We start from the raw sequence: 57,671 nt of genomic DNA, 5'->3' as shown, positions 1-57,671 counted from the left end.
AGAACTTGCCGCTGAGCCGGAGTTCGATCACACGGTCATCAATGATGACGTTCGACGGGCAGCGGACGAGCTTGTTTCACTCATGGGGCTGACCCCGAACCAGCGCTAGGCGCCGGATCGTGCCAGCCCGTTAGAATTTGGAGAATTCGTGTCCACGAACCTTGAAGGCATCATCAACCCGCCGATCGACGAGCTGCTGAAGGCTGCCGATTCCAAGTACGGTCTGGTGATCTTCGGTGCCAAGCGTGCACGTCAGATCAACGCTTACTACGCCCAGCTGCACGAGGGCCTGTTTGAGTACGTCGGCCCCCTCGTTGACACCAAGCTGAACGAGAAGTCGCTGTCCATCGCGCTGCGCGAGATCAACGAAGGCAAGCTGGTCTCCACACCGATCGAAGCTGCCGAGTAACTTCCGCAGAGTAAAACAGACTGCCTGTTGACGGAGGTCACGTGCGCATAGTCCTCGGAGTCGGGGGAGGGATTGCCGCCTACAAGGTGGCATCGCTCCTCCGGCTTTTTACTGAAGCCGGCCATGACGTCACCGTCATCCCCACCGAGTCGGCCACCCGTTTTGTCGGTGTGGCCACCTGGGAGGCGCTCTCCGGAAATCCGGTCAGCAACAGCGTCTTTGACGACGTCCATCTGGTGAACCATGTCAGGCTCGGCCATGAGGCGGACATGATCGTCGTAGCCCCGGCCACCGCCGACCTTCTGGCCCGCGCCGCAACCGGACAGGCCAACGACCTCCTCACCAACACGCTGCTGATGGCTGGCGGGCCCGTGCTCTTCGCCCCGGCCATGCACACGGAAATGTGGCAGCACGCCGCCACGCAGGCCAACGTGGAAACCCTGCGCAGCAGAGGCGTCACCGTCCTGGAGCCGGCCAGCGGCAGGCTGACAGGTTCCGACTCAGGCCCCGGCCGCCTGCCGGAACCGGAGGCAATCTTCGAAGCGGCCATGGCCTTGGCGCACGGACTGCACGAAGCCCCCCACGGCACTGGCGTGGCTGACGCTCCGCTCTTCCCCCTCGCCGGGCGGACAGTGACCATCAGCGCCGGCGGCACCCGTGAACCCCTGGACCCCGTGCGGTTCCTGGGCAACCGTTCCTCCGGAAAGCAGGGCGTCGCGCTGGCCGCTGCAGCCCGGGACGCCGGAGCCGCCGTGCGGCTGATAGCCGCCCACATGGAAGTGCCTGCTCCGGCGGGCGTGGAACTGGTGGAGGTCGAAACGGCCCTTCAACTCCGGGAAGCCGTGCTGTCGGCGGCGGTCGATTCCGACGTCGTCATCATGGCCGCGGCGGTAGCGGACTTCCGCCCCGCGGACATTTCCGGAACCAAAATCAAGAAACGGGACGATCAGGCAGACCCCGTCATCACACTGGTCCGGAACCCCGACATCCTCCACGAACTCGTCGCGGTCCGCGACGCCGGCGGAAGCAGCCAGCTCGTCGTGGGGTTCGCCGCCGAAACCGGGGATGCCCACGGCGACGTCCTCGAATACGCGGAGGCGAAGCTCAAGCGCAAGGGGTGCGACCTCCTGGTGGTCAACCATGTGGGTTCGGACAAGGTTTTCGGCCAGGACCACAACTCAGTAGTCATCCTGTCCCGGACCGGCTCCGAACCCCAGTCGGCGTCCGGCTCCAAGCAGGACGTCGCCGCCGTCGTCATTGACCGCGTCAGCGCCGAGCTGAGCAAGGTCTTCCCGCGAACCTGACAGGCGTAAGCAACGTCTCCTTAGCATGGGGACACACGCTGCCGCAGGCCCGTTTGCCAACAAGTAAGGTAGTTGAGTGACTTTACCGCTGCACATTCCTGAATCCCACGGGTCCGTACCCGCCCCGCTCCGGCTCTTCACGTCCGAGTCGGTGACTGAAGGCCACCCGGACAAGATCTGTGACCAGATCAGCGATGCGATCCTTGACGCCCTGCTGGCCAAGGATCCGGAGTCCCGTGTCGCCGTGGAAACCATGGCCACCACAGGCCTGGTCCACGTTGCCGGTGAGGTGACCACGGACGCCTATGTTGAAATTCCACAGATCGTCCGGGAAACCATCCTGGGGATCGGCTACGACTCATCCGCCAACGGATTCGACGGCGCCCGCTGCGGCGTGTCCGTGTCCATCGGCCAGCAGTCAAACGACATCGCCGGCGGAGTTTTCAATTCGCTGGAAGCCCGGGAAGGCCGTCAGGAAGACGACTACGACCTCCAGGGCGCCGGGGACCAGGGCCTCATGTTCGGCTACGCCAGCGACGAGACGCCGTCCTACATGCCCACGCCGATCTGGATCGCCCACCGGCTGTCCGAACGGCTTACCGAAGTCCGCAAGAGCGGCGAGCTCTCGTACCTCCGGCCCGACGGCAAGACCCAGGCAACGATCGGCTACGACGGCGACCGCCCGGTTTCTGTTGAGACCATCGTGATCTCCAGCCAGCACGCCGATGGATTCAGCCTCGACCAGCTCCGGGCCGACCTCGCGTCGCACGTGATTGATCCGGTGCTGGCCCTTGCGGACCTGGACATCTCCCGCACGGTCAACATTCTCAACCCTGCCGGCGCCTTCGTTATCGGCGGCCCCGTCGGCGATGCAGGCCTCACGGGCCGGAAGATCATCGTCGACACCTACGGCGGCATGGCTCGCCACGGCGGTGGCGCCTTCTCGGGCAAGGATCCGTCCAAGGTTGACCGCTCGGCCGCTTACGCCATGCGCTGGGTGGCGAAGAACGTCGTGGCCGCAGGGCTGGCCAAGCGCGCAGAGATCCAGATCGCCTACGCGATCGGCCAGGCCCGGCCGGTGGGCACTTACGTGGAGACGTTTGGAACCGAAACCGTTGATCCGGCCAAGATCAGCGCAGCGATCGCGGAGATTTTCGATCTCCGTCCCCGCGCCATCATCGACGCCCTCGACCTCAAGCGCCCCATCTATGCCAAGACGGCCGCGCACGGTCACTTCGGCCGCGACGATCCGGACTTCACGTGGGAGCGCCTGGACCGCGTGGACGACCTCAAGGCGTACTTCAACGCCTGAGCCGTTGGCCCGAAGCCGCCGGTGGCCTGAAATGTCGCACCCACGTGCTTGGCTGGTGGTTGATACAGGACGGAGGTAGGCGCCATGGCTTCGAAAGCAGCGGCTTCCAACAGCATGTCGTTCAACGCCGTCCAACCCGCGGCGGACGAGCCGCAGCAGCTGTCCCTGCTGCAGGGATTTCCGGCCAGTTCCAGAACTGCCACCGGACCGCCACTGGCGGCCAGCCTTCCGGTGGCCCGCGTCCTCATTGAATCGTCGCTGCCCCATCTGGACCGGCCCTTCGACTACAGCGTCCCCGCGGAACTGGATGATGCAGCCACGCCAGGCGTGCGGGTCAAGGTGAAGTTCAGCGGCCAGGAACTCAGCGGCTATATTCTCGAGCGGACCGCGGACTCCGACGCCGGCCATGATCTGGTACCGCTGCACAAGGTGGTGTCATCCGTTGCCGTGCTGACGCCCGGCCTGCAGGAACTCGCCGGCCGGGTCGCGGCACGGTATGCGGGGACGGTCAGCGACGTCCTGCGGGTAGCCATACCGCCCCGCGTGGTCAAAGTGGAGAAGGAGATTGCCGCCGGAGAGCCCCCTGCGCCGCAATCCGCTCCCGGGCCAGAAACCGGGTCACTGCCGCCATCACCCGCCCCCGGTCGGGGGTGGGTGGACTACCGGAACGGCAGTGCGTTCCTCCGCCACCTGAACGCCGGCGGCTCGCCGCGAGCGGCGCTCAGCGCCCTGCAGGGCTTCGGACCCCACGGCTGGCCGCGGCTCATCGCCGAGGCCGTGGCGGCTGTCCGGCAATCCGGACGCGGCGCGGTGGTTGTGCTTCCCGATTACCGGGACCTCGACAGGGTCCAGGCCGCCCTGGAGGAGCTCCTTCCTGCCGGTGACATCGCGCGGCTGACGGCGGACGACGGCCAGACGCCCCGCTACCGCAGCTACCTGCGCGTCCTCAACGGAACCGCCGGGGTCGCGGTGGGCACGCGCTCGGCGGCCTACGCGCCCGTCCGGAACCTGGGCCTCGTCGTGTGCTGGGACGATGGAGACGACCTCCACATCGAGCAGCGTTCTCCGTATGCCCACACCCGGGAAGTGCTCCTGCTCCGGGCGGAGCAGGACGCCGCCGCTTGCCTGCTGGCAGGGCACACGCGCAGCACCGAGGCGCAGCGCCTCGTGGAAGCAGGCTGGGCCATGCCCGTGGAAGCCGAACGCTCTGTGGTCCGACGCACTGTTCCGCGTGTCCTCAATACTGCCGACAGCTTTGAGCAGGAGCGCGACCCCCTGGCCCGGATCGCACGGCTGCCCGGAGCGGCGTGGCGGACGGCCAAGGAAGGCCTGGAACGCGGGCCCGTCCTGGTCCAGGTCGCCCGCTCCGGCTACGCGCCGTCCCTTGTGTGCGACACCTGCCGTGAGCCGGCCCGCTGCCAGTCCTGCCAGGGACCTCTGGCGATTGCCGGAGCCTCCGGCAGTTCCGCCGTGCCGCAGTGCCGGTGGTGTTCGACTCCGGCACCAGCCTGGCGCTGCAGCCATTGCAACAACACGAGGCTGCGCCGCGGTGCCACCGGAGTTCTCCGCACGGCGGAGGAGCTGGGCAGGGCTTTCCCCGGCAAAGCCGTCGTGACGTCGTCGGGTGACCACGTCAAAGCGACCGTTCCCGATACCGGGTCACTCGTGGTGGCCACCGTGGGCGCCGAGCCGGTTGCGGCCGGAGGCTACGCCGCCGCCCTGCTGCTCGACGGCGACTCCCTCCTCAGGCGCGAAAACCTCCGGGCCGGGGAAGACGCCGTCAGGCGCTGGTTCAACGCCGCGGCCCTGGTGCGCCCTGCGACGGAGGGCGGCATCGTGGTCATCACCGCCGACGACACCGCAGCTGTGGGGGCGCTGCTGCGGTGGGACGCCTCCGGCTATGCGCAGCGGGAACTGGCGCTGCGCACCGAACTTCTGCTTCCCCCGGCGGTCAGGGTCGCTTCCGTGACAGGCGGGCGCACCGCCGTCGGGCATTTCACGTCTTCAGTCACCGCGCTTCTGGCGGCGGAAGGGGTGGTGTTGCGCGTTGCCGGTCCTGCGCCGCTGCTGCCTGGACAGCAGCCGGCAGCGGGGAAGACCGCGGCGAATGCCGCCAGCGAGGACGTCCGCAATCTCCTCTTCATTCCCTACAGTCAGGCCGGCATTGTCACCCGCCTCCTCAGATCAGTAAAAGCCGCCAGCGCGGCAAAGCGCACTGACGATCCCGTGCAGCTGCGGCTCGACGGCGTGGACGTCCTCTAACGGGTACGCCTGCCGCGAAGAGCCACGACCTCCGCGGCCACGTCCACGAGCTGCCGCGCGGAGGCGTCCCAGCTGAAATCGTTGGCCCGTTCCACCGAGCGCCGTGACACCTCCTGCCAGTGCCGGTCGTCGTCGAGGCCGCGGGCCGCGGCGGCAAATGCAGCAGCCGAATCCGGATCCACATAAGTGGCAACGTCGGCACCCACCTCGCGGAAGATCGGAATGTCGCTGGCAATGACCGGCGTGCCCAGTGACATGGCCTCAACCAGCGGCAGGCCGTACCCCTCCGCCTTCGAGAGGCTGACGAGGGCGGTGGTCCGTTTGAGCAGTCCGGTGTATTCGTCGTCGGTCACGCCGTTGTGAAAGACCACCTTCGCACCCGCCGGGATGAGGGCCTCCAGCTCGGCCCGGCGCTGCGGAGTGACCCGGCTCAGCAAGTGCAGCGTGTACTCAGGAAGTTCGGCCATGCCGGCCAGCATGGTCTCAACGTTCTTGTACGGCATGAACGAGCCCATGTAGAGCAGCGTCTTCTCAGCCCCCGCCGTCGGGTCGCGGGGCTCTTGGGCCGGCTGCGGCGCGTTGCTGACAATCCGCACCGGGCGGCTGGTCAGCCGGTACTTGGCCACGAGGGCTTCTGTGGTGCGGCTGATGGTGGCCACCACGTCCGCCCGGTTGAGCAGGAGCCGCTGGGGCCAAAATGCCTTGTGGTAGAGCCGCCACAGGATCCGGACCGGAGCGGGCAGGAAGCCCGGCGGCGCCGGGTGCTCGTAATAGATCATGTCGTGCAACGTGAGCACCAGCCCGTACTTGCGGCCCCACGTGCCCATGGTCTGCATGGGGCAGACCACCACGTCGGCGCCCAGCTCGTTGACCTTGCTGGCCACAAAGAGTTCAGCGGGGGAAAGCGGGCTGTTGATCAGGGTGTACGGCACGTCCGGCAGCAGGGCCAGCTGCTTGGGATCGCTGATGAGCATGGAAACGTCCGCGATTTTCGAGGCAGCGGCGATGAGGCTGGCGCCGTAGCGGCTGATGCCGTCATGGTGGTCCGTCCGCGTGAAGCGGGCGTCGATGACAATTTTCACGCGGCGTGGTCCTTAAGGAAACGGCGGATGAATCCTGCGGCGGGTTCCGGGGTTTCGTAGTGGATCAGATGCCCGACGCCGGGGATCACCTCCAGCGTTCCGTCCGGAAGGAGAGCGGCGAGTTTGTGCTGGTCACGGAGCAGGGCGATTTCGTCCTTTTCTCCGGCCACGAGAAGTACGGGCAGCGTCAGCTTTGCGGCCACCTCTGAAACGTTGCTGCTGACGGACGCCGTGAAGGATTCCAGCAGACTCTCGCGGTTGGCGAACGCGCTGAAGTAGGCATGGTGCTGGCCGTGGATGAAGCGCAGGAGTTCCTTGTCCTTGGTTTTCGCCATGGCCACGCTCATGACCCTGACGATGAGCCGGCTGCGCAGCAGGAGCAGCCCCAGGGTGTGGGGGAGCCGGGCAGAGACACGGTAATACAGCACCGCCAGCCGGGTCATGAGGCCCTTGGGCCCCTCCAGGGCTGGTGCTGCAATGGGATTGACCAGTATCAGCGGGCGGACCGCCTGCGGGTGATCGGCTACAAAGTGGGCTGCGATGATGGAACCGAATGAGTGCCCCAGCAGGACGGTGTCCGGCCCCAGGCCGAGAGCTTCCATGAAATCGCCGATGAACTGTCCGTAGCGGCGGACACTGTGTTCGCCGTCGACAAATGCCTCAGAGCTGCCGAACCCGGGAAGGTCCGGCATGATCAGGCGCATGTCGGGCAGCTGGTCCGCCACGCGCAGCAGCCCGTGGTGATCGCCGCGGAAGCCGTGGATGACGAGGATGGTGCGTGTTTCCGGTGTTGTCCGCACCGGCTCGTAGGTCCAGTACGCCACAGTGCCGCCGCGGAGACCGACGTCCGATGCCCTGGTCCGGGCAGCAAGGCTACTGCTGAAGAAGGACGGCGTGGTTGACGGCTCGGAGTCTGCTGTTCTCATGTGCTGGGGTGATCCTAGTTGACGTTGTCGGGGTGGGAGCCGGTGCGGTGGCCGCGGTCCAGGCCGGCGATGTCCGCCATGTCCAGGGCGGACAGTTCGAACCTGTAGATATCGAGGTTCTCCCTTATCCGGTCCCAGGAGCTTGCCTTGGGGATGGCGATGTTGCCCAGCTGCAGGTGCCACCGCAGAATGATCTGGGCCGCCGTCACCTCGTGTTCGGCTGCGAGCGCCAGGATGTCGGGATCCTCCAGGACCTGACCGCGGCCCAGCGGGCTCCATGCTTCCGTAAGAATGCCCAGCTCGCGGTGCTTTTCCCTCAGTTCTCCCTGCTGAAGCCATGGATGAAGCTCAATCTGGTTGACTGCGGGCACCACCTCTGCTGTCTCCAGCAGCCGGTCCAGATGCTGCGGCTGGAAGTTGGAAACGCCGATCGCGCGCACCTTGCCCTCGCGGTAGAGCGTTTCCAGCGCTCGGTACGTTTCCTGGAACAGTCCCCGCTTGGGGCAGGGCCAGTGGATGAGGTACATGTCCACGTATTCAAGGCCCAGGTTGATCATTGAGGTGTCGAAGGCCCGCAGCGTGGCATCGTAGCCCTGATCATCGTTCCAGACCTTCGTGGTGATAAACAGGTCTTCCCTGGAGGTTGGCGGAGCGGATTCGCCTGATCCGCCCGGGGCAGCCTCCACCCCGCACAGCGAAACGATTCCGCGTGCCACACCGGATTCATTGCCGTACATCGCCGCCGTGTCGAAATGCCGGTATCCCGCTTCGAGGGCCGTGGCCACCAGCCTCGGAGTGTCCTCCCGCGGGACCTTGTAGAGCCCGTAGCCCAACTGGTCGATCAGCACGCCGTTGTTCAGGCTGAGCCGGGGTGAGGTATTCATGGCTATGACTCTACCGATATGGCTCCGGATGACAGCAGAGGAGGCGAAATTAAAGCGTGCCACGGGCGGGAATATGCCCCGGAAACAGGACATTTCGGGATCCGGCCAGGACCCGTATGTGACGATGAAGGCATGACCGAGCCAGTACCGCATATCCCGTTCACGCCAGTGCCCCGGTTTGGATTCGAGGGTCACCGAATGCCGTCCTCGGTTCCGCAAGGATTGCGCCTCGAGCTCAGCCGGGCCCCGGTCATTCCGGGCAAGGAGGACGAGTTTGAGCAGTGGATGCAGATGCTCAACGATCGCTATGACGAGAACCTGCCTGCGCTGCCGGCCGAACGTGCGGTCTTCGAAGCGACGTTTCGCCATACCGAGGCGGACGGCTCAGTCTGGATTTATCACCTGAGCCTCATGGGGGCCGGCGGCGGCGGTTTCGATGAGTCGATTCCCATTGATGCCGAGCATGCGGCGTACAGCCGACGGGTAAAGCAGCGCGGCTGGGAAGAACTGACGCCCAAATTTATGCTCACCCCCAACCATCTGCGAGAAGCGATGACGGAATGGGGACGGACCGGTACAACGGAGTCAGCTGGCCAGGGCTCCTGTGCCCAGTGCGGGTCAGTTTCCGCTGTCGAAACTGACAAGCCGGCGGGCTGACGCCTCGTCGAGGATCAGGTCGGTGGCGAGGCCGGCGGCCAGGGCGCCGCGGAGCCCGTTGATTTTGGATGCGCCGGACACCACACAGATCCGCCGGCGCACCTGGCGCAGCTGGTCGAGCGAGGGCCCGGTGGACCGTTCGTTCAGCGTGATGCCGTCCGAGGAACCGTCGGCCCGGAAGAAGACGGTGGCAACGTCGCCCACCACGTCGGAGCTGGCGAGGACGTTCAGGTCGTCCTCGTCGAGGTAGCCTCCGGCGTAAACATGGCTGGGATAGTCCGCGTCCACGGATCCGACACCGAAAATGGCGATGCTCATGCGTGCCTGCAGGTCAAGGATGCGCTGCACGCTCCGTTCATTCCACATGGCCGTCTTGGTGGCTGCGTGGTCGAAAAAAGCCGGTACCGGAAACTGTTCCACCCGGGCGCCGTAGGCACTGCCGAAGCGGCGCATGATGTCGCTGGCATAAGTGATGCCTGTGGTTTGCATGTTGCCGGCCCCGTTCAGCTGCACGACGACGGTGTCGTGCGTGATCTTTCGGGTCAGGTGCCTGCTCACGGCGCTCAGCGTGCTGCCCCAGGCGACGCCAATGATCGCATTTGAATCCACGAGTGGACCGATGGTCCGGGCGGCCTGCATGGCCACGCGGTCCAGTGTTTCCGCCTCATTCAGTGTGTCCAGCACGGGCACCACGTGCACATCCACCCTGTACTGGGACCGGATCAGCCGCTCCAATTCCGGCCCGGTGTCCAGCGGGCTGCGGATCTGGATCTGGACCAGTCCCGTGTCGCGGGCTGTTGAAAGGAGCCTCGACACCGTGGACCGGGACGTCCGAAGTTCCCGCGCGATGGCGTCCATGGTGAGGTCCTGGAGGTAATAGAGCTGGGCAGCCCGGAGGGCTTCGGAATGGCGGGGACGCGGCATGTCACTTTCCGTTCTGCACGTTTGTGCATAGTGCTTGACTCCATTTTCCATTACTTCGAAGAATAGTGGTGAAAGGCGGCGCGCCCTTACGGCGTGCCGCTTAGATCAGCCCAAGGACCAAACCCAAAGGAGCAGTTTTGGGACTCAAGGATTCACCCGGCCATCCGTTCAAATCCAGCGGAGGGGGCACTGAAGCACGTGCCTCTGTGGCAAGCCTCCGGCAGCGGCCCAACGCCCGCGTTCTGATCGTCGGCGGCGGCATCAACGGCGTTGGCACCTTCCGCGATCTCGCCCTTCAGGGTGTGGACGTGGCGCTGGTGGAACGCGGCGACTACTGCCAGGGCGCCAGTGGCGCATCCTCGCACATGATCCACGGCGGCATTCGCTACCTCGAAAACGGCGAGTTCCGTCTCGTGAAGGAATCCGTGGTGGAGCGCAACCGCCTTCTGCGGATCGCGCCCCACTACGTCAAGCCGCTGCAGACCACCATTCCGATATTCAGCACCTTCTCCGGAGTTCTCGCCGCACCCCTGCGCTTCCTCACCCACAAGCAGCAGGGCAAACCGAAGGAGCGCGGTGCTTTCCTCATCAAGCTTGGGCTCAGCCTGTACGACTCCTTTTCCCGCGACGGAGGCAGCGTCCCCCGCCACCAGTTCCGCGGGCGCAAGAAAGCGCTGGCCGAACTTCCCCTGCTGCACCCCGGCGTCAAATACACGGCCACCTACTTCGACGCCTCCGTCCACAACCCCGAACGCCTCACTCTCGACGTCCTCCAGGACGGCGAGAAAGCTGGCGCAGCGGAGGCGGCGGGCAGCGCCCGTGCCAGCAACTACCTCTCCCTGGCATCGGTCAAGGGCAACGCCCCCGGGTCCAGCACGGTGGAGCTGCGCGACGAGCTGACCGGGGAAGTCTTCGACTTCACCGCGGACGTCATCATCAACACCACGGGGGCCTGGGTCGACCTCACCAACCAGGCGATGGGCGCCGCGTCATCCTTCATGGGCGGCACCAAGGGATCACATATCGTCCTTGACCACCCGGGCCTGCTGGCGGCATGCAACGGCCGCGAAATCTTCTTTGAACACACGGACGGCCGGATTGTGCTGATCTACCCCATGGGAGACCGCGTCCTGGTGGGCACTACCGACGTCGACGCCGACATGTCCGAGGATGCCGTCTGCACTGAAGCCGAGATTGACTACTTCTTCGACCTCATAGGCCATGTCTTCCCGGACATCGCGGTGAACCGGGACCAGATCGTCTACACCTTCTCGGGGGTCCGCCCCCTGCCGAAGCACGACGCCACCCAGCCCGGCTTCGTTTCCCGCGATTACCGCATCGAACGGCGGACGCCGGAAGCCGGCGGCAGCGGCGCCGTCGTACTCAGTCTTGTGGGCGGCAAATGGACCACGTTCCGGGCGCTGGCCGAGCACCTGAGCAACGATGTCCTCGCCGAACTGGGCATGGAACGGAAGGTCTCGACGGCGAAACTCGCCATCGGAGGCGGCGCCGGCTTCCCGGACACGGACGCGGGAATCCAGCAGTGGATCAAGGCCCATATGAACGGCTCACGCGACGCCGACAGGGTGTCCGGACTCCTCACCAGGTACGGCACGCGTGCCGGGGAAGTCATCCGCCACCTCGACGCCGGCCCGGACAGCCTGCTGCATTCCACCCGCGAGCTCAGCGTCCGCGAACTGGAATTCATGGCAGCCAACGAGCAGATTGGCCACCTCGTGGATGTCTTGATCCGGCGGACCTCCCTCGCGTTCCGCGGACTGGTCACCGGTGAGCTTTTGAACGAGGTCGCAGACCTGCTGGCCGAGCCGCTCGGCTGGGATGCGGCGGACCGCGCCGCGGAGATCCACCACGCGCAGGAGGTGCTCAAGCGAAACCACGGCGTCGAGGTCCACAGCCTGGTCGCCTAAGACCTGGTGTCCGGGCAGGGCAGCCCGGGCGCAAGGGCAGGGACGGGTCCCGTGGCGGACCTGTCCCGGCCGCCGCCGTCAAGGCCAAAGCATTGGCGGCACAACCGTCCTTCAAACTCGCGAAGGACTGACAACAGAAAACAAGGAGTCAAAGATGTCTCTTGGATTGGTTTTTCTTTCCGAAGTCTTCGGAACCGGCATGCTGACCCTCCTGGGTTGCGGCGTCGTGGCCAACGTCGCACTCAAGGGCACAAAGGGCAACAATGGCGGGTTCCTCATGGTCACGTGGGGATGGGGCATCGCCGTTTTCTGCGGCGTGTACGTCGCCGCCCACTCCGGCGCCCACCTGAACCCGGCCGTCACCCTGGGCCAGCTCGTTCACCGCAACGCCGAATACGCCCCCGGCGTCCCGGTAGACGCTGCCTCCACCTTCACCTACTTCGGCGGGGAGCTCCTCGGGGCCTTCCTGGGCGCCGTGGTCACCTGGCTGGCGCACAAGCAGCACTTCGACGTCGAACCTGAGCCAGCCAGCAAGCTCGCGGTATTTTCCACCGGCCCGGCCATCCGCTCGACGCTCTGGAACCTGATCACCGAAATCATCGGCACCTTCGTGCTGGTCTTCGTGATCCTCACCTTCGGCGGGACCCCCTCGGGGCTTGGCCCGCTGGCTGTAGCCCTTCTGGTGGTCGGCATCGGCGTGTCCCTCGGCGGCCCCACGGGTTATGCGATCAACCCGGCCCGTGACCTCGGACCGCGCATCGCCCACGCCATCCTGCCCATCAAGGGCAAGGGCTCCAGCGACTGGAGCTACTCCTGGATTCCGGTGGTCGGCCCCCTGATCGGCGGAACGCTGGCAGGCCTGGCCGGTCTGCTCCCGATTGTGTTCAACGCCGCCACCTGATCCGAATGACAGCAGCCCCCTGATTCACAGCACTTTTCCTTCACAACGACAAGGACGTCATCATGAGCCAATACGTAATCGCCATCGACCAGGGCACCACCAGCACCCGCGCCATCGTGTTTGACCACAGCGGCAACATCGTGTCTTCGGGCCAGATGGAGCATGAGCAGATTTTCCCGCAGGCGGGCTGGGTGGAGCACGATCCCGCCGAGATCTGGAACAACACCCGCGAGGTGATTGGATCCGCGCTCTCCAAGGCGAACCTGACCCGGCACGACATCGCCGCAGTCGGCATCACCAACCAGCGTGAAACCGCAGTGGTCTGGGACAAGACCACCGGCGAGGCCGTCTACAACGCCATCGTTTGGCAGGACACGCGGACCCAGCCGATCGTGGATGAACTCGCGAAGGAAGGCGGAGCCGAGCGCTTCAAGCAAAAGGTGGGCCTGCCGCTGGCAACCTACTTCTCGGGCACGAAGATCAAGTGGATCCTGGACAACGTCGAAGGCGCCCGGGAAAAGGCCGAGGCCGGAAACCTGGTCTTTGGAAACACGGACTGCTGGGTGCTGTGGAACCTGACCGGCGGCGTGGACGGCGGCGTGCACGTCACCGATGTCACGAACGCTTCCCGGACGCTGTTCATGGACCTGGAATCGCTGCAGTGGGACGAAGAGATCCTGCGCATCTTCGGTGTTCCGGCGTCCATGATGCCGGCCATCAAGTCCTCCTCCGAGGTCTACGGCACCGTCCACACCTCGCAGCTGCTGCGGGAAGTTCCCGTGGCGGGCATCCTGGGCGACCAGCAGGCTGCCACGTTCGGTCAGGCCGCGTTCCAGACTGGTGAGGCCAAGAACACGTACGGCACCGGCTGCTTCCTCATCTTCAACACCGGCGAGGAGATCGTCCACTCCAAGAACGGACTGCTCACCACCGTGGGGTACAAACTGGGGGACGCAGCGCCGCACTACGCGCTGGAAGGGTCCATCGCCGTCACCGGCTCGCTCATTCAGTGGCTGCGCGACAACCTCGGCATGATCAGCACGGCGCCGGAGGTGGAGACCCTCGCTGCCTCGGTGAAGGACAACGGCGGCGTGTACATCGTTCCGGCCTTCTCGGGCCTGTTCGCGCCGTACTGGCGGTCAGACGCCCGTGGCGCCATTGTGGGTCTGACTCGGTTCGTCAACAAGAGCCACATCGCCAGGGCGGCCCTGGAGGCCACCGCCTTCCAGACCAGGGAGGTGCTGGATGCGGTCAACGCCGATTCCGGCGTTCCGCTCACCGAGCTGAAGGTCGACGGCGGCATGGTCGCCAACGATGCGCTCATGCAGTTCCAAGCGGACATCCTGGGCGTCCCCGTTATCCGTCCGAAGGTGGTGGAGACCACCGCACTCGGCGCGGCCTACGCGGCCGGCCTTGCCGTCGGGTTCTGGAAGGATCTCGACGAGCTGTCGGCTAACTGGTCCGAGGACAAGCGGTGGGAGCCGGCGCTGGAGCAGGCCGAGCAGGACCGCCAGATGCGGCTATGGAAGAAGGCCGTGACCAAGTCCATGGACTGGGTCGACGAGGACGTGAAGTAGGCCCAGGCAAGCCGTACCAGAACCAGGGGCCGGCCGTCTCTTTGGAGGCAGCCGGCCCCTGGTGCTGCGGGCGTCCGCGTCACATCACCGGCGGTGGTGGAGCGCAGAAATGGCGGCGTCGGTGCCGTCGCCCGTACCGTGCGCTAGAGTAGCTTTATGCGTGCGATCCTTCTGCTTAGCTAGCCGCCCGGTATCCCGGACATACGGACTACCGAGCGGCCGCCCCTCCATGTGGAGGGGCTTTTGTGTGTCCGGGACGCATTCCCGGCAGGCGGCGGGGGATCAGACCGTTGTGACAGGACAGACGTCATGACAGAACAGAAGAGGGCAGCAGTGAGCGTTCAGCCGGAGACCGAGACCGGAACAACAGCAGGTGCAGCGGAAAGCCCCGAGGAGGGCGCTTACAGCTTCGCGGCCATGGAGGCCCGGTGGCCACAGGTGTGGGAGGATCTCAAGGTCTTCACGCCTGCCGACGACGGTTCCCGGGAGCGCCGCTACGTCCTGGACATGTTCCCCTACCCTTCGGGCGACCTGCACATGGGCCACGCCGAGGCCTTCGCCATGGGCGACGTCGTGGCACGCTACTTGCGCCAGAAGGGCTACGACGTCTTGCACCCCATCGGCTGGGATTCCTTCGGCCTGCCGGCCGAGAACGCGGCGATCAAGCGCAACGCGCACCCGAGCGAGTGGACGTACGCCAACATCGACACGCAGGCCGCGTCGTTCAAGCGCTACGCCATCTCCGCTGACTGGTCCCGCCGCCTGCACACCTCCGATCCGGAGTACTACCGCTGGACCCAGTGGCTGTTCAAGCGCTTCTACGAGCGCGGCCTCGCTTACCGCAAGGACTCACCGGTCAACTGGTGTCCCAAGGACCTGACCGTGCTGGCCAACGAGCAGGTAGTCAACGGCGCCTGTGAGCGCTGCGGCACGGCCGTGACCAAGAAGTCGCTGAACCAGTGGTATTTCAAGATCACGGACTACGCGGACCGGCTGCTGGACGACATGTCCGAGCTGCAGGGGCACTGGCCCGAGCGAGTACTGGCGATGCAGCGAAACTGGATCGGCCGCTCGGAAGGCGCGCATGTCCGCTTCGTGATCGAGGCGTCTGACGGACGAGCCGAGCGTGACGTCACCGTCTTCACCACGCGTCCGGACACCCTGTACGGGGCCACGTTCTTTGTGGTGGCCGCTGACGCGCACCTGGCCCTGGACCTGGTTACCCCTGAACACCATGACGCACTTATGGCTTACCGCGAAAAGGTCAAGGCCCTTTCGGACATCGAACGCCAGTCCACCGAGCGGGATAAGACCGGTGTGTTCACCGGCCGCTACGCCATCAATCCTCTCAACGGTGAAAAGCTGCCCGTCTGGGCAGCGGACTACGTCCTGGCCGACTACGGCACGGGCGCCATCATGGCCGTCCCCGCGCACGACCAGCGCGACCTCGACTTCGCCAAGGAGTTCGGCCTGCCTGTGCGCGCGGTGCTGGACACCGGCGAGGAGGATCCGGCCGTTTCCGGCAAGGCAACGGCCGGGGAAGGCACGCTGATCAACTCCGGTCCTCTCGACGGCCTGCCCAAGGCAGAGGCCATTCCAGCCGCCATCGGTATCCTCGACAGGCAGGGCACCGGCGAGAAGTTCGTGAACTTCCGGCTGCGTGACTGGCTCCTGAGCCGCCAGCGGTTCTGGGGCACCCCGATCCCCATCATCCACTGCGCCGAATGCGGCGAAGTGCCGGTACCCGACGAGCAACTCCCGGTTAGGCTTCCCGAAGACCTGCGTGGCGAGGCACTGTCTCCGAGAGGCACCTCCCCGCTGGCCGCGGCGGCCGAATGGGTCAACGTCGACTGCCCGAACTGCGGACGTGCAGCCCAGCGGGACACGGACACCATGGACACCTTCGTGGACTCGTCCTGGTACTTCCTGCGCTTCGTCTCCCCGCACTACACCGACGGTCCGTTCGATCCTGCGAAGATCAACGAGTGGATGCCGGTCGGGCAGTATGTCGGCGGCGTCGAGCACGCCATCCTGCACCTGCTCTACGCCCGCTTCTTCACCAAGGTCATTCATGACATGGGCCTGCTGGCCGCCGACGAGCCCTTCAGCGCGCTGCTGAACCAGGGCCAGGTGCTCAACGGAGGCAAAGCAATGAGCAAGTCGCTGGGCAACGGAGTGGACCTGGGCGAACAGCTGGATAAGTTCGGCGTGGACGCCGTGCGTCTCACGATGATCTTTGCGTCACCGCCCGAGGACGACGTGGACTGGGCCGATGTCTCGCCCTCGGGCTCGGCCAAGTTCCTGGCGCGTGCCTGGCGCCTCGGCCAGGACGTCACGAGTGCCCCCGGTGCGGACGCCAGCACGGGCGACCGTGCGCTCCGCACCGTCACGCACCGGACCATCGCCGACGCCGCGGAACTGCTGGACAACAACAAGTTCAACGTGGTGGTGGCCAAGCTCATGGAGCTGGTCAACGCCACCCGCAAGACCATCGATTCCGGTGCCGGCGGCGCTGACCCTGCGGTCCGCGAGGCCGTCGAGGCGGTGGCTGTCATCCTCAGCCTCTTTGCTCCCTACACGGCCGAAGACCTGTGGAACGTCCTGGGCCACCCCGCCTCCGTGGCCAACGCGGGCTGGCCCGCGCACGATGACGCCCTGCTCGTGCAGGACACCATCACCGCCGTGGTCCAGGTCCAGGGCAAGGTCAGGGACCGGCTCGAGGTGTCGCCCGGCATCTCGGAGGATGAGCTGCGTGAACTGGCGCTGGCCTCGGAGAACGTCCAGCGTGCCCTCGACGGCCGTGGGATCCGCACGGTCATCGTGCGGGCACCTAAACTGGTCAACATCGTCCCGGCCTAGGCGGGGTTCCGGCCGCCGGTACTTCCGGCGGCCGGCCTAATTGCAGGAGGTGTGCCGTGATTGACCGCGAGCCGGCAGCCTGGCTGTGGTTGAAAGACCACCTGGCCCGCCTCCGCCAAGCCACCGTCCCGGGACCGGTGCCGCCTGCGGCGGAACCCGCCGTCGTCGTGCGTACCGCCGTCGTGACGGACTCTGCCGCGGCGCTTCCAGCTGACTGGGTGCGCGGTTTTTCCCTTGACGGCCGGCTGGCGGTGGTCCCGATGCCCGTCATGGTGGGTGCGGAAATCTACGGCGAGGGTGAGGACGATATCGCCGACACCATCGCGGTGGCACTCGCCGCGGCTACGCCGGTGAAGACCTCCCGGCCATCGCCCGGGCAGTTTGAGCAGGCGTACCTGGCGGCCGAACGGCGCGGCTATGAGGCTGTGGTGTCCATCCATATTTCCGGTGACCTCTCGGGCACGGCGGAGTCGGCGCGCCTGGCTGCCGCCCGTGTCGGGATCCCGGTGGAGGTGCTGGACACCCGGACGGTCGGCATGGCGCAGGGGCTGGCGGTGCAAGGCGCCGTGGTTGCCGCCGCTGACGGCCGCAGTGCCGCTGAAGTGCGGAAGTTCGCCGAGGAGCGCCTCGCGAAGACCAAGGTGTACTTCTATGTTCCGAGCCTGGAACAGCTGCGCCGCGGCGGACGGATCGGTGCCGCCGCGTCGCTTTTGGGCACCATGTTCTCGATCAAGCCGATTCTTGCAGTCGACGGCGGCAAAATCGTGCCGCTCGAGAAGATCCGATCCGCCGCGAGGGCCGTCGCCCGGCTGGAGGAAATCGTGGTGGCTGACGCCGCGGCCAGGCCGCAGGGGGAGGCCAGGCTGGCCATCCACCACTTCGGAAACCGGGCCGAGGCCGAGGTCCTTGCCTCCCGGCTCGCGGTGGCCCTGCCGGACACTCCGCCGGCGCAGATCAGCTCCCTCCCGGCCGTGCTCGCAGCCCACGCCGGACTCGGTGTCCTTGCCGTGATAGTCGGTGAAAGCACTACGTCGGCTGTGGCTGCACTCAGCCCGGTGCCGGCTTCCGGCCATGTTGCTGCGGCACCGGGACGCCTGGCGGATGGGGCGAGTCCAGCGCATCCGGAACGCACGGCTGATCCGGCCGCGGGAAAGAGCAGCTGAAAGCGCTTCTCACACCGGCGGAGTTCAGCCGTTTTTCGCGGGCTTCAAAACAACCGTCCAGCTGCCATCGGTTCGGGTAGAGGAGCACTCGAACGGTATGGGGCTGGAATTGCCGCCGTCGGTGTAGGAGCCGGCCGTGTCGAAGGTGCCGTCCGGCTTTTTGATCGTTGACTTCGTCCCGGGGCTGATGGTGGCGGTGGGGTACTTCTCAGTGAGCCGCATTTCGCAGACGGTGTTGGCCTCATCCACCAGCTCGGCGTCCTGCCCGGTGAGGGCATTCTGCGTGGGTGAGGCTTTCTGCGTGGGTGAGGTCACCTGGGTGCCGTCCGTGGCCTGGGTCGGCGCGGAAGGCTCAACGGACGCCCTGTCCTTTGCCCCTGCGTCCTCGCTTGCCCGGAATGCCTGGGTTGCCACGACGATGGCGATAACGGCAAGCAGGACAACGATTGCCGCGCCGATAGTCACGGTGCGCTTGCGGCTGGATTGGGCCCTCGGCGTCTCAGTGCTCATGGAAGAACCTCTCTCGAACCGGACCGGCTCATCACCGGTGAGGAGCAGGCGCGCCAATACTGCACCCGGCAGCGCACCTGCGTCGAATAATATCCGGTAGACCCTGCGATTTGGTTGGGACCACACGAACTGGCGGTTTGAGGCTATCCACATACGAGCGGCCCGCGCTGGTGGCACGGATGCCGGGTCGCCTACGGTGGAAGGCATGTCACGCCGGACCGCTGGACCTGCAGCCAGCGATCCGTCGCGCAGCCCGGCAGGCCTGCGTCCGCCCGAGGGGGCCGAGCCGGCGGCCCCTGCCTCGAGCCGGCAACCCGCCAGCCGCCTGGCGGCGAGGCTCGGTGCCCCGCAGGTCGGTGATCCCTTCACGGAGCGTGCCGGGCTGCTGGAAATGGGGGACGGCCGGGGATTCTCCTACCGTAGCGGAGACAGGGCAGCCCGTGACTTCCGGGATTCCCCCGCCTCCCACCCTTCCGGCACGGCCGAAGCCCGTGTCAGGTGGCGCCTGGGGGTCCGGGCCGCGGTGCTGCTGGGCATCATGTCATTGCTAGTAGGTGGTTGGTTCTGGTGGCGGGTTGCGGCCACGGAACCGGAAGTTGTCCCCTTGGGCGCCGTGACGACAGGGGTCGCGGCCACGCCTGATGCGGGTGCGGGCGGCGCGGAAGAGGACGTCAGCGACGACGCCGGCGGTCCGGCCGAATCCGGAGGCCCCGGATCTGGCCCGGCCTCGGACGCTCCTTCCGGAAGCGTGGTTGTACACGTTGCCGGCGCCGTGAAGAGAACCGGCGTGGTGAAGGTTCCGCGGGGCGGCCGGGTCCACGAGGCGATTGCGGCAGCCGGCGGCGGAACTGCGGACGCGGACCTTAACCGGCTCAACCTTGCTGCGGAACTGGAAGATGGCGAGAAGATCTACGTCCCACGCCGAGGGGAAGCAGCACCGCCCGAAGCAGTGCCGCAGGGGGCGCAGCCTGGCGGATCGGGATCGGGTTCTTCAGGGACCGGGTCCGGTGCGTCCGCAGCGGGAGGCAGGAGCGGCAGCACCGCGGCCAAAACCAACCTGAACAGTGCAAGCGCCGAGGAACTGGGAAGCCTGCCGCGGGTGGGTCCGGTGCTCGCCCAACGCATCGTTGACTGGCGCGCGGAGCACGGCCCGTTCAAGACAGTGGAGGAGCTTGACGCCGTGGACGGAGTAGGACCCAAAATGCTGGAAACGCTGCTCCCGCTGGTGACGGTCTGAGATGGACGGCAACCCTGCACGGAGGACCAGTAGATGGCACCGGTACGTGGAGGCGGCCGTCAGCCCGGCTTTCGGCGAACCGGCTGCCGGAGGCCCGCCCCGGCGCTCCGGCTTCCATCCGCCACCGTCCAATGGAGGGCCTCCGGCGGCTTCCGGAGCGGTTGGTTCCGGTGCGGTTGCTTCGGGACCGGTCCGGGCGACGGGTCCGCTTGGCCCAGCCCTCCTGCAGGGAATCCGGGACCAGCTGCGGGCACGGCTGTTGCCCGAGCAGCGAGCCACCGATTCGGCCGACGAGAGACGGCGACGGCTTGACCTCCGGCTGGTCCCGCCTGCCTTAGTCGTGTGGGCGGCTGCGGGAGCCGGCCTCTGGCTTAATCCGGCCTGGCTCCTTGGCCTGTGCTGTGCCCTGGCGGCGGGCGCCGGCGTCCTGCTCCTCCGTATTCTCCGGCGCCGCAAGGCGGGAGGGCGCCCTCACCGGAGCTTCCTGCTGACGATGATGGCGGCCCTGCTTTTGGCCGTGGCCGCCGCAGCCCACTCGGCTGTCTCCTCGGCGCAGAAGCATGACGGTCCGGTGGCAGGAGCCATTGCGGCACGCGCGTCCGTTGTGGCGGAAGTGGAAATAGCCGGCGCCCCGCACGCCCTCAGAAGGCCGGGGGCGTCCGGATTGTCCGAACGCTGGGCGGTCAATGCCACGGTCAAATCACTGACCGCCCGGGGCCAGCTGCTGCGGGCCGGCGCCGCGGTGGTCATCATGGGCGGGGAGGACTGGCAGCGTGTGGTCCCCGGCCAGCTGGTCCGTGCTGCCGGGAAGCTGCGCCCTCCCGATGCCGGAAAGGTGGAGGCCGGCATCCTTGCTGCGTCCTCGGCTCCCGTAACCATCAGGGCCGCGGACGTTTGGACGGCAGAACCTGCATCACTGGGCAGGCGATTCGCGGGGGCTGCCGCCTGGTTGGACGCCGATGCCAGAGGACTCCTGCCAGGCATGGTCACGGGTGACGCCAGCGGACTCGATGAACAGCTGAAAACAGCCATGAAGACTGTAGGACTGACCCACTTGACGGCCGTGAGCGGGGCGAACTGCAGCCTGATCCTGGGCGCCCTGCTCCTCGCGGCCCGCAGCCTCCGCCTCGCCAGGGTTCCGGCCGCGGCGCTTGCCCTGGCCGGCCTCGGACTGTTTGTGCTGATGGTGGGGCCGGATGCCAGCGTGCTGAGGGCCGCACTGATGGGGGCCATCGCCTTGGCTTCTCTTGCCGGCGGAAGAACCGGACGCGGCCTGAGCTTCCTGTGCCTGGCTGTCATCGGCCTCCTGCTCATAGACCCGGGACTCGGCACGAGCTTCGGATTCCTGCTGTCCGTACTGGCCACACTCGGCATCATCGTGCTGGGGCGGCAGATCGCGGACTGGATTCCGCGCGCCGTCCCGCGCTGGGTGGCCGCGGGCCTCGCCGTGCCTTTGTCGGCCCAACTGCTGTGCGGGCCTGTCGTCGTCCTGCTGCAGCCCCAGTTCGCCACCTACTCGCTGCCGGCCAATGTACTCGTGGCGCCGCTCGTTGCCCCGGTCACTATCCTGGGAACCGCTGCGGTGCCCCTGGTGCCGCTTGTTCCGTGGCTGGCCACGGCACTGATCGGCGTTGCCGGCTTCTTCGCGTCAGGCGTCGCCGGGGTGGCCAGGTTCGCCGCCGGTTTTCCCGGTGCGGCTCCGCCCTGGCCCGAGGGGGCGTTCGGGCTGCTCACCATGGTGCTGTTTTCTGCCTTGACCTTGATTGCCGTCTGGCAGGCTGCCCACCCGGCCCAAACACGAGGGCTCATTTTTGCCGCCCACCGCGCCACTGCAGCTTCGCTGGAGCAGGTGCTTCAACGAAGGACCCGACGGCGCGGCTCGGCCCGCTCCGCCCGGCGCGGCTTGGTGCAGCCGTTGCGCCGTGGCAGGCTTAGAGTCTGCAATCCGTATCCCGGGAGGAACCAACAGTGGCCGCTGCCCAGCCCCAACGATCCAAGACGTCGGCGACGAATTCGGCCACCTGGCGGGACGTGACGCCAGCGGGAGTGGTGCTGATCACGGGTCCGGAGGAATACCTGGGCATCCGTGCCATGGACCGGGTCCGCTCGCAGGTCCGGGCCGCCGCTCCGGACGTCGAGCTCTCCCGGCTCAACGCAGGAAATTATGAGCCCGGGTCGCTCGCCATGAACGTCAGTCCGTCCCTGTTCGGAGAGAGCAAGCTGATCGAGGTCGAAGGCCTGGAGTCGATGAACGACGCTTTTCTCGCTGACGGACTGACGTATCTGGCTCGCCCGGAACAGGACGCGGTTCTGGTCCTTCGGCACGGCGGGGGAGTCCGTGGCAAGAAGCTCTTGGACGCGGTCAAAGCAGGGGGATGGCCTGTTGTTGACTGCCAGCCGCTGAAGAAGGATGCGGAGAAGACCGCGTTCGTGGTGTCGGAGTTCAAGGCAGCATCCCGGCGCATCGAACCTGAAGCGGTGCAGTCCCTCGTGAACGCCGTTGGCGCCAGTCTGTCCGAACTCGCTGCGGCCTGCAGCCAGCTTATTTCCGACGCCTCGACGGCGGTGGACGCAGAAATGGTTGAGCGCTATTACGGCGGCCGGATCGAGGCCACCGCTTTCAAAGTGGCGGACGCAGCCATGGCCGGCAACGGGCCGGTGGCGCTGTCCACCCTGCGCCATGCTCTGGCCACGGGGGCTGACCCGGTTCCGCTGGTGGCGGCACTGGCCGCGAAGCTGCGGACCGTCGCCAAAGTAGCCGGCGCCCAAGGGTCCTCAGCGCAGATTGCCAAACACCTCGGCATGCAGCCGTGGCTCGTGGAACAGGCGCAGCGTGACGTCCGGAGATGGACGCCTGAAGGCCTGGCCCGTTCCATCCAGGTGACGGCAGAGGCCGACGCGCAGGTCAAGGGCCTCTCGCGTGACCCCGTCTACGCGGTGGAGCACGCTGTCACGGTGATCTCGACGGCTGCCCGCCGCCGCTAACCACCGCTCGCCGCCACCGTCACCGCCGCCGGAGGGGCTGGGCACGTTAAAGAGATGTGGCCGGCACCAATGGTGCCGGCCACAAGCATCAGTTCAGTTGAACTGGAAAACCTTAGAGTGCGTTGACCTTCTTGGAGATCGCCGACTTGCGGTTTGCAGCGTTGTTCTTGTGAAGAACACCCTTGCTGACAGCCTTGTCCAGCTTACGGCTGGCAGTAACGAGCGCAGTAGCAGCGGCATCCTTGTCGGTGGACTCAACGGCTGTGTTGACGGCGCGGATGGCCGTCTTCAGCTCGGACTTGACTGCGTTGTTGCGCAGGCGAGCCTTTTCGTTGGTCAGGATGCGCTTCTTCTGGGACTTGATATTTGCCACGTGTGAACTCTCTTTTTAATGCGGAAATGGTCTAGAGGGCTTTCAGGTTGGCCATTGACTGAGCGGCGTGGGGATACCTATGGCGACCAACCATGAGTGGCCGTCGACCTGCACGGACACACAGCTATGAATAGTAGCAGAATCCGTGCTGAAGACGCCATTTGTCCAGCTCCGGCGCGCCCAATCATCGATTCCGGGACATCACTTCCAGCCGTGGTGTTCCCTCAACGCATCGGCCACCAGGAAAAATTGGCTCCGGTCCAGAACTGCGCCCTCCCGCCTGATGTCCGAAGGGCGGATCTGGAGGACGCGGTTGAGTTTGGCCTCGCTGGGACGCCATTGCCGGTCCCACGGCCCTCTGCCGATGTCGACGTAGTCGCGGCTCCCGCGTGGATGGCCGTCGTGGTCCTTGCTGGTCAGCATCAGGCCGAGCAGATAGCGTCCGTGGTTTCCAACCAGCAGGACGGGGCGGTCCTTCCCGCGGGAATGGTCCTCTTCATAGGGGACCCAGGTCCACACCACCTCACCGGGATCGGGCCGGCCATCGGGGGAGGGGGAGTATCGCAGGGCCGCCGTGCCGCGGAAATCGCCCGGATATGGGGCCGACAAGCCCGCGGTTCCCGCCCGGGCACCCGCCTGCCCCGGTGCGTTGTTCCTCCCGGGCCGCGGTGTCCCCTTCGGGTCCGGCTTCCGGGCTGGGGAGCCGGCGAGGAAGCGAAGCGAAGCCCGGACGGCGTTGCCGAGGGTACGGAAGTTCAGAGCCATGCCGGCAACGATACCGCCGCCCTGTCAGTGCGCCCAGGACACCCACATCTGTGTGGCATGCGGAATGTACGGCGGGGGGCCCGAACGTGGGAGACTAGAGGTTCAGATATGCGGCAGCATCAGGATGGCCCGAGTACGGCCGGAATGACGCCGCGGAAATGCCAACAGTAAGGACCCTGCGTGTCTCCCATGGCCCGCACCGCCCCGGTGCCCGCCGCGACAGATCCGGCCATCATTCGGAACTTCTGCATCATTGCGCACATTGACCACGGTAAATCCACCCTGGCCGACCGCATGCTGCAGTACACCGGCGTCGTTCAGTCCCGCGACATGAAGGCCCAGTATCTGGACCGCATGGATATCGAACGTGAGCGCGGCATCACCATCAAGTCGCAGGCTGTCCGGATGCCGTGGGAAGTTGAGGGCACCAGCTACGCCCTGAACATGATTGACACGCCCGGCCACGTCGACTTCACCTACGAGGTCTCCCGATCGCTGGCCGCCTGCGAAGGCGCAGTCCTGCTCGTGGACGCGGCTCAGGGCATCGAGGCCCAGACCCTCGCCAACCTGTACCTGGCGATGGAGAACAACCTCACCATCATTCCGGTCCTCAACAAGATCGACCTCCCCGCGGCCCAGCCCGAGAAGTACGCGGCGGAACTCGCCAGCCTCATCGGCGGCGACCCGGACGATGTGCTCCGTGTCTCGGGCAAGACCGGCGCTGGCGTCGAGGTTCTGTTGGACAAGATCGTGCGAGATCTGCCCGCCCCCGTAGGCGATCCCAACGCCCCTGCCCGCGCCATGATTTTCGACTCTGTCTACGACACCTACCGCGGTGTCGTCACGTACGTCCGCGTGGTTGACGGCATGCTGCACCCGCGTGAGCGGATCCAGATGATGTCCACCCGCGCCACCCACGAACTCCTCGAGATCGGCGTGAGCGCCCCGGAGCCCACACCCTCCAAGGGCCTGGGCGTCGGCGAAGTGGGCTACCTGATCACCGGCGTGAAGGACGTCCGCCAGTCCAAGGTCGGCGACACCGTGACCAACCTGGCCAAGCCTGCCGCGGAGTCCCTCAGCGGCTATGCCGACGCCAAGCCCATGGTCTTCTCCGGCCTCTATCCGCTGGACGGCACCGACTACCCGGTGCTCCGCGATGCGTTGGAGAAGCTGATGCTCAACGACGCCGCGCTGATCTATGAGCCGGAAACCTCGGCCGCGCTGGGCTTCGGATTCCGTGTGGGCTTCCTGGGGCTGCTGCACCTGGAAATCACCCGTGAGCGCCTCGAACGCGAGTACAAGCTGGATCTGATCTCCACTGCCCCCAACGTGGAGTACGAAGTGACACTGGAGGACAAGAAGGTCGTCCATGTCACCAATCCCAGTGAATACCCCACCGGCAAGGTCGCTGAAGTCCGCGAGCCGATGGTGTCTGCCACCATTCTCGCCCCGAACGAGTTTGTCGGGGCCATCATGGAGCTGTGCCAGAGCCGCCGTGGCGTCATGGGCGGCATGGACTACCTCTCCGAGGACCGGGTGGAAATCCGGTACCGCCTGCCGTTGGCCGAAATCGTCTTTGACTTCTTCGACATCCTCAAGTCCAAGACGCGCGGCTACGGCTCGCTTGACTGGAAAGCCGACGGCGAGCAGGTGGCCGATCTGGTCAAGGTGGACATCATGCTCCAGGGCGAACAGGTGGATGCCTTCAGCGCCATCACCCACCGGGACAAGGCGTACGCCTACGGCGTGATGATGACCGGCAAGCTGCGCGAACTCATTCCCCGCCAGCAGTTCGAGGTGCCCATCCAGGCGGCCATCGGTTCCCGGATCATCGCCCGCGAAAGCATCCGCGCCATCCGCAAGGACGTCCTTGCCAAGTGCTACGGCGGTGACATCACCCGCAAGCGCAAACTGCTGGAAAAGCAGAAGGAAGGCAAGAAGCGCATGAAGATGGTGGGCCGTGTGGAAGTGCCGCAGGAAGCCTTCATCGCGGCTCTCACCACGGACGAATCCAAGGACAAGGCCAAGAAGTAGTGATGACCGTGGCCGGAACCTCCGGAGACTGCTCCAGTGCCTAGCGTTCTACCCCTCGGTGACCCCGCGCCGTCGGACGGCCTGCTCCCGCAGCAGGCTGCCGACGGCGCCGCCCGGCGGGGATTCGGGCTTTACGTCCATATCCCCTTCTGCGCCGTCCGTTGCGGCTACTGCGACTTCAATACCTACACGGCGACCGAGCTCGGCGGCGGGGCATCCCAGGATGCGTACGCGTCGACGGCCATTGCCGAGGTGGAGTTCGCCGCGCGGGCCCTGAAGGAGTCCGGTTTGCCGGAGCGCAAGCTCCGCACTGTCTTTTTTGGCGGGGGCACCCCCACGCTGCTGCCCGCGGAGGATTTGGCCAGAATTCTGGGCGCTGCCGTAAGCCAGTGGGGCATCGAACCCGGCGCCGAGGTGACCACGGAGGCCAATCCGGACTCCGTCACACCGGAATCACTCCAGCTCCTGGCCGACGCCGGCTTCACCCGGGTTTCGTTCGGAATGCAGTCGGCCGTGCCGCACGTCCTGAAGGTCCTCGACCGCACGCACACACCGAGCCGCGTGCCGCTGGTGGTGCAGTGGGCGCGGGACGCGGGACTCGCCGTCAGCCTCGACCTGATTTATGGCACGCCGGGTGAATCGCTGGAGGACTGGCGCTTTTCCGTGGAGACGGCGCTGTCCTACCGGCCCGATCACATCAGCGCCTACGCGCTGATCGTGGAGGACGGGACCAAGCTTGCGGCGCAGATCCGCCGGGGTGAAGTTCCCGGGATCGACGACGACGACCACGCCGCCAAGTATGAGCTCGCCGACCAGATGATCTCCGACGCCGGCCTCCACTGGTACGAGGTCAGCAACTGGTCCGCCACTCCCGGACAGGCGTGCCGGCACAACCTTGCCTACTGGCGCGGGGACGACTGGTGGGGGATCGGACCGGGCGCGCATTCCCACGTGGGCGGCGTGCGTTGGTGGAACGTCAAGCACCCCACCGCCTATGCGAACAGGCTGACCGCCGCAGTGTCGCCTGCTGCGGGACGCGAGACGCTCGACGCCGAAACGCGCGACGTGGAAAAAGTCATGCTGGAGGCCCGTCTCGCCTCGGGACTTGCGGTCAGCTCGCTGTCGGCCTCGGGAAAGCACGCTGTGGCCGGACTCATTGCCGACGGCCTCGTGGCACCCGCCGAAGCGTTCAAGGGCCGGCTGATCCTGACGCTCAAGGGCCGGCTCCTGGCTGATGCCGTCGTGCGCCGTATCCTGCCCGACTAAACCGCTGGAAGCCACACCCCCAGAAGGCGGAACCCGCTGAACAAAGCAGCGGCCCCTGACCCCGGACGGGGTCAGGGGCCGCTGCTGCCTGGGCGGCTACTTGATCCAGCGCAGGTTGTACTGGTAGCGGTGCGGCTGGCCCCGGTTGACGTGGATGCCGGCTGACACCGAGAAACAGGCAAGTGCAATCCAGATCAGCGTTGCGAGCACGGCGAACAGATTGCCCACCACAGGGAGCAGCACCAGGATGTTGGCCAGGAAGGCCGCGATGGTGGGAGGCAGCGTGAAGTTTAGGGCTTCCTTGGATTCCTGGGCGGTGAACGGCCCGCGGTCGCGGAAAATCAGGTAGATGAGCAGCGCCGGCACGCAGCCGAGGATGCCGCCGAAGTGGGCCAGTGTTGCCCACTGCCTGTCCTCGCTTGCGGTGAGCGGAAGCGCGTTGGCAGGAACGCCATGGTACTGGGGCAGGTCCGGGCCCGACTGGGGCTCCCTGCGGTCGCGAGCGTCTTCTGCCACGGTGTCTTCCTTAAACTTGCGTTGGTGCGATATTGCCGGTGGTTCAGGTTTGTGGCCGGCCGGTGGCACCGGACGGCGGCAGCGCAAAGGCGCCTTTCCAAGAATACTGGGTCCGGCGCGGAATGGACGACCGCCCAGCAGGGCCGTCGCCAGGCCAAGCCAAGCGCGACTGTTCCTCTAGCCGTGAGCGGCGTTCAACCCTTTGGCGTAGGCGGCCTGCCCCACGTGCTGGAGGCAATCGGCAATCGTGCTGACCAGCCGCACACCAAGAGTGACGGGCGGGTCCCAGCGCCTGTCAACGATGCGGTCGAGATCCTCGTCGCCGAGACTTCTTAGGAACTCCGCGGTCTGCCGGTGAACGGCCTCGTGGTACTCGAGCAACAGCTCCGGCGTCGCCTGCACCGCATCGACCTGGCCGGTCGAATGGCCGTAGCCGGTGTCACGTTCGGGCAGCGGCAGGCCGAACCGGGCGGCAAACCCCTGCGAGGTCCAGACTTGTTCCAGGCCGGCTGGGGAGGAGACCTGCGCGTCCTCCACCCGGCTGAGGTGCCAGATCAACCACGCGATCGAGTTTCCGGCGCCTCCGGGCCGACGGACCAGGGACTCGTCGTCGACCCCTTCAAGAGTGGCGGCGACGGTGTCACGGATCCGGACGAAGGCGTCCAGCAACAGTTCGTTGGATTTCATCGAGTCCCCTCACTCTGCACTTTCAGTGCCCTCATGCTTGCATGGAAGCGACATCACCGGATAGGGCCCCGCTTCGCGGCTCCGTCACGAAGTTTCGCCAGAAGCAGTCGATTCGACCTGCAGCCGGACCCGGCTCGGGCGGGGGATTCACTTGCTTGACCTACCGTTTATCGAGAGAATCTCACTGTTGTTCGATGTAATAGGAGACATTGTGGGAAAGCTGACCATCCTTACGCTTCGCATGGTGCTAGCGATGGTGCTCGCCGGCCCGCTGTTCGTGCAGGTCGTAATGGTGCCGCTACTGGCCGTCGACCTGGAGGAACTCGGCCCGGAGGCAGCCGGTGTGCGCGTACCGCTCCTCGTCATAGCGGTTCTGGGTATCATGACCATCCAGGTCACTCTGCTGTGCGTGTGGCGCTTGCTGACGATGGTGGGTCGGGGAACGGTGTTTTCCCATGCCGCGTTCCGGTACGTGGACGTCGTGTTCGGTGCAGTCGCGGCCGCCTCCCTGCTCATGTTCGGACTTGCCGTCATCCTCGCGCCGGGTGAAGCCGTTCCGCCCGGCGTCGTCCTCCTGATCTGCGGAGCGTCCGTGATGATCGCCGGGATGGCGTTGATCGTCCTCGTGCTTCGGGCGCTGCTCGACCAAGCGGTCACCCGCGAAGCCGAGGCGCATCACCTGCGGACAGAGCTGGACGAGGTGATCTGATGCCGATCGTCGTCGACATCGACGTGATGCTGGCCAAACGTAAGATGTCCGTGGGCACCCTCGCGGACCGCGTCGGAATCACGCCCGCCAACCTGGCGGTGCTCAAGAACGGTCGAGCCAAAGCGGTGCGCTTTACGACGCTCGCCGCACTGTGTGAGACGCTCGGCTGCCAGCCTGGAGACCTGCTGCGCTGGGAACCGGAGGATTCGGCGGACCTGACGTCAGCAGACGACGGCGGTGACCGGCCGCTCGCGCGTGGCAGCTCGGAATCGTGAGCTGCGCAGATTATTCATTGCCGGAGGTCCTCAAGAGCGGCATCATCATCCTGTCTTACAAGGTGCAGCACGACGGTAGGTGGTCATGGCGACGGAACGCCACCCTGGGCACCCGGCGAATTCAAGCCCACGGTGACGTCCCGTCGTCGTACTACTTCAGCGGCATTCAGAGCGGTGAGAGGGCGGGGCGCGCCCGCCCGATTCAGGCCTGGTTGAAGCGAATCATATTGCCGGAAGGGTCGCGGAAGGCACAGTCGCGCGGGCCCCATGGCTGGACGATGGGTTCCTGGAGGACCTCCGCGCCGGCGGCCCGGACCGCCTCGAACGTGGCGTCGAGATCGTCCGTGCGGAAGACGATGTTGGGCAGGACGCCCTTGGTGAGCAGCTGCTGGTACGCGTCGCCGTCGTCCCGGGAGCGGCCGGCGTGCGGGACGGACAGCACGAGCTCCAGATCGGGCTGGGCAGCGCTGCCGAGAGTGACCCAGCGGTGTCCGTCGGAGCCGACGTCGTTGCGCACGTCCAGGCCTAGAACGTCACGGTAGAACGCGAGCGATTCGTCGAGGTCGTTGACTGTGATGTGTGAGTACTGAAGTGAAATGTTCATATCTCACACGCTATTGCAGGGGTCGCGGGGACGCTTCTTCAATCCTGCTCGGCTTGCGATCGGGCCGTGTGTGCTGCCTGGCGATGCACGACGGCATAGCCTTCACTGCATGGTGTTCGCGGGCCCGGTATGCGCTGGGTGTCATGCCCACGATCTCGGTGAAGCGTGAGCTGAAGGAACCCAGCGAGGTGCAACCGACCTCCATGCAGGCATCGGTCACGCTCATCCCGGCGCGCAGCAGGGCCATGGCCCGCTCAATCCGCCGCGTCATGAGGTAGTTGTACGGGGTCTCGCTGTAGGCGGCCTTGAACTGGCGGGAGAAGTGCGCCGGCGACATGAGGGCGCCGGCGGCCATGGTGGGCACGTCAAGGGGCCGGGCGTACTCGCGATCGATCAGGTCGCGGGCCCGGCGCAGATGGGCCAGGTTAGCGAGTTCCTGCGGCGTCATGCCGCCAGTCTAGCTAATTGGTGGAGTAGGGTGTAGGCGACTTGGGGCACTCACGCCGCCGGCCCGTCTCGCTCCGGACGAACCTGCCCGGAAACCATCCTGACGCCGGCGGCCTGAGCCCGAAGGGCTTCAACATTGCTTCCGCCCTCTTAACAGTCAACGCCTCATGCGTCTGCAGGGCACGCGTAATCTCTACCTGACTTTCTGCCCCTGCGGCTACGCATTTGCGCAGGCGGGCAGAACCGGCCGGCCTCCATTCCCAGAGGGGTCGCTAAGATTGGCGGCACAGAAGTCCCGAAAGTTGATCAGCCCGACGATTGGCGACGATGGCTCAGTCAGCCAATGCGGCTTCTGAGTTGAATTGTCCGGGCCTGGTGGATAGCTGCCAGGGAAACGGCGCTGGCCGTGAGCCTGAGGGCGTGGACCCTGTACCACCGCCTCAACAACGGTTTGCGGCGCAGCTGGCTGAGCGGTTGTGGACTGAAGAACAGGTCGGGGTTGATGAACCGAAGCAGATACGCGGTAGCGGCCGCACCGGCCGTGGAGCTGGCGGCAGCCACTACCAGCCAGACCCTGCTGTTGGAATGATTCCACCCTGCAACGAGGGCAGCAATGGCCACAGGGGCGTTGATCGGGGCGATCGGCACGTAGTAGCGGCCGGGGCTTCCCGATCCAAAGGGCGACCGAGGGAGTTCACGGCTTGCTTCCGAGGCCGCGACCCGGTGCGGGACTTTAACGAGGGCCTCATAGAGATTGCCGAAGAACCAGTGCGCGTGGCTGAACTCCGCGACACCCAAGAGCCGATCAGCGAGTAAATCTCGACGGCCTGAAGCACGAGGTCCCATGCACACAATGTACCGCCGCGGCTCAGCGCCGGGCCATGTAGTTCATGCGGGCGGTCGCCGGGACTGCGGCGTTTGGAGCGTCGGGGCGTGGAAACTATTGAACGTCATGGAGGTCCGCAAGTGTCAGCGCAGGCGGTGAATTTCCGTCGATGTCCAGTACGCCGAAATCCTTCGCAACCGCGGCGGCGACAAGCACCTGGCCGGTCCGCGCGATCAGCTTCGGGTCGTGGAACAGCGCATTGATCACGCGGCCGATGAACTCAGGACTTTCGCTGGTCGAGAGATCGAACGCACCACTTTCCGCCGCTGCCAGGACCGACTCGGTTCGAACCAAGCCGGGATAGAGCGAGATTACCGGAATAGCGAACGGTTTCAGCTCGACGGCCATGTCGGACGTCATCTTGTCCGTCGCTGCTTTTGCGATGCCGTAGATCGTGTTGCCGAGGTGACGCTGCGCAGACCAGAAGCTGATGTTGATGATCAAGCCGCGGTGCCGCGGCGTCATTAGGCGCGCCGCGTGCGACGAACATACAAATGCCGCGCGCACACCGGCGTCCATCATGCCGGTCCAGCGATGCGGCGGTTGATCCCAGAACGGCGCAGCCCACGTGAAGGCGCCCCCTTCGACCATGTTCTCGTAGCCGCCCCAGGCGCAGTTGACGAGGAGATCGAGGCATCCGCACTCGGACCGGATCGCTTCAAACACACGTGCAGTCTCGTCGTCGTTGAGATGATCGCATTGCAGGCGGCGTATCTCCAGCGGCAGGTCCGCCTGGTCGATCGAGCGGCCAGTGCCGTAAACGCGGAACCCTGCTGCCAGAAGGCCACGTGCGATGCCCCGGCCGACTCCCCGGCTTGCACCGGTCACGAGAGCAACGTTTCCCGCCGGCGCTTCGTTGCGTTCGTGATCGTTGGTCATGCTAACCGGCCCCGCTTACCTTCCGTTCCGCGACCCATGATACGCCGGAGCTGGCGCCTTGGGCCGGCATCGTTCAGGGTTCGCTGCGATGGCCTGCCGACCGTGACAAGCGCCAATGTTCCCATATCGTTGAGCGGGTGATCGATGAGGGCGCGGAGACAACTAACGGCTGGGTGGACGTACCCCACGCGAAGATCTACTGGGAAGGCACAGGGGATCCCAAAGGTGTGCCGGTCCTGTACCTGCACGGAGGCCCAGGCGGCTCCCTTGGCAAAGGGGGCTACCGGAAGCGACACGACCCGGCCCGGTTTTGGACCATAGGTTTGGACCAGCGCGGGTGCGGAAAAAGCCTTCCGACAGTCCAGGACGACCTCGGCCGCCTGTCCCAGAACACCACGCAGGCCCTGCTCGACGACATCGAAGCGGTGCGCGGGCACCTCGGAATCCAGAAGTGGATTGTCACCGGCGTCTCGTGGGGCAGCACGCTCGCTCTCGCCTACGCGCTCAGGCATCCTGATCGGGTACTTGGCATCGGATTGGTGGCGGTCACAGCGACAAGCCGCGACGAGGTGGGGTGGATCACCGACGGCGTCGGACGTATCTTCCCCGAAGCCTGGGAGGACTTCGCACATGCCGCCAAGGCAAACCCGGGCGAACGTGTAGTGGATGCCTACGCCCGCCGGCTGGCCGGTGTGGACCGCGACGATGCCCGGTCCGCCGCCTTGGCCTGGGAGCGCTGGGAGTCCACGCACATTTCCCTGGACCCGTACTGGCAGCCTGGCCCCATGTTCGACGACGAGCGCGAGCGCATGACGTTCGCGCTGCTGGTCACCCACTATTGGTCCAACGACGGATTCCTGGCTGAAGGGCAGGAAATCATGCGGCGGGTTCATGAGCTCGACGGAATTCCCGGCTACCTCATTCATGGTCGCCGGGACATCAGCGGCCCTGTCATCACCGCCTGGAAGCTTCACCAGCGCTGGAAAGGCAGCCATCTCGTCATCGTCGAGGGCGAGGGGCATGGTGGTCCTGAATCCATGAAGGCTCTAGCCCAGGCTGTCGAAGAGATCGCGGCCGGGTAATAAACGGTCTTTGGATGGGGCCGGGCGTCGAAATCGGCGGTCCCGGCAGGTCCCTAGGGCACCGTAAGGAAGTCGATGACCTCTTCCACCCGGCCCAGCAGGGCCGGTTCCAGATCGGCGTAGGTCCGGACCGCACCGAGGAGCTTTTGCCAGCCCAGGCCGATGTCTTCCTTCGTGGAGTGCGGCCAGCCGAAGGCCGTGAGGATCCCGGTCTTCCAGTCGGTGCCCCTGGGGACCACCGGCCACTGCGCGATGCCCAGGACGGACGGCCTGATGGCCTGCCAGACATCCACGTACGGGTGGCCCACAATGAGCACGTTCCCGGCCGCACCGGGCGAGGCCATGACGGCTTCTGCGATCCTGGACTCCTTGGAATCCGAGACGAGGTGGTCCACAAGGACCCCCAGCCTCCGCCCGGGACCTGGGCGGAACGCGGCAACCGCGCCGGCCAGGTCGTCGATGCCGTGCAGGGGCTCGACGACGATTCCCTCCACCCGGAGGTCGTCGCCCCAGACTTTTTCCACCAGTTCGGCGTCGTGCTTGCCTTCCACCCAGATGCGGCTGGCCTTGGCAACCTGGGCACGCTGGCCCTCCACCCGGACCGAACCCGAAGCCGTGCGGGCGGCCGTGGCGGAACCTGCGCGTTTGGCCGCCGGTGCCGGCGGCATTAGCCGGATGGGCCTGCCCTCCAGCAGGAACCCGAACCCGAGCCTGAAGGACCGTGACTTGCCGCGGCGGTCCTCGAGCGCCACGACGTGCATGCCGCCGGACTTCTCCACTCGCGTCACCGCCCCGACCCAGCCGGACTGGACGTCTTCCAGCACCATTCCGCGCTCGACCGGGACCTCCGGCAAATCGTTCTTGGCGGGCGCTGCAATGTCCTGCGGGCCCCAGGTCTGGTAATGCATAGTTCACACCGCTTTGCACTAGGAAGTTGCCGCCACGGGCCTGGAACCGGCCTCCGGCGGAATCTGCCCGGAATTTCGCCCGGAGCGGTACCAATGCTAACAACGGGCGGTCTCATATTAGACTTGTTAGCACTTAGGCATGTCGAGTGCTAACGATGGGTTTGTCGGGCGCCCCCTGCCCCTGCCCAGTAACGGTCGATCGGAGGTGGACTGTGAGCGAGCCACGCAAGCTCGAGGTGCTGCGCGCCATTGTCGAGGACTATGTCCATTCCCGGGAGCCCGTGGGATCGAAAGCCCTCGTCGAGCGCCACCATCTTGGGGTCTCAAGCGCCACCATCCGCAATGACATGGCGGCGCTCGAAGACGAGGGGCTCATCACCGCTCCGCACACCAGCGCCGGCAGGATTCCCACCGACAAGGGCTACCGGCTCTTCGTGGACCAGATTTCGGCCGTCAAACCTCTGTCTCAGGCCGAGCGCCGGGCCATCCAGTCACTGCTGGAGGGGGCCGACGACCTCGACGACGTCCTGGACCGGACGGTAAGGCTCCTCGCGCAACTGACCAACCAGGTCGCCGTCGTGCAGTACCCGCACCTGAGCCGCGCCGTGGTGCGGCACATTGAATTTGTGCAGCTCGCCCCCCGGAAGGTCCTCATCGTGCTGATCGCCGACTCCGGGAAGGTCGAGCAGCGGGTCATCGACGTCGGCCAGGAACTCGGCGACGACACGCTGACCGCGCTGCGGACCCGGTTCCTCACGGGCGTCGCAGGCACAGCACTGACCATGCTGCCGCACCACCTCGCCGCTGTCGTGGCGGGCTGCGCTCCGGCGGAGCGTCCGGCCGCCGTCGCCCTGAGCAAGGCCCTGGAAGGGCTCGCGCACAGCAGCAGGGAAGACCGGATGGTCATGGCCGGCACCGCGAACCTGGCCAGGTCCAACGTGGACTTCCCGCTCAGCATCGGACCCGTTCTCGAGGCCCTCGAGGAGCAGGTGGTCATGCTGCGCCTCCTCAGCGACATGGCGCAGGACCCCCGCGGAGTGGCCGTGAGCATCGGCAGGGAGAACCCTTACGACGGACTCGCGGAGGCGTCGGTGGTTGCCACCGGCTACGGACCGGACGCCACCGCGAAGATCGGCATCCTTGGGCCCACCCGGATGGACTATCCCACCACCATGGCCGCCGTCCGTGCGGTGGCCCGCTACCTTTCGAGGATTCTCGGACCGTGACCCCACGGCCCAGTGAACCCCGCACCCCAGGCAACACAACCAGGAAGAGATACGAACTTTGAGCAGCCACTACGACGTTCTTGGAGTCTCCCCGGAAGCCACCGGAGAAGAGATCAAAAAGGCCTACCGCAAGCTGGCCCGCACCCTGCACCCGGACGTCAACCCGGGGGAGGACGCCTCGGAACGGTTCAAGGCCGTCACCCACGCCTACGAAGTGCTGTCCGACCCGCAGAAGCGCAGGGTCTATGACACCACGGGCAACGAGAATGGCACGGACAACGGCTTCGGCGGCGGCAATTACGCCGGCCAGGGCTTCGCGTTCCAGGATATATTCGACACCTTCTTCGGAGCCGGCGGAACCTCGGGCCCGGCTTCCCGGGTGCGCAGGGGACAGGACGCCCTCATCAGCGTTCGGATCGACCTGCGTGACGCAGTCTTCGGCGCCAACAAGAAGCTGGAAGTCGACACTGCCGTCACCTGCCCCACCTGCGAGGGTTCCTGCTGCCGCGAAGGCACACACCCTGAACGCTGCGACATCTGCGGCGGCAGCGGCCAGGTCCAGCGCGCAGTGCGCTCCATCCTCGGCCAGGTCATGACGACGGCCCCCTGTGGTTCCTGCGAAGGCTTTGGCACCGTCATCAAGGACCCTTGCAACGAGTGCAACGGCCAGGGCCGCATCCGCAGCCGCCGGTCGCTGACCATCAAGGTTCCTGCGGGCGTCGCCACCGGCACGCGCATCCAGCTTTCCGGGCAGGGCGAAGCCGGCCCGGCCGGCGGTCCTTCCGGCGACCTCTACGTGGAAATCCGGGTCAACAACGACCCCACCTACGTCCGCGACGGCGACGACCTCCACGCCACGTTCAACATCCCCATGACGGCTGCGGCCCTGGGCACAGAGATGAGCCTGGACACCTTCGACGGAAAGCAGGAAATCGACGTCAAGGCGGGTACCCAGTCCGGCGAGATCATCACCCTCCGCGGCCTCGGGGTCACGCACCTCCGGGGCTACGGCCGCGGCGACCTCAAGGTGCACCTGCAGGTCGAGACGCCATCCAAGCTCGATCCGGCCCAGGAAGACCTGATGCGTCAGCTGGCCAAGCTCCGCGGCGAGCAGTTCTCCGAGGGCAAGCTCGCCGCCAGCGGCGGCGTCTTCGCGAAGCTGCGGGACCGCCTCGGTAACCTGTAGCGGTGAGCAACCCCGTATTTTTCACCGCCGCCGGAACGCTCGACGGCGCCCATCCCGGCTCGCTGTTCGTGCTGGACGGAGCGGAAGCGCGGCACGCCGTGACAGTCAAACGGCTGGCCGTGGGGGAGGCGGTCGACATCGCCGACGGTGCCGGCCGGCGCCTCACCGGGACAGTGGAGCGAGTAGCGCCGGGAGAACTGACCGTGGAGTGTTCTTCCGTCACGATTGAAGACCGGCCCGGCGTTCGCCTGGTGCTGGTCCAGGCCCTTGCCAAGGGCGACCGTGACGAACTGGCGATCGAGACGTCCACGGAGCTTGGCATCGACGCAGTCGTCCCGTGGCAGTCGGAACGTTCGATCGTGAGGTGGAAGGCCGAGCGGGCGGCCAAGGCCCACGCCAAGTGGCAGTCCGCCGTGTCCGCCGCCGCCAAGCAGGCACGGCGGGCCTGGATCCCGGAGGTGCGTGCCGCCGTCGACACCCAGGGACTGGCCGCGCATGTGGCCGAAGCCGCCCTTGCTGTGATCCTCCACGAAGATGCGGTGAAGCCACTGCGCGGGGTGCTGGAGGCCTGGCGTGCGGCCGGCCTGCCGGCGGATGGCCCTCAGGAGATACTCCTGATCGTAGGGCCCGAAGGGGGCATCAGCCCGCGCGAAGTCACCAAACTGTGCAGCGCCGGCGCCGTGACCGCTCTCCTGGGACCGCACGTGCTGCGGTCATCCACGGCCGGGCCGGCCGGCGTCGTCATCGCAAGTGATGTTTTGGGCCGCTGGTAGCGGCGGTCAGGTAGTACACGCGATCCGGCAGCAGGCGCTGTCCGGCAGCAGCTGTCAGCGGACCGCGAAGCCCCGGGTGTCCACGTTGAGTTCGTCGTCTGCCTGCCTGCGATCGATCTGCGAGACGCGGATCTCGTAGTTTCCCGGGGCCAGGTTGACCGTCAGGCCGAAGACTCCTGAAGCATCCGCCGCCGCGGCCGCGGTGGCCTCGCCGTTAAGGTACTTCTCCTTGTCGCCGTTCTCCTGCACCTTCAGGATCTGCCAGCGTAGCTTGCCACCGGGAACCGTGCTGCGGCCGTTGATCTTGACGCGGCCGTCGGCGACGTCCACCCCCTCCTGGGGGTCAATGATCCACACCGGGGCCACCATCCCGGCACTGCGTGCCATGGGGGCGCCAAGCTTGACGTGCTTGAACGCCAGGTAATCGGTGTGGCCATCCACAAGGATCACCACTTCAATCTGCTGGCCGGCGTCGATCAGGCCGGAGCTCGCCCCGGCAGCCGTCGCGGTGTACACGAGTTGCTGGATGGCCCGCTGCGCCATGTCGGCGTCGAGATTGCTGTTGAACGCGTCGGCGGAAACGTCCACGGTGATCACGTTCGTGCCGGAGATGGACGTGGCCAGGCTCTTGGGGTTTTGCCAGGGCGTAAAGAAGTCCGGATCAAGCGGAGTTTCGGACATCATGGCCCGGAGTGCCCGCGTGATGGGGTTTTCCTCGTCCGGCACATCCCGGAACTCCCGGTACAGGAAGGTGTTGGTGTTGCTCCGCCCAATCCAGTAGACCGGCGCCTTGTTGGAGGACTGCATCGTTTCCAACGGGGCGCTGGTGGTGGGAACGCCGTCCGTGCCCGCCGCCTTCAGCGACTGGGAGGGAACGTTCGATGATGTGACCGCGGGATCAGGGTCGGCGACGCACCCCGACAGGAGCAAAGCGGCAGGAAGCAGCCCAAGCGCCAGCGCGGAACGCATCCGCGCTGCTGCTTTCGGGCCGGTGGTTCCTGGCTCCCTGATGTCCCTGATCCCTTCGAATGGCCGGTAGGTTGCCCGACGAGTGCGGCCGGCAACGGGTGTCGCCGGCGGCTGCGGGCAGGCGGAACCAATGCCCGCCGTCTGTCATTCCAGCATTGCACAAGGCCCCCGGGCGCAGGGCGCCTTTGCCCGCCGGGGCCGGAACTGCAACGGGAACGATATGAGGCCGATGCAAAGTTGATACCTAAATGCGGGAACCCCCTTACCGAAAAGGCTGCCGCTGTCGCTGCACCGGACGGTGAGGGCACCCGCACGCTGGCGTAAGATGGAAGGACTCAGAAGGGTTATTTCGAACTGGAGGGAACCAGAGGCCTGCGGGCCAGCACCATGACTGAATCAGCAAACGGAAAGCGCCGCCTCAACACCGGGGACCGCACCACAGGTGACTTCCCGCATACCCTGCCCGGTGTCCGGACGGAGGTGGTCATCTTCGACAACTCTGATCAGATGGTTCAGTCCCTCGGCAGCCACGACGAGGCCCTCCGCTTCATCGAAGAGCAGTACCCGGCCGTGAGTTTCCACGTCCGGGGCAACGAGCTCTCCATCAGCGGGCCTGCCGCCGACGTTCCGCGCATCATGCGGCTGCTTCACGAAGTGCGCGGTCTTGTGGCCCGCAGCACGGTGATCACTCCTGCCGTGCTCCAGCAGCTCGTCCTCCTGCTGCGCAGCCAGTCGCTGCAGAACCCGGTGGACGTCTTGACCCACGACATTCTGTCCAGCCGCGGCAAAACCATCCGGCCCAAGACGCTGAACCAGAAGAACTACGTGGACGCCATCGACACCAACACGGTGATCTTCGGCATCGGCCCGGCCGGTACGGGAAAGACTTACCTGGCGATGGCCAAGGCCGTGCAGGCGCTGCAGCAAAAGGAAGTCAGCCGGATCATCCTCACGCGCCCGGCAGTGGAAGCCGGCGAGCGGCTAGGGTTCCTGCCAGGCACGCTCAGCGACAAGATCGATCCCTACCTCAGGCCGCTGTACGACGCCCTGCACGACATGATTGATCCCGAATCCATCCCGCGGCTCATGGCGGCGGGAACCATCGAGGTTGCCCCCCTTGCCTATATGAGGGGCCGTACGCTCAACGACGCCTTCATCATCCTGGATGAGGCCCAGAACACGACTCCCGAACAAATGAAGATGTTCCTCACCCGGCTTGGCTTCGGGTCGAAGATGGTGGTCACGGGTGACGTCACCCAGGTGGACCTGCCGTTCGGAACGCGCTCCGGACTGCGGATTGTCGAAGAGATCCTGCAGGGCATAGACGATGTCAACTTTACCGTTCTGGACGCGGCGGACGTGGTGCGCCACCGGCTGGTCGGCGACATCGTCAACGCCTACAGCATCTGGGATGAAGTGCAGCGAAACCGGGTCAAGCATTCCGTTCCCCGGGAGCGGCGGGGAGAACACGCATGAGCATCGAAGTAAACAACGAATCCGGCGTCCAGGTGGACGAGGCCCAGCTCGTGGCGCTGTCCCGGTTCATCTTCGAGCAGCTGTACATCCATCCCCAGGCCGAGCTCTCCATACTGCTCGTGGATGAGCCCGCCATGGAGAAACTCCACATCGAGCTCATGGACGAGCCCGGCTCCACGGACGTGCTCTCCGTCCCGATGGACGAACTGACGCCTGGCACGCCGGACAAGCCCACGCCCCAGGGGATGCTGGGCGACATCGCCATCTGTCCCCAGGTTGCAGAGGTCCAGGCACGCAACGCCGGCCACTCCACCCAGGACGAGATGCTGCTGCTCGCCACGCACGGGATCCTGCACCTGCTTGGCTATGACCACGCGGAACCGGAAGAAAAAGAAGAGATGTTCGGCTTGCAGCGTGAGCTGCTCGCGACGTTCACCGGCAAAGAAGCTCCGTCCGAGACCATCAAGTGATATCCCTGCTCCTTGTCTGCATGGCGCTGGTGTTCCTCGCTGCCGCAGCACTGCTGACGGCCGCCGAGGCGGCGTTCAGTTTCCTTCCGCGCCATGATGGCGAACAAGCACTTCTGAAGAGCCGCGGCACCGCGCTCCGCCGGATCCTGGACCAGCCCATGACGCACATGCGCGCACTCCGGTTCTGGCGCATCTGGTTCGAAACGGCCTCTGCTGTTGCGGTTGCGGTGCTGCTTTACAGCCTGCTGGACAACGTCTGGCTCGCCGGACTGGCCGCGACAGGCATCATGGCAGTTCTCGGCTTCGTGATCGTCGGCGTCTCTCCGCGGCAGCTGGGACGCACGCACTCGGCCGGAGTGGTGCTGTATTCAGCGCCGCTGATCAGGTTCCTCGCTTGGGTGCTCGGGCCCATTCCTGCCTGGCTCGTCAGGCTAGGCAGTGCTGTGGCCCCCGGCGCGCCCGGGGGAGACGAGGCGTTCTTCAGCGAAGAAGAGTTCCGTGAGCTCGTGGACCGGGCCACCGAGTCGGACATGATCGAGGACAACGAAGCCGAACTCATCCAGTCCGTCTTCGATTTCGGGGACACCCTGGTCCGCGCCGTCATGGTGCCGCGCACCGACATCCTGAGCATCGACGCCGGCTCCACCCTGCACCGGGCGATGTCGCTGTTCCTCCGTTCCGGATACTCTCGGATTCCCGTCATCGGAGAAAATACCGACCAGATCCTGGGCATCATCTATCTGAAGGACGTGGCAGCCGCCATCCACGCCCTGGCCCCGGAAGAGGAACCGCCACTGGTGGACGCGCTGGCCCGTGAGGTCCGGTACGTCCCCGACTCCAAGCCCGTGAGCGACCTCCTGCGGGAGCTGCAGAAGGAGTCCACGCACGTTGCCATCGTCATCGACGAGTACGGCGGAACGGCCGGCCTTGTCACGCTCGAAGACCTGATTGAAGAGCTTGTCGGCGAGATCGTGGACGAATACGACACCGAAAGCGCCGAAGTCGTGGACCTCGGCGACGGCACGTACCGGGTCAGCGCCCGGATGAGCATCGACGATCTCGGCGAGCTCTTCGACCTCGAACTCGACGACGACGAAGTGGACACCGTGGGCGGCCTGCTGGCCAAGGCCCTGGGCCGCGTCCCGATCGTCGGCAGCACCGTGGAAGTCGACGGCGTCTCGCTCCGGGCGGAGCGGCTGGAAGGCCGCCGAAACCGCGTCAGCCACATCATTGCGGCCGCCGTTCCAAAAGGCGCCGTTCCGAACGATACTGACCTTGAAGATCTTCTCGACAAGGCAGAACCATTGCAACAGGGAGTTCCACGTGAGCAAGCAGAATAAGGCCGACGGCGGCGCACCCTCCGGCGGTTTCCACGCCGGGTTCTCGGTTCTGGTGGGCCGGCCGAACGCCGGAAAATCAACGCTGACCAACGCGCTGGTAGGCAAAAAAGTCGCCATCACCTCCGCCAAGCCGCAGACCACCCGCCACACGATCAGGGGCATCGTCCACCGCGATGACGCCCAGCTGATACTGGTGGACACGCCGGGCCTGCACCGTCCGCGCACCTTGCTTGGCAAGCGCCTCAACGAACTCGTCGCCGACACCCTCGCCGAGGTCGATGCGATCGGTTTCTGCCTGCCGGCCAACGAGAAGATCGGCCCGGGCGACAAGTTCATCGCCGCCCAGCTCGCCGCCGTCGGCAACAAGCCCATCATCGCGATCGTGACCAAGGCCGACACCGTGGACCGCCAGGCCCTGACCGAGCAGTTGCTGGCCGTCGCCGCCCTGGGCCGTGAGGTCCTCGGCGAGGACGGCTGGAAGGACATCGTCCCGGTCTCGGCCACCGACGGCTTCCAGGTCGAAACCGTGGCCGACGTCCTGATCAGCCATATGCCGTCGTCGCCGCCGCTCTATCCGGACGGCCACCTGACGGACGAACCGGAGACCGTGATGATCGCCGAACTCATCCGGGAAGCGGCGCTCGAAGGCGTCCGCGACGAATTGCCGCATTCCCTGGCAGTGGTCGTTGACGAGATCGTTCCGCGTGAAGGACGCCCCGAAGACCGGCCGTTCCTCGATGTCCGCGTCAATCTGTACGTGGAGAGGCCGTCCCAGAAGGCCATCATCATCGGCAAGGGCGGCGCCCGGCTCCGGGAGGTCGGGACCAACGCCCGCAAGGGGATTGAGGCGCTGCTCGGCGCCCGGATTTACCTTGATCTGCACGTCAAGGTGGCCAAGGACTGGCAGCGCGATCCGAAGCAGCTGGTCAAGCTCGGATTCTAGCCCCCCTGCCCCCGCCGGGCCCCGCCCGGTCCCTGCCAGGCGCTCCGGCGCCGGTCCCACGGCACGCTTCCGGCGTTTTCCCAGCCTTGGCGACTAAAATAGGCCGGATCCCGTTTTTAGAGGAAGGTACACCCTGTGGTGCTACGCCGCGACAACCGCGCACAGGGGCCAGGCAAACCTGCCCGGCCCGAGCCAGCTGCCCGGCATGCCGAAGACGCCCGCCTGGGCGCTGCCCGGCATTTGAGTATGCGCCACATGCCCCTGTGGCTGAAGGTGACTACCGCCGTCGTCTCCGTCATTCTGATCGGCGGCCTGGCGTTCGCCGGATACTGGTACATCAGGCTGCAGTCCAACATTTCGTCGTCCGCCCTTGGGGCCGGCAACAGCCGCACCGACACTACGGACGACGCCACCGGCAGGCTGCAGATCCTGATTCTGGGTTCCGACACCCGCGACGGCAAGAATTCGAATTACGGCAGCACCGAGGATTCCACCGGCTACGGCAATTCCGACGTCATGATGCTCATGGACATCTCGGAGGACAACAAACGGGTCAACGTCATCAGCTTTCCGCGCGACCTGCTCGTCGACATCCCCAAGTGCACGGACCAGAAGACCGGCAAGCAGTACCCGGCCCGCACCGGCATCATGATCAATGAGGCAATGAAAGAGGCGGGCATCGGCTGCGCCGTGGACACCGTCAACAAGCTGACCGGGATGGAGGTGGACCACTTCATGATGGCCGACTTCAACGCCGTCAAGGAGCTGTCCAACGCCGTGGGCGGAGTGGAAGTCTGCATCAGCGACGCCGTCTTCGATCCCGACTCCCGCCTGCGGCTTCCCAAGGGCAAGTCCCAGGTGAAGGGCGAGCAGGCCCTTGCATACCTCCGCACCCGTCACGCCTTCGGCGACGGCGGCGACCTTGGCCGGATCAAGGCCCAGCAAGGCTTCCTGTCCTCCCTCACCCGGAAGATCAAGGACGACGGCACCCTGTCGGACCCGGTCAAAATGCTGACCATCGCCGACGTCGTGACCAAGAACCTCACCGTCGACAACGGCCTTTCGTCGGTTCCTGCGATGATCACCATCGGCAACCGGCTCAAGAGCATCGATGTCAGCAAGGTGGCGTTTGTCGCTGTGCCGACCGTCCCCGCCACGAACGACCCCAACCGGCTGGAGGCGGCGCAGCCCGCCGCGTCCCAGCTGTTCGCGGCCCTGCGGAAGGACGTCGACCTGACGGATCCCGAGGGGAAGCAGAGCCCCTCGCCGTCGGCCACGCCGAAACCGAGCACCAGTGCTACGCCCTCCGCCACGCCCAAGCCGACCAAGCCCGCGGCGCCGTATGACAAAACACTGCAGCCGGTGACCGTGGCCAACGGGTCGGCGGTGCCTGCACGGACGCAGGAGATCGTGGAGGCCCTTGCCGCCGGCGGATTCACCCAAGTGGGCCAGTTGGAGGCAGAGCCCACGGCGAAGACCATGGTCTACTACGGGGCCGACTTTGCCGACGTGGCAGCGGACGTCGCGGCACTTTTCGGAATCCCTGCCAGCCAGGTGGCGCCGTCGCCGGGGATCGCCGGAGTGCAGATCTACCTCGGTGCGGACTTCGCCTCGGGCACCAAGTTCGGCAAGACAACGGTTCCCAAGGACATCGTCAACCAGACAGCCAAAGAGGCAACCTGCCAGACGGCCAACCCCGAGCTGATCGTTCAGTAGCGCCGCTGGGCGGAGGCGGAGCGTAACCGCCCCCAACTAAAAGTGCCGGGCCAACCAACGGTTGGCCCGGCACTTTTTTGCGAATTCACCAGATGTTGACGCGTTCCTCCGGGGACATCCACATTCCATCCTCTTCGGAGACGCTGAAGGCGGCATGGAAGGAATCCAGGTTTTTGGCAATGGCGTTCGTGCGGAACTCGTTGGGGGAGTGGGGGTCCGTGGCCAGCCGCCGGATGGCTTCCTCCGGGCGGATCACCTGCCGCCAGCCGGCAGCCCAGGAGGCAAAAAAGCGCTGCTCGCCCGTCAGCCCGTCCAGCACCGGCGGTTCCTGGCCGTCGAGGCTGAGGCGGTACGCCTTGTGGGCGATGGTCAGGCCACCAAGGTCGCCGATGTTCTCGCCGAGGGTCAGCTTTCCGTTGACGGTATGCCCCGGCGCCGCAGAAGGAGACAGCGCATCGTATTGGGCCACGAGCCTGCCGGTCAGGGCCTCGAAGGCCTTGCGGTCGTCCTCGGTCCACCAGTTGCGGAGTTCCCCGGTGCCGTCGAACTGGGACCCCTGGTCGTCGAAGCCGTGGCCGATCTCATGCCCGATCACGGCTCCGATGCCCCCGTAGTTGACGGCGTCGTCAGCGTCCGCGGTGAAGAACGGCGGCTGGAGGATCGCCGCCGGGAAGACGATCTCATTCAGCATCGGGTGGTAATACGCGTTGACCGTCTGCGGGGTCATGAGCCACTTGTTCAGGTCCACGGGCTTGCCCACCTCGTCCAGGTGGCGGTCGACATCGGCGTTGTGAGCACGTTCAACGTTGCCGAGCAGGTCCGCAGGATCGATCACGACAGCCGAGTAATCGATCCACTCCTCGGGGTAGCCGATCTTGGCGCGGAAGGCGCCAAGCTTGCGCAGTGCCTCGGCTTTGGTGTCCTCGCCCATCCACGCCAGATCCGTGATGCTCTGGCGGTAAGACTCGATCAGGTTGGCGACGAGGCTCTGCATCCGCGCCTTGTGGCTCTCGGGGAAGTGCCGGGCAACATAAATCTGGCCTACGGCTTCTCCGAGTCCCGCCTCCACGACGGCGACTCCCCGCTTCCAGCGGTCCTTGTTCCGGGGTGTGCCGCTGATTTTGGTCCCGTAGAACGCGAAATTGGCATCCACGAAGGCGGCGGACAGGTAGGGGGCTGCAGAGTTGATGACCCGAAGCGCCAGCCATTCCTGCCAGATGGGCAGGGACTCCGAGACCAGCAGGGCGGCTGCGCCGGCGAAAAAGTCCGGTGTGCTGACCACGAGCTCCTGGCGCTTTTCGGGGACGATGTCCGCCGCGTCGAACCAGGTGTCCAGCAGGGGGAACAGCTCATTGGCCTGGTCAGCGGACTTCGGGTTGTACGTCTTTTGCGGGTCGCGGAGTGTGACGTTGTCCCAGTGGTGCGAGGCAAGGGCGGTCTCCAGGGCCACCACACGGGCCGCTGCGCCCGCCGGATCGGCGATGCCGGCCATGCCGAACATCGTGCCCACGTACTCGCGATAGGCCTGGACTGTCGGCGCGAACTTCTCTTCACGGTAGTAGGACTCGTCGGGGAGACCCAACCCGCCCTGGCCGGTGTACAGCAGAACGCGTTCGGGGTTGCCCGCATCCGGGGCCGGGTAAATGTAGAACAGGCCGGATACATCGGCACGGAACAGGCGGCCGGCCAGGGCAATCAGTTCGCCAACAGTGGACGTGGCGAACACTTCGGCCAGCCGGTTCCGTATCGGGTCCATGCCCTTGGCCTCGATGGCGGCCTCATCCATGAAGCTGTTGTAGAGGTCGCCGATCTTTCGCTCGATGCCGCTGGCGGAAGCCCCCTTGCCTGCGGCCTCCTCGATGATTTCCTTGACGGCCAGCTCTGCCCCGTCGCGGAGCGCGGTAAAGGTTCCTTCCAGGGGACGGTCGTCCGGGATCGTCGTGCTCTTAAGCCATGCCCCGTTCACATGCTGGTACAGGTCGTCCTGCGGCCTTACGCTGTGGTCAATATTGGACAGGGCGATCCCCGAATGTGGCACAGGAGCTCCTTCGATGACGGGCTGCGGCCGGCGCTGGCACCGGTGCAGCGTCTGCATGGTGGACGTTGCTGGAGGTGTTGCTCCTTCATCTTACGCACCCGTGTTACTGTGAAATGGTGCGCGCAGAACTGCTTCTTCTTAGCTGCCGCGGCGAGGCCTCAGACGCGATCTAGCGCAAGGCCCACCCTCGTCGCGGAGTTTGTGTTGCCCGGCCACCCTTTCAAACAGGAACCACAGAAAAGGCCCCGATAGTAATGCGAAACGCACAGAAGCCCTCAGGAATGCCGGTCCACCGCTACGTACCGTTCCAGGACCAGATCACCGTCGAACTGCCGGACCGCACCTGGCCGGACAAGGTCATCACCAAGGCCCCCCGCTGGTGTGCCGTGGATCTGCGCGACGGCAACCAGGCGTTGATCGACCCCATGAGCCCGGCCCGCAAGATGAAGATGTTCGAACTGCTGGTCCGCATGGGCTACAAGGAAATCGAGGTCGGCTTCCCGTCCGCCTCGCAGACCGACTTCGACTTCGTCCGGCAGCTCATCGAAGGCAACCACATCCCGGATGACGTCACCATCCAGGTGCTGACCCAGGCCCGCGAGCACCTGATCGAGCGGACCTACGAATCCCTGGTCGGCGCGAAGCAGGCCATCGTGCACCTGTACAACTCGACGTCGGTCCTGCAGCGCCGTGTCGTTTTCAACCAGGACGAGGACGGCATCCTGGACATCGCGCTCCAGGGCGCACGCTTGTGCAAGAAGTACGAGGAAACGCTGGCGGACACGCACATCACGTACGAGTACTCGCCGGAATCGTTCACCGGGACCGAACTCGAATACGCCATCAGGGTCTGCAACGCGGTCGCGGACATCTTCGAGGCATCCGCCGACCGCCAGGTCATCATCAACCTGCCCGCAACGGTGGAGATGGCCACGCCGAACGTTTACGCCGATTCCATCGAGTGGATGAGCCGGAACCTGCACCCGCGTGAGGGAATCATTCTCTCCCTGCACCCGCACAACGACCGCGGCACAGGCGTCGCTGCGGCAGAGCTCGGCTACCTGGCCGGCGCCGACAGGATCGAAGGGTGCCTGTTCGGCAATGGCGAGCGGACCGGCAACGTTGATCTGGTCACCCTGGGGCTGAACATGTTCGTGCAGGGCATCGACCCGATGATCGATTTCTCCAACATCGATGACGTCCGGCGCACCGTGGAGTACTGCAACCAGCTGCCGGTGGCGGAGCGGGCGCCCTACGGCGGAGACCTCGTCTTCACCGCGTTCTCCGGTTCCCACCAGGATGCCATCAAGAAGGGGTTCGAAGCCCTGGAAAAGGACGCAGCCGCAGCAGGCATGGACGTCAGCGATTTCACCTGGCAGGTCCCGTACCTGCCGGTCGACCCGAAGGACCTGGGCCGAAGCTACGAGGCCGTCATCCGCGTCAACTCGCAGTCCGGCAAGGGCGGCGTCGCCTACCTGCTGAAGAACGAGCACAGTCTCGACCTGCCGCGCCGTGCCCAGATTGAATTCTCCGGCGTCATCCAGCGCCGCACGGACACGGTGGGCGGCGAAGTCAGCGGCGCCCAGCTGTGGCAGCTCTTCCAGGACGAGTACCTGCCATCCGACTCGGCCGACCGCCAGTGGGGCCGGTATTCCCTCGGATCGGTCAAGACTGAGACCGATGAAGAGGGCTCCATGACGCTGCACACCACGCTCACCGTGGACGGCGCCCAGGTCCGGCGCACAGGAACCGGCAACGGCCCCATCGCCGCGCTCCTGGACATCCTCGGCCAGGACGGCGTGGATGTCCGGGTGCTGGATTACAGCGAGCACGCCCTGTCGGAAGGCGGAAACGCCCGCGCCGCCGCCTACGTGGAATGCGCGGTCGGCGAGCGTGTTCTCTGGGGCATCGGCATCGATCCGAACACGAGCATGTCCTCGCTGAAGGCAGTCATCTCGGCCGTGAACCGCGCCGTTCGGGACGCCCAGGCCTGAGAGTCCTGACAGGTGCGCCGCCGCTTTCCTCCGGCGGCGCACCTGCAACCCGGAAAGCAGGGTTTTCCGGCAGACAGTGCGAAGATTAAGCGTGGTCCAACAGTCATTTGCAGCGCGTGCCTACCGCGATGATGCCGTGGTGCTGCGCACCCACAAGCTCGGCGAGGCGGACCGCATCATCACGCTGCTGACGAAGCATCACGGGCAGGTGAGGGCCGTCGCCAAAGGCGTCCGGCGCACCAGCAGCCGCTTTGGCGCCCGCCTGGAGCCGTTCATGGTGGCGGACTTACAGCTCGTGTCCGGCAAGACCCTGGACATTGTCACCCAGGCTGTTGCCAAGGGCGCCTACGGCGGGAACATCGCAGCCGACTACGGCAGGTACACGGTGGCTGCGGCCATGACGGAGACCGCCGAAAAGCTGACAGACGTTGACGGCGAAGCCGGAACCGCCCAGTACAACCTGCTCGTCGGCGCCCTGGCGTCACTCAGCCGCGGGGACCACACACCGGAACTGATACTGGACTCCTACCTCTTGCGCGCCCTCGCCACTGGAGGCTGGGCTCCCAGCTTCACCAACTGCGCGCGCTGCGGTGCGGCCGGGCCCCACACCGCGTTCTCGGCTCCGCTCGGCGGCATGGTCTGCAGCGACTGCCGGCCGCCGGGTTCACCGGCCCCGGCCGCCGAGACGGTCACGCTGCTGGGCGCACTGCTCACCGGAGACTGGACGACGGCGGATTCCTCGGTACCGCTGCACCGGCGGGAAGCCGCGGGCCTCGTGGCCAGTTATCTGCAATGGCACCTTGAACGTGTCCTGAAATCCCTCAAACTTGTGGAGCGTACCTAACAGTGTCCTTGGGAAAGAAGACCACTCCTGCCCGTCGCCGGACCGCCCCGGTGGTTCGCCCCTACCCCCATCTTTCGGGAGCAGTTGCTCCGGCGATCCCGGCCGAGTTCGTGCCGCAGCATGTGGCGATCGTGATGGACGGGAACGGGCGGTGGGCCAACCAGCGGGGGCTGCCCCGCATTGAAGGCCACAAGGCAGGGGAGCCCGCCCTGCTGGATGTCGTGGCCGGGGCCATCGAGCTCGGCATCAAGTACGTCACGGTCTATGCATTCTCGACGGAGAACTGGCGGCGGTCCCCGGAGGAAGTGCGGTTCCTGATGGGATTTAACAAGGACGTGCTGCGGAGGCAGCGGAACCAGCTGGACGAATGGGGCGTGCGGGTGCGCTGGTCCGGCCGGCGGCCCAAGCTGTGGGGGTCCGTCATCCGTGAACTCGAGGAGGCCGAGGCGTACACCGCCGGAAATAGCACGTGCACGTTAACCATGTGTGTTAATTACGGCGGCCGCGCGGAGATAGCGGACGCAGTCTCTGCCATTGCCGAGGAAGTCGCCGCCGGCCGGCTTAAGCCGGGTGCCATCACGGAGAAAACCATCCAGAAGTACCTCGACGAACCGGACCTGCCCGACGTCGACCTTTTCCTGCGCAGTTCCGGCGAGCAGCGGCTGTCCAACTTCATGCTTTGGCAGTCTGCGTACGCGGAGTTCGTTTTCCTGGACACGCTCTGGCCGGACGTGGACCGCCGCACCCTCTGGGATGCTGTGGGAATCTATGCACAGCGGGACCGCCGCTACGGCGGCGCGGTGGATGCCGCGAAGAATCCGGTGGCCGCCGCCAACCAGCCGGGGTAGGACTTCAGCGGCACGGGGGAGGAGCTGTCCTGTTTACCCGTTCCCCTTCGGTCACGGCAGCCGGCCGTCGAAGGTTTCGTCCTCCGCCGCGTAGCCGCGAATCCACGTGGCCAACCGCCGGTACGCGTCCGTGCGCACCTCGGTACGGGACAGGAAGACGTCGTGCAGGGCGCCGTCGATGCGTTCCACGGTCACGCTCCGGCCCAGCGAGAGGGCACGGACGGCGATGACGTTGACGTCCAGCACGGCGTCGGTCCTGCGCATTGCCTCGGTCCAGAACGGACCGTTGGCGCTGGCACCGGAAATCACGACCAGAATGGGAACCTCGATGCGGAGGCCGCGGGCAACCTGTGTGTGGCCGGCAAGGACGGCGCTCAGCCAGCCGGCCCGGACCGGGAAGGCCATGGGGGGCCGGTACTTGTCGTCCAGGGTCCATTCGCCCTCGGCCGAGCTGCTGATGCTCCGCCAGTAGAAGCCACGCTCGGGCAGCCGGAGCACAGCTTCCGGCCGCAGCCGGGCGAGGGGTTCGACCATGGTCCGGGCGGCCCTGCGGACCAGCGAGCTGCCGTGCATTTCCAGCCAGGGACTGTTCAGGACAAGCTGCGAAACCCTGCCCGGGTTGCGGCTCACCCACAGGGCTGCGACAAGGCCGCCGGTGGAATGTCCCATCAGGACAAGCGACATGGGCGCCGTGGGCCGCACGTCCGAAATCATGCTGAGTGCGGTGTCGATTTCCGCGTCATAGTTCCCCAGATCGGCAACGTACCCGCCGTGCGTAGCGGGCTGCAGGCTGCGGCCGTGGTTGTGCATATCCAAGGCAAAGAACTCAAAGCCCTGGCCATCCCAGAAACGTGCCAGCTCCGCGTTGAAAAAATAATCACTCCAGCCATGGAGGAAAAGCACCGCGCGGTGTTTGGCTGCCGGCCCAACATCTGCGGTGCCGTCCTTCTGCGGGGCATAGCGGACGAGCGTTGCGGTGCGCGTGACGCCGTCACTGCCGGTGGCATCAAAGGCACAGGACTCGAAGCCGCTGCCCAGGATATCGCTCTGCCACTCCATGGCACCAGCCTAGACTTTCCGGTCAGGCCCCGCGGCCGCAGCCGCGGCGGCAGAAGGCGCCTCCGCCGTGGCGCGCAGCCTTGTGTCGGGGCTGGTTTGGTCTCCACCGCCGAAGACGGAAAACTAGAGGCATGCGCGTATATCCGACTTTCTTCAGGCTGGCCTTTTCATGGATGGACGCCGAACGCGCCCACAAAATCGGATTCAAGGGCATCCGCCTGGCCCATACCACCGGCGCCGGGCGCCTGCTGGCACGCTTTACGGCCCCGCCCGCATCCCTGCAGACGAGCGCTTTTGGGCTGACGTTCCCGTCGCCGTTCGGGCTGGCCGCCGGCTTTGACAAGGAGGGCCACGGTATCGAGGCCCTGACCGAACTCGGTTTCGGCCACGTCGAGGTGGGGACCATCACCGGCCGCGCCCAGCCTGGCAACGAAAAGCCGAGGCTTTTTAGGCTTATCGATGACCGGGCAGTCATCAACCGGATGGGGTTCAACAACGACGGCGCCGCGGCGGTGGCACCCCGCCTCAAGTCTGCCCGGGCTGCCCTCCAGCGGCGGCATCCCAAGGTGCGCCCGCTCATAGGGGTGAACATCGGAAAGAGCAAGGTGGTGGAACTTGAGGACGCCGCGGAGGACTACCTGATCAGCGCGCGCAGCCTTGCTCCGGCAGCGGACTACCTGGTGGTGAACGTCAGTTCCCCGAATACGCCGGGCCTGCGGCTCCTGCAGAACGTGGAAACGCTCCGGCCGCTCCTGGCAGCGGTGGGGGAGGAGTCCGACAAGGCGGCCGGACGCCACGTGCCGCTGCTGGTCAAGATCGCCCCGGATCTCAGCGATGAGGATGTGGACGACGTCGCGCGGCTTGCGCTGGATTTGGGCCTGGACGGCATTATCGCCACTAATACGACCATCGGACGCACAGGCCTCACGGCGGAGCCGGAAAGGATTGAAGCGTGCGGCGCGGGCGGCCTCTCGGGTGCTCCGCTGAAGGCCCGTTCACTGGAGGTATTGCGCCGGCTCAAAGCCGCCACCGACGGCCGGCTCACGCTGGTATCCGTGGGCGGCGTGGAGACGCCCCGGGATGTCCAGGACAGGCTGGACGCCGGTGCCACCCTGGTCCAGGGGTACACGGCCTTCCTTTACGAGGGGCCCTTCTGGGCAGCGCGCATTAACAGGCAGTTGGCAAAAAGCCGGCGCGGGGCCTGACACTGCCCCGTCCGGGGCGTCCGATAGGGACCAACAGCAACGCTGTCACGGGAATGCAGCAGCCCCCGGCGGTAATACCGCCGGGGGCTGCTTCATTCTGAATCACGGCCGGGAACAGGGCCCGGAGAAATCGGAGGGGTTCACGACGGGTACTGGCCGCGCCGGACCTGGGGCTTGGGGAGGCGCAGCTTCCGGAACTGCAGGGAGCGCATTGACCCGTACCAGACAGTGCCGCGTTCCACGTCTCCGAACTTCTCGGTGAGCCGCTTACGCAGTTTGCGGGACAGGATGAACACGTCCACGAAGACGGCCAGGAACATGACCCAGAACCCGCCCAGGACGTAAATCATCTGTTCACTCGTGGACGGCACCAGCAGGGAGATGATCACGAAGACCAGTGCGCCGAACATGAGGTACTCGCCGAGGCTGAACCGCGCGTCCACGTAGTCGCGGGCAAACCGTTTCTGCGGCCCTTTGTCACGGATCGGGAGGAACTTCTCGTCGCCGGTATCGAGCGCTTGGCGCATCTTCAGACGCTGGTCCTGGATGGCGGCACGCTCTGCCGCCTTCGAGGCCTTGCGGTCCTCGGGCACCAGCGGCCGCTTGCGGGCTGCCTCCTGGGCCTTGCGCTTGGGCGTGGGCACACCCTTCCCGGCAGCCTCGGCCTGCCGGGAAGCTGCCTCGGCAGCTTGTTGGTCTACTACATCCTGCGCCGCTGGCGCTTCCTTTTTACGTCCGAACACGGAAACAGAATACCTTGCAGGGCCGGACTGCCCGTCATGCGGCCGGACAGGCAGAGCCGCAGGTGACGCGGGCGGCGTGGGGTCGGGGCGTTATTTGTTGTGGTCTGTGACACAGGTAGTGTTTTGGCCATGACTTCACCATCAGCGGCGACCCCGCAACAATCTGTCGGTTCGGTGGCCGGCGTCGACACGGACGCCCTTCGGAACGCCGTCAGCGCAGCGTTTGGGACCACCATGTCCCAGCTGAAAGACCTGGTCAGTATTCCCGGTATTGCCTGGCCGAGTTTCGATCCCGCGCACCTTGACCGCAGTGCCGAGGCCGTTGCCGCCCTCGTGCGGGGCGCCGGCCTGGGTGACGTCCGGATACTTCGTTGCGACAAGGAGGATGGAACCCCCGGGGGGCCGGCCGTGGTTGCACGCCGCGAAGCGGCGGACGGCAAGCCGACCATCCTGCTCTATGCCCACCACGACGTCCAGCCGCCCGGCGATCCTGCGCTGTGGGAGTCAGAGCCGTTCACCGCCGTCGAACGCGACGGCCGTCTGTACGGTCGCGGGGCCGCTGACGATAAAGCGGGCATCATGGCCCACATCGCAGCCTACGGAGCCGTGACCCAGGTGCTCGGCGAAGAATTCGGGCTTGGTGTGACGCTTTTCTTCGAAGGCGAGGAAGAAGCGGGCTCACCGACCTTCCGGACGTTCCTGGAAACACACCGCGAGCTGCTCCGGGCCGACGTCATAGTGGTGGCCGACTCCAGCAACTGGAGGGTGGGGGTTCCGGCGCTCACCACCAGCCTCCGCGGACTGATCGACGGAACCATCGACGTACAGGTCCTGGAGCATGCAGTGCACTCCGGGATGTACGGCGGACCCGTGCTGGATGCGCCCACACTGCTGTCCCGCCTCATTGCGACCCTCCACGATGCCGAGGGGAGCGTGGCCATTGAGGGTCTTGTGGGCCGCGACGAAGCCACCGTGGACCTGACCGAGGCGGAATTCAGGGCGGACGCCTCTGTGCTCGACGGCGTGAAGCTGGCAGGCAGCGGGAGCATCGCATCGCGGATGTGGACCAAGCCGGCACTTTCCATCATCGGCTTCGATGCGCCTGCCGTTGACGTAGCTTCGAACACACTGCTGCCCAGGGCACGTGCGAAGTTCAGCCTCCGGCTGGCCCCCGGCCAAGTGCCGGCAGACGCCATGGAGGCAGTCCGCCGCCACGTCGAGACCCACGCGCCGTTCGGTGCCAAGGTGCTCTTCACGCCCGGGGAGAGCGGCAACGCCTACCTCACGGACCGGAGTTCGGCTGCTGCGGCATTCGCCATGTGGGCGCTGGGGGAGTCGTGGGGCGTACCGGCAGTGGAAATGGGCATCGGCGGTTCCATTCCGTTCATTTCTGACCTGACGGACCTCTACCCGGAGGCCCAGATCCTGGTGACGGGAGTGGAAGACCCAGATTCCCGGGCCCACTCGGCCAACGAGTCACTCCATATTGAAGACTTCCGGAATGCAGTCGTGGCCGAGGCGCTGCTGTTGGCACGCCTCAACAGCGAGGGTCTCGGCTGACCTCACGGGTCCTGACGGTTGCCTGGCGCGGCCATTGCGGGAACAAGTCGGGGATGGCCACGGTTACGCCTGCAGTTAGAGCTACGCGTCTGATCGACGTAGCATGTAGCTATAGCCCATACCGTTTCCGTAGGGGCAGGCACCGTGCATGCGGGGCCGCCAGGACCGTCGTTAGAAGGTAGGCCAATGAGCACTACGACCAATGAAAACAGCACCGAATCCACCGGCACGGCCAGTGCCGAACTGGCGAGCCACGAGGTTCAGCTGACGGACGTTGCCGCAGGCAAGGTCCGCAGCCTCCTTGAGCAGGAAGGCCGTACCGACCTCCGCCTTCGCGTTGCCGTGCAGCCGGGCGGCTGCTCCGGACTGATTTACCAGCTCTACTTCGACGAGCGCCTCCTCGAGGGCGACGCCGTGCGCGACTACGACGGCGTCGAGGTCGTTGTCGACAAGATGAGCGTGCCGTACCTCAGCGGCGCCAGCATCGACTTTGAAGACACCATCTCCAAGCAGGGTTTCACCATCGATAACCCCAACGCAGGCGGATCGTGCGCCTGCGGCGATTCATTCCACTAGCGGGCCCGCTTGCCCGTCCAAAACGCTGTGGCGGGGSCSGGGATAAMCGGCGCCGCCACACTGCGCGGACATGTGGGCGAAAACGCGCGGGGAGCGGTAAGCTCTACACCGAGTAGTAAAACCTTTAGTGTGCCCGGGATGCCATAGGCCGCCCTGGCAACAGCAACAAGTAGGAAGGGCCGTCTGTGAGTTCGCAGAACCGAACCGGCAGCCGACGCAAAACGATCACTTCGATCTCTGGCTTGGCAATTGCCGGCGCGTTGGTTTTGACTGGATGTTCGTCAGAGGTAGAGAAGGGGTGGCTGCCCACTGAGCGTGGCACCACCAGTAACACTGACCGCATCATGGACCTCTGGGTCAACTCATGGATTGCCGCACTCGTGGTGGGCATTATCACCTGGGGCCTGATTGTCTGGTGCATCGTGGCCTACCGCCGCCGCAAGGGCACTGTCGGATTCCCCCGGCAGACCAGCTTCAACCTGCCCCTCGAGGTCTTCTACCTCACCATCCCGCTGTTCATGGTCCTGGTGTTCTTCTACTTCACCGACCGCGACCAGCAGGCCATCGACGACCGCTCCAAACCGGCCGACGTGGTAGTGGACGTCCGCGGCAAGCAGTGGGCCTGGGACTTCAACTACAAAAAGGGCGACGTCGTCACCGAGGACCTTCACGAAGCCGGTGTCCAGGCACACCTGACCGGCGAGGCCGTCGACAAGGAAAAGCTCCCCACCCTCTACCTGCCTGTCGGCAAGTCGGTGGACCTTGAACTGAACTCACGCGACGTTATCCACTCCTTCTGGGTACCTGCCTTCCTGCAGAAGCGGGACATGATCCCGGGCAAGACCAACTTCATCCGCTTTACGCCCACCAAAGAGGGCACGTATGACGGCAAGTGCGCCGAGCTCTGCGGCGAATACCACTCCGAAATGCTGTTCCGCGTAAAGGTGGTCTCCGAGTCCGAATTCCAGGCGCACATGAACCAGCTGCGCCAGGACGGCAACACGGGACTGCTCGGCGAAGAGTACGACCGCAACCCCGGCCTGATCGAATCGAAGTAAGGGGAGCGACGTGGCTACTTATACCCAATCCGCACCTGTCGGGACCCTCGAGGCTCCCGTAGTTCCGAAATCCAAGGGACGAATCGTCGTCAACTGGATCACCTCCACTGACCACAAGACCATCGGGTACATGTACCTGATCGCGTCCTTCGTGTTCTTCTGCTTCGGCGGCGTGATGGCGCTGCTGATCCGTGCCGAGCTGTTTGAGCCGGGCATGCAGATCCTGCAGACAAAGGAGCAGTACAACCAGCTGTTCACGATGCACGGCACCGTCATGCTGCTGATGTTCGCCACCCCGCTGTTTGCCGGGTTCGCGAACGTCATCATGCCGCTGCAGATCGGCGCCCCGGACGTCGCGTTCCCGCGACTGAACGCGCTGGCCTTCTGGTTCTTCCTGTTCGGCTCCACCATCGCCGTCTCCGGCTTCATCACCCCGCAGGGCGCGGCGTCCTTCGGCTGGTTCGCGTACGCACCGCTGTCCAACACCACGTTCAGCCCCGGCATCGGCGGGGACCTCTGGGTGTTCGGCCTGGCGCTGTCCGGTTTCGGCACCATCCTTGGCGCGGTCAACTTCATCACCACCATCATCTGCATGCGCGCCCCGGGCATGACCATGTGGCGCATGCCGATCTTCACCTGGAACACGCTGGTCACAGCGATCCTGGTTCTGATGGCGTTCCCGCCGCTGGCCGCAGCACTGTTCGCCCTCGGCGCCGACCGCCGGTTCGGTGCGCACATCTTCGATCCGGACAACGGCGGGGCCGTTCTGTGGCAGCACCTGTTCTGGTTCTTCGGCCACCCCGAGGTGTACATCATCGCGCTGCCGTTCTTTGGCATCGTCTCCGAGATCTTCCCGGTATTCAGCCGCAAACCGATCTTCGGCTACAAAGGCTTGGTCTACGCCACGATCGCCATCGCTGCTCTCTCCGTGACCGTGTGGGCGCACCACATGTACGTCACCGGCTCCGTGCTGCTGCCGTTCTTCTCCTTCATGACCATGCTCATCGCGGTACCCACCGGCGTGAAGTTCTTCAACTGGATCGGCACCATGTGGCGCGGATCGATCACCTTTGAGACCCCCATGCTGTGGAGCATCGGCTTCCTCATCACGTTCCTCTTCGGCGGCCTCACCGGCATCATCCTGGCCTCGCCGCCGCTGGACTTCCACGTCTCGGACTCCTACTTTGTGGTGGCGCACTTCCACTACGTGGTGTTCGGCACCGTGGTGTTCGCGATGTTCGCCGGCTTCTACTTCTGGTGGCCGAAGTGGACAGGGAAGATGCTCAACGAACGGCT

Annotated in this window: 53 protein-coding genes (1 of these 53 running past the window's edge); 35 read left to right on the top strand and 18 right to left on the bottom strand. The window is 65.6% G+C overall.

What is annotated here, in order from left to right:
• The 5 genes from gmk to AC1DD3_RS07680 form a co-directional block, all read left to right on the top strand.
• A protein-coding gene (gene gmk, locus AC1DD3_RS07700; RefSeq protein ID WP_230119681.1) for a guanylate kinase crosses the window boundary here: on the top strand, nt 1–109 show its end. The gene continues 464 nt to the left of window position 1, outside the view; 109 of the gene's 573 nt are visible here — the last part of the coding sequence; its start codon lies off the left edge, out of view; it ends in the stop codon at nt 107–109.
• A 39-nt stretch (nt 110–148) separates the two neighbouring features.
• Nucleotides 149–409 (top strand): DNA-directed RNA polymerase subunit omega, encoded by a 261-nt coding sequence (gene rpoZ / locus AC1DD3_RS07695; protein WP_090581074.1) that lies wholly within the window; start codon nt 149–151, stop codon nt 407–409.
• A gap of 41 nt (nt 410–450) precedes the next feature.
• The gene (gene coaBC / locus AC1DD3_RS07690) at nt 451–1,713 is read left to right on the top strand and encodes a bifunctional phosphopantothenoylcysteine decarboxylase/phosphopantothenate--cysteine ligase CoaBC (RefSeq protein WP_230119680.1); all 1,263 of its coding nucleotides are present in this window, start codon (nt 451–453) and stop codon (nt 1,711–1,713) included.
• A gap of 76 nt (nt 1,714–1,789) precedes the next feature.
• A complete protein-coding gene (gene metK, locus AC1DD3_RS07685; RefSeq protein ID WP_230119679.1) occupies nt 1,790–3,025 on the top strand; it encodes a methionine adenosyltransferase in 1,236 nt (411 codons plus the stop codon).
• 114 nt (nt 3,026–3,139) lie between these two features.
• Nucleotides 3,140–5,287: a primosomal protein N' gene (locus AC1DD3_RS07680; RefSeq protein ID WP_476881419.1), complete on the top strand. Its 2,148-nt coding sequence runs from the start codon at nt 3,140–3,142 to the stop codon at nt 5,285–5,287.
• On the opposite strand, the gene AC1DD3_RS07675 is transcribed toward AC1DD3_RS07680, so the two are convergent.
• The 3 genes from AC1DD3_RS07675 to AC1DD3_RS07665 are packed head-to-tail and all read right to left on the bottom strand — an operon-like array spanning nt 5,284 to nt 8,179.
• A complete protein-coding gene (locus tag AC1DD3_RS07675) occupies nt 5,284–6,369 on the bottom strand; it encodes a glycosyltransferase family 4 protein (RefSeq protein WP_230119678.1) in 1,086 nt (361 codons plus the stop codon). The two genes, AC1DD3_RS07680 and AC1DD3_RS07675, sit on opposite strands and share 4 nt — an antisense overlap.
• Nucleotides 6,366–7,295 (bottom strand): alpha/beta fold hydrolase, encoded by a 930-nt coding sequence (locus tag AC1DD3_RS07670; protein WP_230119677.1) that lies wholly within the window; start codon nt 7,293–7,295, stop codon nt 6,366–6,368. The genes AC1DD3_RS07675 and AC1DD3_RS07670 overlap by 4 nt, the downstream gene beginning before the upstream one ends.
• Before the next feature lie 14 nt (nt 7,296–7,309).
• On the bottom strand, nt 7,310–8,179 hold the full coding sequence (locus tag AC1DD3_RS07665) for an aldo/keto reductase (protein ID WP_230119676.1): 870 nt from the start codon (nt 8,177–8,179) through the stop codon (nt 7,310–7,312).
• Between the two features lie 132 nt (nt 8,180–8,311).
• On the opposite strand from AC1DD3_RS07665, the gene AC1DD3_RS07660 reads away from it, so the two are divergent.
• Nucleotides 8,312–8,836, top strand: a complete 525-nt coding sequence (locus tag AC1DD3_RS07660) for a DUF6176 family protein (protein WP_230119675.1) — start codon at nt 8,312–8,314, stop codon at nt 8,834–8,836.
• Here AC1DD3_RS07660 and AC1DD3_RS07655 read toward each other — a convergent pair.
• Entirely contained in the window at nt 8,798–9,760 is a 963-nt protein-coding gene (locus tag AC1DD3_RS07655; protein WP_230119674.1) for a sugar-binding transcriptional regulator, read from the bottom strand. The genes AC1DD3_RS07660 and AC1DD3_RS07655 overlap by 39 nt on opposite strands.
• Before the next feature lie 137 nt (nt 9,761–9,897).
• Between AC1DD3_RS07655 and AC1DD3_RS07650 the strand changes: the two genes are divergently transcribed.
• The 5 genes from AC1DD3_RS07650 to AC1DD3_RS07630 all read left to right on the top strand — a co-directional run bounded on the left by AC1DD3_RS07650 (nt 9,898) and on the right by AC1DD3_RS07630 (nt 18,188).
• On the top strand, nt 9,898–11,688 hold the full coding sequence (locus AC1DD3_RS07650; protein ID WP_476875505.1) for a glycerol-3-phosphate dehydrogenase/oxidase: 1,791 nt from the start codon (nt 9,898–9,900) through the stop codon (nt 11,686–11,688).
• Nucleotides 11,689–11,842: 154 nt separating this feature from the next.
• The gene (locus AC1DD3_RS07645; RefSeq protein ID WP_230119673.1) at nt 11,843–12,589 is read left to right on the top strand and encodes an MIP/aquaporin family protein; all 747 of its coding nucleotides are present in this window, start codon (nt 11,843–11,845) and stop codon (nt 12,587–12,589) included.
• Nucleotides 12,590–12,651: 62 nt separating this feature from the next.
• Nucleotides 12,652–14,166, top strand: coding sequence for a glycerol kinase GlpK (gene glpK / locus AC1DD3_RS07640; RefSeq protein WP_230119672.1), 1,515 nt, complete (start codon nt 12,652–12,654; stop codon nt 14,164–14,166).
• Nucleotides 14,167–14,499: 333 nt separating this feature from the next.
• On the top strand, nt 14,500–17,025 hold the full coding sequence (leuS, locus tag AC1DD3_RS07635; protein WP_230119688.1) for a leucine--tRNA ligase: 2,526 nt from the start codon (nt 14,500–14,502) through the stop codon (nt 17,023–17,025).
• A gap of 56 nt (nt 17,026–17,081) precedes the next feature.
• Nucleotides 17,082–18,188, top strand: a complete 1,107-nt coding sequence (locus AC1DD3_RS07630; RefSeq protein ID WP_230119671.1) for a DegV family protein — start codon at nt 17,082–17,084, stop codon at nt 18,186–18,188.
• A 24-nt stretch (nt 18,189–18,212) separates the two neighbouring features.
• On the opposite strand, the gene AC1DD3_RS07625 is transcribed toward AC1DD3_RS07630, so the two are convergent.
• Nucleotides 18,213–18,698, bottom strand: a complete 486-nt coding sequence (locus AC1DD3_RS07625; RefSeq protein WP_230119670.1) for a hypothetical protein — start codon at nt 18,696–18,698, stop codon at nt 18,213–18,215.
• A gap of 205 nt (nt 18,699–18,903) precedes the next feature.
• Between AC1DD3_RS07625 and AC1DD3_RS07620 the strand changes: the two genes are divergently transcribed.
• From AC1DD3_RS07620 to holA, 3 genes are all read left to right on the top strand, one after another.
• Entirely contained in the window at nt 18,904–19,935 is a 1,032-nt protein-coding gene (locus AC1DD3_RS07620) for a ComEA family DNA-binding protein (RefSeq protein ID WP_230119669.1), read from the top strand.
• A gap of 259 nt (nt 19,936–20,194) precedes the next feature.
• Complete coding sequence (locus AC1DD3_RS07615) at nt 20,195–21,970, top strand: ComEC/Rec2 family competence protein (RefSeq protein ID WP_476881361.1); 1,776 nt, start codon at nt 20,195–20,197, stop codon at nt 21,968–21,970.
• The gene (gene holA / locus AC1DD3_RS07610) at nt 21,904–22,920 is read left to right on the top strand and encodes a DNA polymerase III subunit delta (protein ID WP_230119667.1); all 1,017 of its coding nucleotides are present in this window, start codon (nt 21,904–21,906) and stop codon (nt 22,918–22,920) included. The genes AC1DD3_RS07615 and holA overlap by 67 nt, the downstream gene beginning before the upstream one ends.
• A gap of 112 nt (nt 22,921–23,032) precedes the next feature.
• On the opposite strand, the gene rpsT is transcribed toward holA, so the two are convergent.
• Together rpsT and AC1DD3_RS07600 are read right to left on the bottom strand one after the other, a co-directional pair.
• On the bottom strand, nt 23,033–23,293 hold the full coding sequence (gene rpsT, locus AC1DD3_RS07605; protein WP_230119666.1) for a 30S ribosomal protein S20: 261 nt from the start codon (nt 23,291–23,293) through the stop codon (nt 23,033–23,035).
• Nucleotides 23,294–23,494: 201 nt separating this feature from the next.
• Nucleotides 23,495–24,058 carry a type II toxin-antitoxin system PemK/MazF family toxin gene (locus AC1DD3_RS07600; protein ID WP_230119665.1) on the bottom strand — a complete coding sequence of 188 codons (564 nt, stop codon included), beginning with the start codon at nt 24,056–24,058 and terminating at the stop codon, nt 23,495–23,497.
• A 180-nt stretch (nt 24,059–24,238) separates the two neighbouring features.
• Here AC1DD3_RS07600 and lepA point away from each other — a divergent pair, with 180 nt between their 5' ends.
• Nucleotides 24,239–26,092: a translation elongation factor 4 gene (gene lepA, locus AC1DD3_RS07595; RefSeq protein WP_230119664.1), complete on the top strand. Its 1,854-nt coding sequence runs from the start codon at nt 24,239–24,241 to the stop codon at nt 26,090–26,092.
• Between the two features lie 36 nt (nt 26,093–26,128).
• Entirely contained in the window at nt 26,129–27,358 is a 1,230-nt protein-coding gene (gene hemW / locus AC1DD3_RS07590) for a radical SAM family heme chaperone HemW (protein ID WP_476875502.1), read from the top strand.
• 96 nt (nt 27,359–27,454) lie between these two features.
• Here the strand turns inward: hemW and AC1DD3_RS07585 are convergent, their stop codons facing one another.
• Together AC1DD3_RS07585 and AC1DD3_RS07580 are read right to left on the bottom strand one after the other, a co-directional pair.
• Nucleotides 27,455–27,874: a DUF4870 domain-containing protein gene (locus tag AC1DD3_RS07585; protein WP_230119662.1), complete on the bottom strand. Its 420-nt coding sequence runs from the start codon at nt 27,872–27,874 to the stop codon at nt 27,455–27,457.
• A gap of 177 nt (nt 27,875–28,051) precedes the next feature.
• Nucleotides 28,052–28,561, bottom strand: coding sequence for a mycothiol transferase (locus tag AC1DD3_RS07580; RefSeq protein ID WP_230119661.1), 510 nt, complete (start codon nt 28,559–28,561; stop codon nt 28,052–28,054).
• A 211-nt stretch (nt 28,562–28,772) separates the two neighbouring features.
• On the opposite strand from AC1DD3_RS07580, the gene AC1DD3_RS07575 reads away from it, so the two are divergent.
• Together AC1DD3_RS07575 and AC1DD3_RS07570 are read left to right on the top strand one after the other, a co-directional pair.
• Nucleotides 28,773–29,270: a DUF2975 domain-containing protein gene (locus AC1DD3_RS07575; protein WP_230119660.1), complete on the top strand. Its 498-nt coding sequence runs from the start codon at nt 28,773–28,775 to the stop codon at nt 29,268–29,270.
• Nucleotides 29,270–29,545, top strand: coding sequence for a helix-turn-helix domain-containing protein (locus AC1DD3_RS07570; protein ID WP_230119659.1), 276 nt, complete (start codon nt 29,270–29,272; stop codon nt 29,543–29,545). The genes AC1DD3_RS07575 and AC1DD3_RS07570 overlap by 1 nt, the downstream gene beginning before the upstream one ends.
• A 202-nt stretch (nt 29,546–29,747) precedes the next feature.
• Here AC1DD3_RS07570 and AC1DD3_RS07565 read toward each other — a convergent pair whose 3' ends face one another.
• The 4 genes from AC1DD3_RS07565 to AC1DD3_RS07550 all read right to left on the bottom strand — a co-directional run bounded on the left by AC1DD3_RS07565 (nt 29,748) and on the right by AC1DD3_RS07550 (nt 32,361).
• Nucleotides 29,748–30,149: a VOC family protein gene (locus tag AC1DD3_RS07565; RefSeq protein ID WP_230119658.1), complete on the bottom strand. Its 402-nt coding sequence runs from the start codon at nt 30,147–30,149 to the stop codon at nt 29,748–29,750.
• Nucleotides 30,150–30,159: 10 nt separating this feature from the next.
• Entirely contained in the window at nt 30,160–30,597 is a 438-nt protein-coding gene (locus AC1DD3_RS07560; protein ID WP_230119657.1) for a helix-turn-helix transcriptional regulator, read from the bottom strand.
• A gap of 335 nt (nt 30,598–30,932) precedes the next feature.
• Complete coding sequence (locus tag AC1DD3_RS07555) at nt 30,933–31,442, bottom strand: hypothetical protein (RefSeq protein ID WP_230119656.1); 510 nt, start codon at nt 31,440–31,442, stop codon at nt 30,933–30,935.
• Between the two features lie 94 nt (nt 31,443–31,536).
• Entirely contained in the window at nt 31,537–32,361 is an 825-nt protein-coding gene (locus AC1DD3_RS07550; RefSeq protein WP_230119655.1) for an SDR family NAD(P)-dependent oxidoreductase, read from the bottom strand.
• A 137-nt stretch (nt 32,362–32,498) separates the two neighbouring features.
• On the opposite strand from AC1DD3_RS07550, the gene AC1DD3_RS07545 reads away from it, so the two are divergent.
• The gene (locus AC1DD3_RS07545) at nt 32,499–33,443 is read left to right on the top strand and encodes an alpha/beta fold hydrolase (protein ID WP_230119654.1); all 945 of its coding nucleotides are present in this window, start codon (nt 32,499–32,501) and stop codon (nt 33,441–33,443) included.
• 53 nt (nt 33,444–33,496) lie between these two features.
• Here the strand turns inward: AC1DD3_RS07545 and AC1DD3_RS07540 are convergent, their stop codons facing one another.
• Nucleotides 33,497–34,351, bottom strand: coding sequence for a DUF3097 domain-containing protein (locus AC1DD3_RS07540; RefSeq protein ID WP_230119653.1), 855 nt, complete (start codon nt 34,349–34,351; stop codon nt 33,497–33,499).
• Between the two features lie 212 nt (nt 34,352–34,563).
• On the opposite strand from AC1DD3_RS07540, the gene hrcA reads away from it, so the two are divergent.
• Genes hrcA through AC1DD3_RS07525 form a run of 3 tightly spaced genes read left to right on the top strand, consistent with a single transcriptional unit; the run spans nt 34,564 to nt 37,536 of the window.
• Nucleotides 34,564–35,577, top strand: a complete 1,014-nt coding sequence (gene hrcA, locus AC1DD3_RS07535) for a heat-inducible transcriptional repressor HrcA (RefSeq protein ID WP_476875495.1) — start codon at nt 34,564–34,566, stop codon at nt 35,575–35,577.
• Between the two features lie 58 nt (nt 35,578–35,635).
• Nucleotides 35,636–36,763 carry a molecular chaperone DnaJ gene (dnaJ, locus tag AC1DD3_RS07530; RefSeq protein WP_230119651.1) on the top strand — a complete coding sequence of 376 codons (1,128 nt, stop codon included), beginning with the start codon at nt 35,636–35,638 and terminating at the stop codon, nt 36,761–36,763.
• A 2-nt stretch (nt 36,764–36,765) separates the two neighbouring features.
• A complete protein-coding gene (locus tag AC1DD3_RS07525) occupies nt 36,766–37,536 on the top strand; it encodes a 16S rRNA (uracil(1498)-N(3))-methyltransferase (protein WP_230119650.1) in 771 nt (256 codons plus the stop codon).
• Between the two features lie 54 nt (nt 37,537–37,590).
• Here AC1DD3_RS07525 and AC1DD3_RS07520 read toward each other — a convergent pair whose 3' ends face one another.
• Nucleotides 37,591–38,505, bottom strand: a complete 915-nt coding sequence (locus tag AC1DD3_RS07520; protein WP_230119649.1) for a GerMN domain-containing protein — start codon at nt 38,503–38,505, stop codon at nt 37,591–37,593.
• Nucleotides 38,506–38,892: 387 nt separating this feature from the next.
• Between AC1DD3_RS07520 and AC1DD3_RS07515 the strand changes: the two genes are divergently transcribed.
• From AC1DD3_RS07515 to AC1DD3_RS07495, 5 genes are all read left to right on the top strand, one after another.
• On the top strand, nt 38,893–39,981 hold the full coding sequence (locus AC1DD3_RS07515; RefSeq protein WP_230119648.1) for a PhoH family protein: 1,089 nt from the start codon (nt 38,893–38,895) through the stop codon (nt 39,979–39,981).
• Nucleotides 39,978–40,451 (top strand): rRNA maturation RNase YbeY, encoded by a 474-nt coding sequence (gene ybeY, locus AC1DD3_RS07510; protein WP_230119647.1) that lies wholly within the window; start codon nt 39,978–39,980, stop codon nt 40,449–40,451. Before AC1DD3_RS07515 ends, ybeY begins: the two co-directional genes overlap by 4 nt.
• The gene (locus AC1DD3_RS07505) at nt 40,448–41,791 is read left to right on the top strand and encodes a hemolysin family protein (protein ID WP_230119646.1); all 1,344 of its coding nucleotides are present in this window, start codon (nt 40,448–40,450) and stop codon (nt 41,789–41,791) included. Before ybeY ends, AC1DD3_RS07505 begins: the two co-directional genes overlap by 4 nt.
• Nucleotides 41,775–42,734 (top strand): GTPase Era, encoded by a 960-nt coding sequence (gene era / locus AC1DD3_RS07500; protein WP_476881360.1) that lies wholly within the window; start codon nt 41,775–41,777, stop codon nt 42,732–42,734. Before AC1DD3_RS07505 ends, era begins: the two co-directional genes overlap by 17 nt.
• Nucleotides 42,735–42,989: 255 nt before the next feature.
• Nucleotides 42,990–44,450, top strand: a complete 1,461-nt coding sequence (locus tag AC1DD3_RS07495; RefSeq protein ID WP_230119445.1) for an LCP family protein — start codon at nt 42,990–42,992, stop codon at nt 44,448–44,450.
• Between the two features lie 85 nt (nt 44,451–44,535).
• Here AC1DD3_RS07495 and AC1DD3_RS07490 read toward each other — a convergent pair whose 3' ends face one another.
• Entirely contained in the window at nt 44,536–46,488 is a 1,953-nt protein-coding gene (locus AC1DD3_RS07490; RefSeq protein WP_476881359.1) for a M13 family metallopeptidase, read from the bottom strand.
• 254 nt (nt 46,489–46,742) lie between these two features.
• Here AC1DD3_RS07490 and leuA point away from each other — a divergent pair, with 254 nt between their 5' ends.
• The 3 genes from leuA to AC1DD3_RS07475 all read left to right on the top strand — a co-directional run bounded on the left by leuA (nt 46,743) and on the right by AC1DD3_RS07475 (nt 50,174).
• Complete coding sequence (leuA, locus tag AC1DD3_RS07485; RefSeq protein WP_230119443.1) at nt 46,743–48,482, top strand: 2-isopropylmalate synthase; 1,740 nt, start codon at nt 46,743–46,745, stop codon at nt 48,480–48,482.
• 91 nt (nt 48,483–48,573) lie between these two features.
• The gene (recO, locus tag AC1DD3_RS07480) at nt 48,574–49,326 is read left to right on the top strand and encodes a DNA repair protein RecO (protein ID WP_230119442.1); all 753 of its coding nucleotides are present in this window, start codon (nt 48,574–48,576) and stop codon (nt 49,324–49,326) included.
• Nucleotides 49,327–49,328: 2 nt separating this feature from the next.
• On the top strand, nt 49,329–50,174 hold the full coding sequence (locus AC1DD3_RS07475) for an isoprenyl transferase (RefSeq protein ID WP_230119441.1): 846 nt from the start codon (nt 49,329–49,331) through the stop codon (nt 50,172–50,174).
• A 51-nt stretch (nt 50,175–50,225) separates the two neighbouring features.
• Here the strand turns inward: AC1DD3_RS07475 and AC1DD3_RS07470 are convergent, their stop codons facing one another.
• A complete protein-coding gene (locus AC1DD3_RS07470) occupies nt 50,226–51,233 on the bottom strand; it encodes an alpha/beta hydrolase (RefSeq protein WP_230119440.1) in 1,008 nt (335 codons plus the stop codon).
• Between the two features lie 131 nt (nt 51,234–51,364).
• Between AC1DD3_RS07470 and AC1DD3_RS07465 the strand changes: the two genes are divergently transcribed.
• Nucleotides 51,365–52,438: a quinone-dependent dihydroorotate dehydrogenase gene (locus AC1DD3_RS07465; RefSeq protein ID WP_230119439.1), complete on the top strand. Its 1,074-nt coding sequence runs from the start codon at nt 51,365–51,367 to the stop codon at nt 52,436–52,438.
• 140 nt (nt 52,439–52,578) lie between these two features.
• On the opposite strand, the gene AC1DD3_RS07460 is transcribed toward AC1DD3_RS07465, so the two are convergent.
• A complete protein-coding gene (locus AC1DD3_RS07460; protein WP_230119438.1) occupies nt 52,579–53,181 on the bottom strand; it encodes a DUF3043 domain-containing protein in 603 nt (200 codons plus the stop codon).
• A gap of 129 nt (nt 53,182–53,310) precedes the next feature.
• On the opposite strand from AC1DD3_RS07460, the gene AC1DD3_RS07455 reads away from it, so the two are divergent.
• From AC1DD3_RS07455 to AC1DD3_RS07440, 4 genes are all read left to right on the top strand, one after another.
• Nucleotides 53,311–54,741 carry a dipeptidase gene (locus tag AC1DD3_RS07455; protein WP_230119437.1) on the top strand — a complete coding sequence of 477 codons (1,431 nt, stop codon included), beginning with the start codon at nt 53,311–53,313 and terminating at the stop codon, nt 54,739–54,741.
• Nucleotides 54,742–54,927: 186 nt separating this feature from the next.
• A complete protein-coding gene (locus tag AC1DD3_RS07450) occupies nt 54,928–55,317 on the top strand; it encodes a HesB/IscA family protein (RefSeq protein WP_230119436.1) in 390 nt (129 codons plus the stop codon).
• 185 nt (nt 55,318–55,502) lie between these two features.
• Nucleotides 55,503–56,375: an aa3-type cytochrome oxidase subunit II gene (ctaC, locus tag AC1DD3_RS07445; protein WP_230119435.1), complete on the top strand. Its 873-nt coding sequence runs from the start codon at nt 55,503–55,505 to the stop codon at nt 56,373–56,375.
• Nucleotides 56,376–56,385: 10 nt separating this feature from the next.
• The coding region (locus tag AC1DD3_RS07440; protein WP_476881358.1) for a cbb3-type cytochrome c oxidase subunit I at nt 56,386–57,671 on the top strand (1,286 nt) is incomplete at its 3' end.

It is taken from the genome of Arthrobacter sp. 05T444, assembly GCF_056395905.1.
This window is presented reverse-complemented; position numbering and strand designations above follow the sequence as displayed.

Coding starts and splice junctions, on each gene's coding strand:
- AC1DD3_RS07555 (WP_230119656.1), bottom strand. CDS start 31,442: ATGGGACCTCGTGCTTCAGGCCGTCGAGATTTACTCGCTGATCGGCTC.
- AC1DD3_RS07580 (WP_230119661.1), bottom strand. CDS start 28,561: ATGAAATCCAACGAACTGTTGCTGGACGCCTTCGTCCGGATCCGTGAC.
- AC1DD3_RS07495 (WP_230119445.1), top strand. CDS start 42,990: ATGCCCCTGTGGCTGAAGGTGACTACCGCCGTCGTCTCCGTCATTCTG.
- AC1DD3_RS07565 (WP_230119658.1), bottom strand. CDS start 30,149: ATGAACATTTCACTTCAGTACTCACACATCACAGTCAACGACCTCGAC.
- glpK (WP_230119672.1), top strand. CDS start 12,652: ATGAGCCAATACGTAATCGCCATCGACCAGGGCACCACCAGCACCCGC.
- AC1DD3_RS07465 (WP_230119439.1), top strand. CDS start 51,365: ATGCGCGTATATCCGACTTTCTTCAGGCTGGCCTTTTCATGGATGGAC.
- AC1DD3_RS07600 (WP_230119665.1), bottom strand. CDS start 24,058: ATGGCTCTGAACTTCCGTACCCTCGGCAACGCCGTCCGGGCTTCGCTT.
- AC1DD3_RS07660 (WP_230119675.1), top strand. CDS start 8,312: ATGACCGAGCCAGTACCGCATATCCCGTTCACGCCAGTGCCCCGGTTT.
- AC1DD3_RS07540 (WP_230119653.1), bottom strand. CDS start 34,351: ATGCATTACCAGACCTGGGGCCCGCAGGACATTGCAGCGCCCGCCAAG.
- AC1DD3_RS07470 (WP_230119440.1), bottom strand. CDS start 51,233: ATGGAGTGGCAGAGCGATATCCTGGGCAGCGGCTTCGAGTCCTGTGCC.
- AC1DD3_RS07550 (WP_230119655.1), bottom strand. CDS start 32,361: ATGACCAACGATCACGAACGCAACGAAGCGCCGGCGGGAAACGTTGCT.
- AC1DD3_RS07645 (WP_230119673.1), top strand. CDS start 11,843: ATGTCTCTTGGATTGGTTTTTCTTTCCGAAGTCTTCGGAACCGGCATG.
- AC1DD3_RS07520 (WP_230119649.1), bottom strand. CDS start 38,505: ATGCGTTCCGCGCTGGCGCTTGGGCTGCTTCCTGCCGCTTTGCTCCTG.
- AC1DD3_RS07455 (WP_230119437.1), top strand. CDS start 53,311: ATGACTTCACCATCAGCGGCGACCCCGCAACAATCTGTCGGTTCGGTG.
- leuA (WP_230119443.1), top strand. CDS start 46,743: ATGCGAAACGCACAGAAGCCCTCAGGAATGCCGGTCCACCGCTACGTA.
- AC1DD3_RS07515 (WP_230119648.1), top strand. CDS start 38,893: ATGACTGAATCAGCAAACGGAAAGCGCCGCCTCAACACCGGGGACCGC.
- AC1DD3_RS07560 (WP_230119657.1), bottom strand. CDS start 30,597: ATGACGCCGCAGGAACTCGCTAACCTGGCCCATCTGCGCCGGGCCCGC.
- AC1DD3_RS07670 (WP_230119677.1), bottom strand. CDS start 7,295: ATGAGAACAGCAGACTCCGAGCCGTCAACCACGCCGTCCTTCTTCAGC.
- AC1DD3_RS07570 (WP_230119659.1), top strand. CDS start 29,270: ATGCCGATCGTCGTCGACATCGACGTGATGCTGGCCAAACGTAAGATG.
- AC1DD3_RS07625 (WP_230119670.1), bottom strand. CDS start 18,698: ATGAGCACTGAGACGCCGAGGGCCCAATCCAGCCGCAAGCGCACCGTG.
- AC1DD3_RS07450 (WP_230119436.1), top strand. CDS start 54,928: ATGAGCACTACGACCAATGAAAACAGCACCGAATCCACCGGCACGGCC.
- AC1DD3_RS07665 (WP_230119676.1), bottom strand. CDS start 8,179: ATGAATACCTCACCCCGGCTCAGCCTGAACAACGGCGTGCTGATCGAC.
- ybeY (WP_230119647.1), top strand. CDS start 39,978: ATGAGCATCGAAGTAAACAACGAATCCGGCGTCCAGGTGGACGAGGCC.
- AC1DD3_RS07655 (WP_230119674.1), bottom strand. CDS start 9,760: ATGCCGCGTCCCCGCCATTCCGAAGCCCTCCGGGCTGCCCAGCTCTAT.
- AC1DD3_RS07620 (WP_230119669.1), top strand. CDS start 18,904: ATGTCACGCCGGACCGCTGGACCTGCAGCCAGCGATCCGTCGCGCAGC.
- AC1DD3_RS07680 (WP_476881419.1), top strand. CDS start 3,140: ATGTCGTTCAACGCCGTCCAACCCGCGGCGGACGAGCCGCAGCAGCTG.